Raw genomic sequence first — 56,758 nt, forward strand, 5'->3', positions numbered from 1 at the left:
AGCGCGCGTGGCAACATGACCGCGCCGAACAGCAGGAATGTCACATTGGTCAGCAGAACACCCTCCGTGCCTGCAAAGCTCGAAGCGCGCTCGACGAGCGGGCGGGGAAGCTGGAACCCAAAGGTGATACCCGCAACGAAGGCGGCAAGAAAGCCATTGCCGTGCACGAGTTCCGCCGCGAAATAGGCGAGGCCTGCCAGCGCGACCATGATCGGCGTTCTGCCGGACGAGAAAGCCGCATTGCCGTGCACCATGCGCGAAAGCGCGGCGGCACCCAGCCAGCCGACAACCAAGCCAACCAACGGTCCGAACAGAACCTGGCTGGCGAAGAAACCGAGATGCTGCGCCAGGCCTGTTCCCCCTGCCTGGGTGGCGAAGCCAAGCACGATCAACAGAAGTGGCAGGCAAAGCCCATCATTGAGACCGCTTTCCGCATCCAGTGCCTCACGCGGGATTTCCGGCAGGCTTTCGTCGTCGAATACCGGCTGCGCCAATGCCGCATCTGTGGGGGTGAGAAGGATTGCCACGACAATTGCCGCTGCCAGTCCAAGACCGGGAAAGAAAATAAGCGCGGCACCCGCGCCGGCCATGATGGTAAGGGGTATGCCGACAAGAAGCAGACGCAGGGTCAGCATGGCGATGCGGCGCTCTGCCAGAACATTGGAAAAGCGGATGGAGGCCGCATCGCGAAACAGGATGATGACCAGCGTTCCTGTCGCAAGGAACTCGATGATGGAATTGTCCGCGTCGGACAGGACCGGCAGCTTGAACCAGTAGAAGGCCAAGCCTATCACGGTGAAGATTATCGGGCCTGACAGCATCGATTTTTCCAGACGCGGCCCTGCCAATGCATAGAGCGTGAAGGCCAGAAAAATCAGTGCCAATGCCGCGTGATGCTCCACCTCAAGCTTCTCCCTTTGCGTCTGCCGCTTCCTGCTTTTCCTTCTCCGCCCAACGCAGCAGCTTGTAGTCGAAACCGAAGACCAGCGTCGGCTTCACGATCTCGAAATAGGGAGAGAGATCGAAATCACGCGGCGTGAAAAGCGAGTGGTGGCGGATATGCAGGATTTCCTCGCGCGAATAAACGGACTCTGCTGTCGCATGCCCCTTCACCTGCACGATCTCGGGCAGGATCGGATAGGCCACCGACTGAAAAGCCTGCGCGATCAGCGAGGAGCAGATCGCGCGGGTGGGATCGCCCGACCCAAGGGCGATCATGCGTCGGCGCCAACGCACCGGAACGGGCGGCGTGGGCAGGAAATAGCGCATCAGGTCGAAGATGTTGCGCATGTCGTAGCGCAGGCCCAGCCGGTCGATCATGTAATTGACGACAGTCTTGCGGTCCTCCGGCGTGAGCCCGACCGCGCGGCAGATGCGGGTGTTGTATGTGCGGTATTTTGACAGCGGAACGGCAATGCAGCCCTTCCCCAGCACGACCTCGATCAAGCGCGGACGCTCCGACCCGTCTTCGGGCTCCGGCAGCATGTCGCCGACATAAAGCGCTGCATGGCTCCAGGTGGATTGAGTGAGATACTTGATTGCAGCGGAAACGCGTTGGTTGCCCTCGACCAGGATTATGTCTCCGGGCTGAAGCGTACGGCTCAGAGTTTCGGGATCGGAGGGCGTGTAGGGCTGATATCCCGAGGACTCCGATTCCAGCCGTCGCGCCAGAAACTGGCCGAAGCGATCGAGCCAGCTGTCCGGGCCGGGCTTTCGAACATGCGGCCCGGCACTTTTCTCCCCACCAACCATCAATGATCCCGTTTTTCGCGCTGCATGGCCCGCTCGATCTTGCGACGCAGCTTCTTGCCTTCCTTGTCGAACAGCTCTTCGGCATGCGCAAGGGCCTGTTTGCGGAGCTGCTTCTCGCGCTGGGCCAGCCGCTTTTGCAAAAGCTTTTCCGCTTTGGCGTCCAGTGCCACTTCGCCATTTCCGAGCAGTTCAGTCAGATTGGAGATGTCGTTAAGCTCACCCAGGACATCGCCAAGCTTTTCTGCACGTTTACGCCGCGATAGCCGGCTGCCGGGCCACATGGAGCCGAGCAGGCCGAGATGCATCCAATGATATTTCACGGATTTGCGCATCTCGTGGAAATCTTCATCGTCGCCCCTTTTGCGGGCATGCTTGAAGGCCTTGCGCGCCTTGGTGATCATGGCGCGTGCCCCGCCCGACAACAGCTTTGCACCTTCGTCGGGGTCTGTAGGCAGGGCAAGCGCAGCGAAGGCGTGCTCGGTCTCATCTATTTCCTCCAGCGCGAAGGGAATGAGATCACGGCGCGCACGCTCCTCCTCGATGATGCGAATGCGGCGCTGATCGAGCCTGTCATGGGCGAGACCGAGAAGTTCGAGCTTTTCGGCATCCTTCTCGCGGTCGCGCAGTCGGTCCAGCGTTTCCACGGCTGCGTCCGCGTCACGCTGACGGGACAACTCCCGAGCCAGGTCACGCAGGCGGGCATTCTGTTCGTGGTAGAACTCCTCGTCGCCCTTGCGGATCAGGCGCAGGAGGCCACGAAGCCGCTTGATGCTCTTGCGCGTCATGTGGAGCGCGCGCTGGCGCCCCTCGGGCATTTCCTTGAGCTGGCCGCGCATGATGGCAAGTTCTTCACCTGCGATGCGGCGCAATTCGGCATCCACTGGCAGTGCTGGGTCGATCCGGTAACTCATGATGCGGTGTCCGGCATTCCGTTGAGGGCAAGATTGGCGTTGTAGTAACGAGCATCGCCCGTGACCTCGCGTCCAAGCCAGACGGGAAGGCTGGAGGCATCCATATCAGCCGTGGTTTCAAGCTCGGCAAGAACAAGGCCGGCCAGCGGACCCGAAAACTCGTCAATTTCGAAGTGAAGCGAGTGATGGGGCACAATATTGCGCGTTTTCTCGATGATGTCGCCAATGGCGAAACGTGCCATCTCATCGGCTTCTGACAGGCTGGAGGGATACTCGAATTCTTCGCGTTCGCGCTTGGCGGCGCCAAGCTTGAGCGTGAGCTTCGCCTGCTCGCCGTTCCTGATCCGCATGCGCAGGGAGCGGTCGCTGTCAGCCATGACATAGAACTGGCGGATGGTCACTGTCTCGACAACGTGATTGCGCCAATCATCGCTTGCCACGAGAAACTTGCGTTCGCTTTCGGTCGCCATTTCGCTCCGGCCTTCGCTCGCCTGAGCGCCTTGTTTTGCATCAAAGCGGCGGCAGGGCAACTTCTACCAGTGGCTGTGCTTGACGAATGGTGGCTGGTATACATATTTTAGAATCATTCTAAAGTAAGGATTTCCGATCATGTTCTCCCGCTTCTTCGGTGCGCAGCGTCGCGCCTTTTCGTCTCTCGATGAGAGGGAAGTTCTGGCTCTTGCCATTTCCTCGGAGGAGGACGATGCGCGCATCTATCGAGCCTATGCGGAGAATCTGCGCGACGACTTTCCCCATTCGGCAGCGATCTTTGAGGAAATGGCCCAGGAAGAGGACGGGCATCGTGCGCAACTGATCGAAGCCTATCGGCAGCGCTTCGGCGAACGAATTCTGCTGATCCGGCGCGAGCATGTGCGCGGCTTCTACCAGCGCAAGCCTGACTGGCTGGTGCGTCCGCTGGGTCTCGACAAGGTGCGGGCTGCGGCAGAGGCCATGGAGGAGCAGGCGGCGCGGTTCTACCTGGAGGCAGCCAAACGAACGCAGGATGCCGGATTGCGGAAGCTTCTGGGTGATCTGGCGGCTGCCGAGCAGAGCCACGAGTCGCTTGCGCGTCGTCTGAGCGAGCAGCATCTGGACGAGGAGGCTATGGCCGAAGAGGATGCGACGGCACACAAGCAGATGGTGCTGACCTATGTTCAGCCGGGGCTGGCCGGGCTGATGGACGGTTCGGTTTCCACGCTTGCTCCCATTTTCGCAGCGGCCTTTGCCACCGGCGACACCTGGCAGACCTTTCTGGTCGGCCTTGCGGCTTCGCTCGGTGCCGGCATTTCGATGGGCTTTACCGAAGTTGCTTCCGATGACGGTGTGATCTCGGGGCGTGGTTCGCCGGTAAAGCGGGGGCTTGCCACCGGCATCATGACCACCGTGGGCGGGCTTGGCCACGCCCTGCCCTATCTGATCCCGCATTTCTGGACGGCGACTGCAATCGCGATTGCGGTGGTTTTCGTGGAGCTTTGGGTGATCGCATGGATCCAGAACCGCTACATGGAAACGCCTTGGGGTCGCGCGACTTTCCAGGTGGTGCTGGGCGGCGCATTGGTGTTCGCCACCGGGATGATTATCGGCAATGCGTGAATGACAAAAAAAGGCCGCCCGGCGGGGCGGCCTTTTGACTGGTAATGGGGGCTGCCTTATTCAGCAGCTGCCAGATTGACCCGGGTTTCTGCGAGATTGGTCAGCTTCTCGTCGGTTGCCTTTTCTTCCTTGAGCGTGCGCTCGAGGACCTGGGCAACGTCATTGCGACCGAGTTCCTTTGCCCATGTGATCAGCGTGCCGTAGCGTGTGATCTCGTAGTGCTCGACAGCCTGTGCGGCAGCGATGAGTGCGGCGTCGAGAACCTGCTTGTCCTCGGTCTCGCCGATGAGTTCATTTGCTTCCTTGAGGATGCCGTCGATAGCAGGGCAGTCGACGCCCTTGGCCTCAACGTCCAGGAGGCGGAAAGCCTCTTCCAGATTCTCGATGTGGCCCTCGGTTTCCGACAGGTGGGTTTCGAAGCCCTGTTTGAGCTGCGGATTTGTGGCCTTGTCGATCATCTTCGGAAGCGACTTGGAGATCTGCTTCTCGGCATAATAGATGTCGCGAAGCGTGTGGATGAACAGGTCATCCATGGTCTTGATGTCACTGGAAAACAGACCCATGGTGAAATTCCTCTCGTGCTTGCTTCTTCGTGCAGGCCGCGCGATGCAGGGGAGATCGCGCCGGCTCCCCCACTAACAGGCGAGCCGTTGAGCTGTTCCATCACGAATGGAGGCGAGGCGAAGATTTTCGCGCGATTGCCCTTTCGGCGAGACGCAGGCGGTGTTGCGGCGCAACAACATGTCGCGGCTCAAAGGACTGGCTGCCCTCGTTCAGCCTGATTCCCTCCCTTTTTCCGCCCCTTGGAACGTGTTTCTGCAGTGCCGAAAGCCACGTGCGATTCACCTGATATTCATCGATCAGCGCTAGGATGGACACGTGGAGGATTTTGTTTGTAAGGCAGGGCATCATGGCCATGGCACTGGTCAAGTTCATTTCGCGTTTCGTGCAGTCGCTGAAGGCTTCACTGTTGCAGCGCTATCACCCCGAGCGGCACTATATGCGCGGCCCGGGTCCGGCTTGCGCGCGTCGTCGCAGCGGCGGTCGTTCCGCGCACGCGTGAGCAGTCAGTTCGATTTTTCTTCACTTGTGCAGGCGCGCAGCGTGAGCGGGCTTGAAGCGGCACGACCGATCTCGCGACACGCGCCCGTCTCCATGCAGATCTGCCAGCCCTGCCCCGTGGCGCCCGATGCAGCCAGCACCATTTGCGGCTGTGCTGCCAGTTCGGGCTCGTAAACCCACCAACCTTCTTCAAACCTTGCATCTGCGGGTGGCTCCATGCCTGCCCCGGAGCCCTTCACGCGGGCTTGCCGGAGATGAAGCGCGCCCGCGTCGATAACCCAATCTTCCTGCCACTCAATCTTTTCGACCGAGTGGGTCCAGGAGAGCGTGAAGGCCGTGCCGGCGAGCATGATCAGCTTCCCGGCCGCGGCGATGCACAGGCTCATTGAGCGACATCCGCTTTCTGCGCGGCGGCGCGATTGCGCAGGAAGAGCTGGCCGAGGAAGAGGGCTGCGAGTGCGAAGCCGACTTCATCCGTGATCGGCAGCGCCACGATCAGCGTGAAAGCTGCCGCGGTGGCGAGCATCCGCTCCCAAACGGCCAGCGGACGGCTGAGATAACCGATCACCGCCGCCCCCCAGAGCGCGATGGCAAGACCAGCCTTGAAGATGATGTAGGCGACGGCCGGCCAGTAGCCCCAGCTTTCGGCCAGCGGTCCGCCATCCTGCAGCATGAGGGCAGGCGTATAGACCGCCATGAAGGGAATGACGAAGCCTGCAGCCGCGATCTTGATCGCTTCCATGGAAATCTTCAGGCCGCTTTCGCGCGCGATCGGCCCTGCTGCAAAGCAGGCAAGTGCTACGGGCGGGGTGAGGTCCGCCAGGATGCCGAAATAGAAGACGAACATGTGGCTGACGATCAGCGGCACGCCAAGTGCGAGAAGCGCGGGGCCGGCAATCGACGAGGTGATGATGTAGTTGGGGATCGTCGGAATGCCCATGCCAAGCACGATACAGGTGATCATGGTGAGCACCAGCGACAGGAAGAGGCTCGACTCGCCCACGGAGACGATGAACTGGCCAAAGGTGTTTGCAGCACCGGTGAGCGTCATGGTGCCGATGATGATGCCGACAATGGCGCAGGCCACACCGACAGGAAGGGCCGTCTTTGCACCTTCGGCAAGCGAAGCGCGGCAGAGATCCAGCGTTTTCCAGCCGCCTTTCACAAAGAGGTTTGCGGCGATCAGGATGACGGTGGCGATCAGCAGCGCTGTAATGCCGTATTTGAAGAAGCTGGCCGCACCAAAGCCGAGCACGACCCAGAAAATGATCCGCAGCGCCTGGTTGGGAAGACCAAGCGCGACCGAGCCGCCAAGCACAAGAAGCAGCGTCAGCGCGAGGCCGATCGTGCCTGCAAAAAGCGGCGTGTAGCCTGTGAAAAGCAGGTAGACCAGGACAGCCAGCGGCAGGATCAGATACCAGCGCTCTTTCACGGCCTTCATCGCGGAGGGCAGCTCTGCCTTGGGCAGACCGTGCAGGCCATATTTGCCTGCTTCCAGATGCACCATCCAGAATGCGGAAGCGAAATAGAGGACGGCGGGGATGATGGCCGCCTTGACGACCTCGTAATATTCGATGCCGAGCGTCTCGGCCATGATGAAGGCGACGGCACCCATGACCGGTGGCATGAGCTGGCCGCCCATGGAGGAGGTGGATTCCACGCCACCCGCGAAGGCGGGGCGATAGCCGAAGCGCTTCATGAGCGGGATGGTGAACTGGCCGGTGGTGACAACATTGGCGACGCCGGAGCCGGAGATCGTGCCCATGAGACCCGAGGAAATGACCGACACCTTGGCGGCACCGCCGCGCGCATGGCCGACCATGCCAAGCGAGACATCGGTGAAGAGCTTGATCATGCCTGCGCGCTCAAGGAAGGAGCCGAACAGGATGAAGAGGAAGATATAGGTCGCCGACACGTAGATCGGGATGCCGTAGATGCCTTCGGTGCCATAGGCCATGTGGTCGATGACCTGGGAGAAGTCATAGCCGCGGTGATTGAGCGGCGCTGGCAGATATTCGCCGAACAGGCAGTAGGCCAGGAAGACGCCGGAGATGATCGGCAGCGCGGGCCCCATGAGGACGTAGGCGGCGATGAATATCGTCGCGAGTGCGACCACACCGAAGACAATGTCGCGGGTCAGCGGATCACCGGCGCGCAGGAGCAACGGCTTGTATTCGATGAACTGATAGACAGCGACGGCCACACCGGCCAGCGCCAGCCCCCATGCAACGGCCTTGATGCCGGGTCCCTTGCCGCGGGATGCCGCGACGAGCGGGAAGACAAGCAGCATGAGAAAGCCTACATGGAATGCGCGCACGACCTGGCTTGGCAGACTGATGATATGGGCTGCGGTGGCGATCTGGAAAAGCGAGAAGACCACCGCGATCCACATCAGAAGTCTGCCTTCGGCCGAGCCGGGGAAGTCGGCGTGATGGGGGTCTTGAAGCTCTGCCGACGGGGTCGGCTCCTGCACCTGATCCGTGGTCATCGTCATGTCTCTCTCCCGCACCCAATGCTTTTTCTTATGGGCTCACATCGATTGTGGCCCTAGCGCCATTCCCGCACAACGGCAATATGAATGATGGACAAAAAGAAGGCCGCACCGGAAGCACCCGGTGCGGCCTTTGGTCTTTGGCGAGGCCAGACAGCCTTAGAGGATGCCGGCTTCCTTGTAGTAGCGCTCTGCACCGGGGTGCAGCGGGATCGGCAGGCCCTTCGGACCGTTCTCGGCGGAGATCGCCTGAGCGGCTGCGTGGGCGGCGACCATGTCGTCGAGATTCTCGAAGAGCTGCTTGGTCATCTGGTAGGCGGTTTCTTCAGAGACGTCCGAATGCGTCACGAGGATGTTCGTGATCGCGAGCGTGGGTACGGCTTCGGTCTGGCCTTCATAGGTGTTGGCCGGGATCTCTGCTGCAATGAATGGTGCGCCCAGCGTCTCTGCCACACTTGCCGGCACGGAAACGAGGTTGACCGGCAGCGAAATGGCGAGGTCCTTGATGGAGGAAACGCCAAGGCCCGCGGACTGCAGCGTGGCGTCGAGCTGACGGTTCTTGATCAGTTCAACGGACTCGCCGAAAGGCAGATATTCGGTCTTGGACAGATCTTCATAGCTCATGCCCATCGTCTCGAAGATGCGGCGAGCATTGAGCTCGGTACCGGACTTCGGCGCACCGACCGAAAGCCCCTTGCCCTTGAGGTCCTCGAAGGTCTTGATGCCGGATTCTTCCGAAGCGACGATCTGAATATAGTTCGGATAGATGGCGGCAATGGCGCGAAGCTTGTCGAGCTTCTTTGCAAACCCTGCTTCCTCGTCACCTTCCCAGGCGGATTTGACGGAGTCACCCAGCGCGAAGCCGAGTTCACCACGACCCTGCTGCAGCAGGTTGAGGTTCTCGACGGAAGCCTTGGTGGACTGCACCTGCGTGCGTGCGCCGTCGATCTTCTCGCCATAGATCTTCGAAAGCTGGGCGCCGAGCGGGTAGTAGACACCCGAAGTGCCACCCGTCAGGACGTTGATGAACTCCTGTGCGCCTGCAGGAACCGCGCCAAGACCAAGTGCCAGCGCGCCAGCGGCCAGAAGTTTCATTTTGCGATTGAACATCATTCTCCTCCAAAAGCTTGATGCCTGCGCCTGCAGGGAGGCGCGTTGGACCGCGAATGTATCGCATCGCGTTCACAAGCCAAGCAATTTCTTGGAGTTGGAATGCCGGCCTTGATGCGGACCAAAAACGAAAAAGGCGGCCACCGGGGTGGCCGCCTTCCGCTTTACCGTCGATCGATGCCTACTCGGCTGCCTGAGACTGGCTGCCGCTGTTTTCGACCGCCTTGATGATGGCCTTGGAAAAGGCTTCCAGATCGCCGGGATTGCGGGAGGTGATGATGTTGCCATCCTCGACAACTTCCGAATCTTCCCACTCGGCGCCGGCATTCTTCACGTCTGTGGCGATGGAATTGTAGGACGTCATGCGACGGCCCTTGGCGACACCTGCCTCGACCAGAAGCCACGGGGCATGGCAGATAGCGGCGAGCGGCTTGCCGCTGTCGGCGAAGGCCTTGACCAGGGCAACGGCCTTCTCTTCCACACGCAGAAGATCCGGGTTGATCTGGCCACCGGGCAGAACCAGCGCGTCATAGTCATTCGGGTTCACGGCATCGAGCGCCTTGTCGACGGTAACGGAAGAACCCCAGTCCTTCTTGTCCCAGCCGGTGATCTCGCCGCTCTCCGGTGAGACGATGTGGATCTCGGCACCGGCTTCGAGAAGGCGATCGCGCGGAACTTCAAGTTCCGACTGCTCGAAACCGTTGGTGGCGAGGATCGCGATGCGGGCCTGTTTGATGGAAGGCATGTCTGTCGCTCCTTTGCTTGGGTGGATTCACCGCACTCAACGCATGGCAGGCCAGACAGTTCGATCACGATTTCCTGTTTGCGCGCCCGGGGCGTCTCACACCATGCCGGTGGAGCCGAAACCGCCTTGCCCGCGTGTGGTCTCACCACCGCTTTCGCGCTCTTCCAGACGCACTTGAACCACAGGCGCCACCACAAGCTGGGCAATGCGCAGACCACGCGTGATGGCGAAGTCCTCGTCGCCGTGATTGACGAGGATAACGCCAACCTCTCCGCGATAATCGGCATCGATGGTTCCAGGTGCGTTGAGGCAGGTGATGCCATGCTTGAGCGCGAGGCCCGAACGAGGGCGGACCTGACCTTCGAAGCCTTCCGGAAGTTCCAGGACGAGGCCCGTGGGCACGAGCACGCGCTTGCCCGGCAGCAGGATGATCTGGCGGTCTTCGGGAACGGCAGCGCGCAGATCCATGCCTGCAGCACCAGTGCTTTCATAGGCAGGGAGCGGCAGATCGGCAGCGTGGGGAAGGCGAATGACACCAATGGTGGGGCCAATGACGGGCGTGGAGATGTTTTGTGACATGGGACGCTGACCTGTCTCGGCTGAAGTGGGTTTGTCCTATCGTCTGACCGCTTTCGCTTCGCATTTCAACATGGGTGAGCAGAACCAGCCGCGATTATGCACCGCTCGTCGCTTCAGGAAAGCGTTCGACAGGCAGGCCAAGCCTTGTTAAAAGCGCCCCGCTTTCACACGACCGGATCATCATGCCCGAGAAACTCGCCGACGCGGTGGCGCGCCGCCGCACATTCGCAATCATCTCCCACCCGGATGCGGGTAAGACGACGCTGACGGAAAAGCTGCTGCTTTTCGGCGGCGCGATCCAGCTTGCCGGTGAGGTGAAGGCGAAGAAGGACCGGGTGCAGACGCGTTCGGACTGGATGAAGATCGAGCGCGAGCGCGGCATCTCGGTCGTGACCTCGGTCATGACCTTCGAATATGGCGACCATGTCTTCAACCTGCTCGACACGCCGGGCCACGAAGACTTTGCCGACGACACCTATCGCACGCTGACGGCTGTGGACTCTGCCGTCATGGTGATCGACGCAGCCAAGGGCATCGAGCCGCGAACGCTGAAGCTGTTCGAGGTCTGCCGGTTGCGTGACATTCCGATCGTCACCTTCGTCAACAAGATGGACCGCGAAAGCCGCGATCCCTTCGAGATCCTCGACGAGATCGAGCAGAAGCTGGCGCTTGATACAGCGCCGGTTACATGGCCGATCGGTCGGGGCAAGAGCTTCTCGGGCACGTTCAACCTTGCGAACTCCACCATCCGCCGCTCGGACGCCGATGTCGAGCCGGAGAAGGTGAACGGGCCGGAAGCGAGCCAGATCGCCGAGATGCTGCCGGAATTCGAGCGTGACGCATTTGTCGAGGAGATGATGCTGGCGCAGGAGGCCTGCCGGCCCTTCGACATGCAGTCCTTCCGCGAGGGACATCTCACCCCGGTCTATTTCGGTTCCGCACTTCGCAATTTCGGTGTGCGCGATCTGATCGAGGCGCTGGGCGCGGTCGGACCGCAGCCGCGCGACCAGGAAGCCGACCGCCGCACTGTGGCAGCTGACGAAGAGAAGATGACCTCATTCGTCTTCAAGATCCAGGCAAACATGGATCCCAACCACCGCGACCGTATCGCATTCGTGCGCGTGTGTTCGGGCAAGTTGCAGCGTGGCATGAAGGCCAAGCTGGTGCGAACGGGCAAGCCGATCAGCCTTTCCGCACCGCAGTTCTTCTTCGCCAAGAGCCGCATCACGGCAGACGAAGCCTTTGCGGGCGACGTGGTGGGCATTCCCAATCACGGCACGCTGCGCATCGGCGACACGCTGACGGAAGGTGAGGAACTGCTCTTCCGCGGCGTACCGAACTTCGCGCCGGAAATCCTGCGCCGGGTTCGCCTGGGCGACGCCATGAAGGCCAAGAAGCTGAAGGAAGCGCTTCAGCAGATGGCCGAAGAAGGTGTCGTGCAGCTCTTCACGCCCGAGGACGGCTCTCCTGCCATCGTGGGCGTCGTTGGTGCACTGCAGCTCGATGTCCTGAAAGAGCGCCTGCAGAACGAATACTCGCTGCCGGTCGATTTCGAGATGGCCCGTTTCTCGGTCTGCCGCTGGATCTCGGCGGAAGACAAGGGCGAGTTGGAACGCTTCATCAGTTCCCACCGCGCGGATATTGCGCGTGATCTTGATGAAGACCCGGTCTTCCTGGCCCCCCACGAATTCGGCCTCAATTACGAGGCGGATCGGTGGAAGCAGATCACCTTCAAGGCGATAAAGGACTATCAGGCTTTGGAAGCGGCCTGAGGCGAGCCGGAATCACCTACCGGCTAATTGTCTATATTCTTTCTCCCGTGGCAGCCTGACCTCTCCTGCTTGCTTTTCCTGGCAGGAGCGCTGCCGCTCGCGTGCACGATGTGACGCAGGGGCAATGTGGCGCATCAAGCACGACGCGCATTGTGGTTAAACAGAGATTACCGGGCTTCAGTTTTTCAAGAAGCTCATCCGGCCCAATGACGAAGGCGCTCCCATTTCGAGAGCGCGGGGGGCAGGCAGCGTACAATTCAACAGCGCGAGCTTTTTTCAAGCGCTGCAGATATTTCAGGAGCATTCCATGCCCATCAAGCTTGAAGTTTTAAGCCCCGGACATGTCGAGGCGGTGCAGGTTACGTTGAACGGCCCACATACACAGTTCGACGTTTCGGAAGTCCGCACCGTTCGGCTGCATCTTCAGCCGCAATCGCATTTCCAGTTCTTCCGCAACGGCGACGACCTGCTTCTGCAGATGCAAGACGGCGCGGAAAGCATACTTCTGATCGATTACTTCGAGGATGAGGACGACATTCCCGAGCTTCAGTTCCTTGCTGGAGATCAATCCTGCTTTCTGCCGATCAGTTTCGTCAACTATGACTATCAGGGTCTGTTGATACCCGAGATCGGCCAGGCGGCCTGCAGCAATGAGGGCTTTGCGGTGCCACCGCTTCTCCTGCTGGGCCTGTTGGGTGCGGGAGTTGCTGCGGCCGCTGTGATTGCCGACGACGATGATGGTGGCGGCGGCGGCGGAGGCACGACCCCGCCACCTGACGAGGCGCCGGAAGCGCCTGTCGTCAGTGCGATCACGGAAGATCTGGGAAGTGATCCCAGCGATGGCATCACCAACGACAACACGCTCCTCTTCAGCGGCACCGGCCTGCCCGGAGCGATTGTTGTGGTCTATCTCAACGGTGAGGAGATTGGGTCGACTGTCGCCGAACAGGATGGCAGCTGGACCTTCAACCATACCGAAGTTCCGCTGGCGGACGGCATCTATCAGGTGACTGCCGCACAGAAGCTGGCAGCCGACGGGAAGCTTTCAGAAATTTCGGACGCGTTCCGCGTTGAGATCGATACGAATGATGGCGGGGTGAACCCGCTACCGTCGCCTCCACCGGTGATTACCCATATCACCGAGGATAACGGGCACGACCCCAGTGACGGCGTCACCAATGACAACACGCTCTTCTTCAGCGGCACCGGAAAGCCGCACGCCACCGTCACGCTGTTTCTCGATGGTGAGGTGATCGGCACCGCACTGGTCGGCGAAGATGGCACATGGCAGGTCGACCACACTGACCAACCGCTCCCCGATGGCCGCTACGTCATGACTGCCACGCAGGAAGACCGCGCGGGCAATCCGGTTTCCGCCCCGTCCGACCCCTTCGATGTCGTGATCGACACGAACAATGGAGGCAGCGAGGAGACCCCGGCGCCCATCGTCACCGGCATTACCGACGATAACGGCGAGAGCGACAGTGACGGTATCACCGACGACAACACGCTGGAGTTTCACGGCATCGGCGAGGCGAACGCGCTGGTTTTCGTTTATCTCAACGGCGTCGAGATCGGTTCTGTCGTAGCAGGGGAAGACGGTCTTTGGACGTTGGACCATACAAGCGTGACGCTGGCCGACGGCGAATATGCCGTCACCGCGAGACAGGTCGATGCGGCCGGCAACGACATCTCGCCTCCCTCGGAGGTGTTCGACGTCATAATCGACACCAATATGGGGGGAACGGTTCCCACACCTGCCCCTGCCATCACCGGCATCACCGAGGATGACGGGCACGATCCGAATGACGGCATTACCAAGGATGATCGCCTGTTCATCCACGGCACGGGTGAGCCGGGCGCAATCGTCACGATCTTCATGGACGGGGTCGAGATCGGTTCGCTGCAGGTCGACGCTGCAGGCGAATGGAATTTCGATTACACCAATACCGCAATCCCGGAAGGCACCTATGACCTGACTGCCTCGCAGCGCGATCTTGCCGGAAATGACGAGTCTGAAACTTCCGATCCTTTCACCATCACCATTGATACCAATGGAGGCGGTACGCGCCCGACACAGCCGCCGATGGTGACGGGTATTACGGATGATTCAGGTGTGCCGGACGACGGCGTGACGAATGACAATACGCTGTTTTTCCATGGCACTGCAGAACCGAACGCACTGGTATTCGTCTATCTGAACGGTCGGCAGATCGGCTCGGATATCGCAGATGCCGATGGCAACTGGACCTATGACCACACCGAGGTGGTTCTGCGCGACGGACCGCATGTGGTAACCGCGACGCAGCAGGATGCTGCCGGCAATGATGTGTCGGACGAATCGGAGCCGTTCGACATCTACATCGATTCCGGCGCAACGGGCCCGGTGCCTCCGCCGGTTATCACTCATATCGACATCGATAGCGGTCACTCCGACAGCGATGGCGTTACCAAGCATGGCGAGGTGGATATTCATGGCGTGGGAAGGCCCAATGCGATCATCTATGTGCGCATCGATGGCCAGGAGGTCGGCTCGGTGGCCGCGGATGCGAACGGAGCATGGGTGTTCCCCAAGGAGCAGGTCTCGCTCGGCGAGGGTCCGCATGTCATCGAAGCGCAGCAGCAGGACCTTGCGGGAAATGACCTTTCCCCTCTCTCGGACCCGTTTGACGTTGTCGTCGACACCAACAATGGTGGGGCTGATCCGACGCAGCCGCCGGTGGTAACCGCGATCACGGAGGATTCAGGAGACCCGGATGGTGTCACGAATGACAACACGCTCGTCTTCCACGGGATGAGCGAGCCTTTTGCGCTCGTGAAGCTCTACATCGATGGCACTTTCGTGGGTACCGGCATCGCTGATGAGAATGGCGCGTGGGATGTCAATCACACACAAACGGCTCTGGCAGATGGAACCTATGCAATAACCGCCACGCAGGAGGATCAGGCCGGCAACGCGGAATCCGCCCACTCGGACGTGTTCGAAGTGGTCATCGACACGAATGAAAACGGCACCGTGCCCACGCCGCCGCCGGTCATAACCGGCATTACGGAGGACAGCGGCGAGCCCGATGGCGTCACGAATGACAACCGGTTGATATTCCACGGAACGAGCGAGCCAAACGCAACGATCGAACTGTTTATCAACGGCGTTTCCATCGGCACGGTAAAGGCCAGGCCAGATGGCAGCTGGGATTACAGTCATGAAGGCGTTGCGCTGGCGGATGGCGCCTATGTGGTGACCGCAACGCAGCGTGACCTTGCGAACAATGATCCTTCGGCTCCCTCCGCACCATTCGACCTTCTTGTGGACACCAATAATGGCGGAAACACACCGACCAACCCACCAATTGTCGACGGCATCAACACGGATGACGGGCGGGAGCCGGATGACGGCATCACCAGTGACAACACGATCTCCGTCCATGGTCGCTCTGACGAGCCGGATGGCGCGGTGGTAACCGTCACCATCTCGACGCCCGGCGGGAGCGTGGTCGCGACGTTGACGGCAGTGGTTCAGGGAGGCACCTGGGAAACCGAGCCGACGCAACCGCTCGCTGACGGGGACTATGATGTGAGCGCGACGCAGCGTGACCTTGCCGACAACCCGGAATCCGTGCCGTCGGTTTCCATGCCGATCATCATCGACACGAACGAGAATGGGACGGTCCCAACTGCCCCGCCTGTCATAGTTGGAATACGCGACGATACTGGCGCGGAGGATGGTTACACCAGTGACGACACGCTGTTCTTCTACGGCACCGGCGAGCGCTTCGCATTGGTGACCATCTATCTGGACGGAACGGCAATCGGATCCGAAATTGCTGATGCAAATGGCGAATGGGAATATGACCATACGCATGTCGTGCTGCCGGAGGCTACCTATCAGGTAACCGCGACGCAGCAGGACGCGGCACACAATCCACCGTCCGGACCCTCGGACGCATTCGAGTTGACAATCGACAAGACGCCGATCGGCCCGCCAACACGTGCAGTGGATGCGGGGCTCGATATGGTCCTGTTTGCCGAGGAGCCGTTGGACATCCAGCTGGACGATGACGGTGGTGACATCGAATTTCCGCTTGAGGAGGTGCAGAAGGAAACCGTCCCCGCGGATGAAAGCGGTTTCGAGTTTCATCATGCCAGCACCCACGGCCCTGCAAACGAGGCGGTGGAGATATCACGCTTGAGCGAAATCTGACCTTGGACGGGGCGTGAGCGCGTGATGCGCTTGCGTCCCTCTCCTCCCCTATGGCTGCCGCACCTGAAGCCTGCTGCGTAGAAAAATTTTCCGCGAATGCCTTGAAACACAAAGCTCCCGACCTGACCTGCAATCAGGTGATCCTGTAAGTTGAGGTCACATTGCTTCAGGGAGAGTAACCATGGGTCTTCGCATCAACGATACCGCGCCGGATTTCACGGCAGAGACGACCGCAGGCAAGATCAACTTTCATGAGTGGATCGGTGATGGCTGGGCGGTGCTGTTCAGTCACCCCAAAAATTTCACGCCGGTCTGCACGACCGAGCTTGGCACGATGGCCGGCCTGGCGGGCGAATTCGAGAAGCGCAATGTGAAGATCATCGGCATCTCGGTCGACCCGGTGGAGGACCACAAGCGCTGGAAGGACGACATTCGCACCGCCACGGGCCATGCAGTCGATTATCCGCTGATCGGCGACAGTGATCTCAAGGTCGCGAAGCTCTACGACATGTTGCCGGCCGATGCGGGCGAAAGCTCTGAAGGCCGCACGCCTGCCGACAACGCGACGGTACGCTCGGTCTATGTCATCGGGCCCGACAAGAAGATCAAGCTTGTGCTGACCTATCCGATGACGACGGGGCGCAACTTCGACGAGATCCTGCGCGCCATCGACTCCATGCAGCTGACCGCCAAGCATCAGGTGGCCACGCCTGCCAACTGGAAGCAGGGCGAGGACGTGATCATCACGCCGGCTGTCTCCAACGAGGATGCGACCAAGCGCTTCGGTTCCTACGAGACCATCCTGCCTTATCTGCGCAAGACGAAGCAGCCTGAGGCGTAAGGCCGCAAGTTTCGAGCCCGGTCTCGTCACATTCGTAAAAGAGACTCCGCTCGTTTTGAACGGAGTCTTTTTTTCATGCGTAAGTTTTCAATCATCCTCCTCACGCTTGCCGGTGTCGGCACTCTTGCCACCGGTGCTCATGCCTGGGATCAGACGGCATCCAAGCTGAAGGACCAGTGCCTCTCCTCCTCCACGGTGCGCAATGCCATCCACAATCCGCGCATCTGGGTCGATACGCGTGGCTCGCAGAATTTCAGCTATGCCATTGTCGGCGGTGACTCCAAGCACTCGCGCGACGAGATCGGCTTCATCTGCATCTACGACAAGGCCAGGGAAAAGATGGAGATCAGCGGCGAAGTGCACGAGGACGATCTCGACCGCATCTTCTAAAGCAATGGACTGCTGAGCAGTCTCGCCCTACATCGCTCCAATGGCATGGCGCGACCAATCCTCTTGCGATATGGTCGCGCCGAATTTTTCAAGAAGGCGAGCGATGTCAGAGCAACGGACCACCGCTGATGGCGGCATGGAAACGGCCTACGGCTTCAAGCAGGTTGGGCAGGGCGAGAAGCAGCCACTGGTCAATGAGGTGTTTCATCGGGTTGCCGACCGATATGACCTGATGAACGACCTCATGTCCGCCGGACTGCACCGTCTGTGGAAGGACGGCATGGTGTCCTGGCTGAACCCGCCCAAGCGGCACGGTTTCAGGTCGCTGGATGTTGCCGGCGGCACGGGGGACATTGCCTTCCGCATTGTCGAGGCATCCAATCGCAATGCCGATGTCACGGTTCTCGACATCAACGGCTCCATGCTGAAGGTGGGCGAGGAACGTGCGCTGAAGCGCGGCATCGCCGAAAACCTCACCTTTGTCGAAGCCAACGCGGAGGAACTTCCCTTCGAAGACAACAGCTTCGACGCCTATACGATCGCCTTTGGCATTCGCAATGTCCCGCGCATCGATGTGGCACTGTCGGAAGCCTATCGCGTCCTGAAGCCCGGCGGGCGCTTTCTTTGCCTCGAATTTTCGGAAGTGGACATGCCGCTTCTCGACCGCATCTATGACGAGTGGTCATTCCGCGCGATCCCGCCCATCGGCAAGATGGTGACGGGCGATGACGAGCCTTATCGCTATCTTGTGGAATCGATCCGCAAATTCCCCAACCAGAAGGACTTCGCGGCCATGATCACGCGCGCTGGCTTCTCCCGCGTGACATGGCGCGACTATTCCGGCGGCATTGCAGCACTGCATTCCGGCTGGAAGATCTGACGGGAAATCAATGAGCACTGTTGGGGCATATTTCCGACTGGTCCGTGCGGGCTGGATTCTTGTTCGCGAAGGCGTGATCGCTGCCCTGCCGGGAGAGCAGTTTCAGGGCATGCCGCTTTTCATGTGGAAGGCGGCGCGGGTGTTTTCCCGCAGGCGTTCCGGCGAGCGCGACCGCTCGGAGCGACTGGCCAAGGCGGTGGACCGGCTGGGGCCATCCTATGTGAAGCTCGGCCAGTTTCTGGCCACGCGTCCGGATGTGGTCGGCCATGACATGGCCATCGACCTGGCCGGTCTGCAGGACCGGATGGACACTTTTCCCGATGCACTTGCGCGCAAGGAGATCGAGGAATCGCTCGGTCAGCGTATCGAGGATCTCTATCTCACCTTCGATCCCCCGGTTGCGGCTGCATCCATCGCGCAGGTCCACCCTGCCGAAGTGATCCGCAATGGCGAGCGCCAGAAGGTAGCGGTGAAGGTTATCCGGCCGGGCGTGCGTCGGCGCTTCAACAATGATCTGGAAAGCTATTTCCTTGCGGCCAAGCTGCAGGAAAGGCTCGTGCCGTCCTCCCGCCGACTGAAGCCGGTGGAGGTGACGCGCACGCTGGCGCAGACGACGCGGATCGAGATGGATCTGCGACTTGAGGCGGCGGCCATTTCAGAGATCCACGAGAACACCAAGGAGGATCCCGGCTTTCGTGTGCCCTGGGTGGATTGGGCGCGCACGGGCCGCGATGTCATCACGCTGGAATGGATCGACGGCATCAAGATGTCGGATGTGGAGGGCCTGAAAGCGGCTGGCCATGATCTGGAAAAGCTCGCGGAAGTGCTGATCCAGTCCTTCCTGCGTCACACGCTGCGCGACGGCTTCTTCCATGCCGACATGCATCCCGGCAATCTGTTCGTGGAAGCGGATGGTACGATTGTGGGTGTCGATTTCGGCATTGTCGGGCGCATCGGCAAGCGCGAGCGCCGGTTCCTGGCCGAAATTCTCTACGGCTTCATCACGCGCGATTTCCGCCGGGTGGCGGAAGTGCATTTCGAGGCGGGCTATGTGCCCGGCCATCACGATGTGGCAGCCTTCGCGCAAGCGCTCAGGGCGATTGGCGAACCCATTCACGGACAGCCGGCGGAGACCATCTCCATGGCGCGGCTGCTTACCCTTCTGTTTGAAGTGACCGAGCTTTTCGACATGCAGACGCGGCCCGAACTTTTGCTTCTGCAGAAGACCATGGTCGTGGTGGAGGGTGTGTCGCGCAATCTGAACCCGCATTTCAACATGTGGAAGGCGGCCGAGCCTGTGGTCGGCGACTGGATACGCTCCAATCTCGGCCCGCGGGGCGTGGCTACCGATGCGCGCGACGGGTTGAACGCGCTTGTCTCCCTGGCTCGCCAGGCACCCGAATTCGCAGCCCGCACGGAGCGTCTTTCACGCGAGCTCGATCGCATGGCTGTCAACGGTATCCGGCTGGACGAGGAGACGGCGCTGGCCATCGGCAATGCCGAGGCCAAGCTGAACCGCTCGGGCCGCTTCGCCCTTTGGATCATTGCGCTGTCGCTGATCGGGATCCTCATACAGCTGTCGTGAAGCATCTGGCGCTTTGCATGGCTTGAGGATTTCGTTCATACCCTTTTGGCACACTGCCCGGATTTTCAAGCGAAGCGGATTTCGTGACATGGTGTTGGACGGGAAGCGCATTCTTCTGATCATCGGCGGCGGTATCGCGGCCTATAAATGCCTTGATCTGATCCGCCGGCTGCGCGAGCGCGGTGCGAATGTGCGCTGTGTGCTGACGAAAGCCGCACAGGAATTCGTCACGCCGCTTTCGATGGGCGCACTATCCGCCGAGAAGGTTTTCACGGATCTCTTCGACCGTGAGGACGAGCATGATGTCGGCCATATCCGGCTGGCGCGTGAAAGCGACCTGATCGTGGTCGCACCGGCAACGGCCGACATGATGGCCAAGGTCGCCCATGGCCATGCCAGCGACCTTGCAGGCGCCGTTCTCCTGGCAACCAAAACCAGGGTTCTGTTCGCGCCCGCCATGAACCCGCAGATGTGGGCGCATCCGGCCACCCGGCGCAATCTGGCAGTCTTGAAGGATGACGGCGTGTATTTCGTCGGCCCCAATCGCGGCGAGATGGCCGAAAGCGGTGAAGCGGGCGAAGGACGGATGGCCGAGCCGCTGGAAATCGTCGCGGCTGCGGAGGCGCTTCTTGATGACCGACTGAAGCCGCTTTCCGGCAAGCGCATTATCGTGACTTCCGGCCCGACCCATGAGCCGATCGACCCCGTGCGCTATATCGCCAATCGCTCATCAGGGCGGCAGGGCCATGCCATTGCAGCTGCCTTGGCGGAACTGGGCGCGGATGTGCAGCTTGTGTCGGGGCCGGTGAATATTCCCGACCCGGATGGCGCGAACGTCACCCGCGTCGAGAGCGCGCGGGACATGAAGGCGGCGGTGGAAGAGTTGCTGCCCGCCGATGCGGGTATCTTTGTTGCAGCCGTAGCCGATTGGCGCACGGCCACCGAGACGGGCGAAAAGATCAAGAAGCAGGCAGGTGCGGATGTGCCGCATCTGGAACTGGTCGAAAATCCCGACATTCTGGCCGGCATCGGCCATCACAAAATGCGCCCTCACCTCGTGATCGGCTTCGCGGCCGAAACACAGAATGTGGTCGAGAATGCGCGCAAGAAGCTTTCCAAGAAGGGTGCGGACTTCATTATCGCCAATGATGTCTCCCATGACAGTGGCGTGGGCGAGAGCGGCGTGATGGGCGGCACGCGCAACCGCGTGATCGTGGTTGGCAGCGATGGTGAGGAAGCCTGGCCTGAAATGAGCAAGGAAGAGGTTGCCGAAAAGATCGCGGCACTTGTTGCAGAGAGGCTCACGGCATGAGTGCCGCGCCGCGGCTGGAGACGGAGCGGCTGATCCTGCGCGGCCATGAGGTGCAGGACTTCGCTGCTCTTTACGCGCTGTGGACCGATCCGACCGCCAGCCAGTATGTCACGCAGCCGCATTCGGAAGAGGATGGCTGGAAGAAGCTTCTGATCAAGGCCGGGTGCTGGGAACTGCTCGGCTTCGGCTACTGGATGGTGGAAGACAAGGCGACCGGCAAGCTTCTGGGCGAAGTCGGCTTTCACGACATGCGTCGCGATATCACGCCTAGCCTTGGCGGGACGATGGAAGCGGGCTGGACCTTTGCCGGTCATGCCCAGGGCAAGGGGTATGCGCGCGAAGCGGTGCGGGCGATGCTCGACTGGTGCGACGAGACACACCGTGGAGCACTGGTAACCTGCATCATCGATCCGGAAAACACGCGCTCCATCACACTCGCGCAGGACTTCGGCTTTCGCGAGATCGCGCGCACCAGCTACAAGCAGAAACCGGTCATCATGTATCAGCTCGCGCGTGGTACGCAGGCAGGCTGAGCGCCAGTTGACACCCAGCCCGCATCCAGTTCCGCGTCAGGCCAAACGTTCGCGGTAGATTTCCTGCAACTCGACAACCCGCGTCCAGAAGCGGTCCTCACCTTCACCGGCAAGCTCGTTGCGCAACACTTCCAGATGAGCGTGCCAGCCGCTGGCCACGTTGAGCATCTGCCCCGCATCCACAAGGCGCTTGTGGGTGAGGACGAGACGGACCTTCGAGCCTTCCTCGAAAAGTTCGAATTGCACCTCGCTCTCTGAATCGCCGGGCCATGTGAATGCCAGCAGGCGCGGAGGATCATATTCGGTAATGCGGCATTGCGAGGTGAATCCGTTCTTGTTGATGTCGGCAAAACGCTCCGGCGGCGTGTCCGCGGTGAAGTCGGAATGCCGGAATTTCAGCTCGACCTGGCCGCCAACGCGGTCATCCATCTCGCCGCCGGCTAGCCATTTGCGCCGCTTCTTGCCTTCGACCAGATATGACCAGACCCTGTCGGCCGGGCCGGGCAATATGCGCTCGATGCGCAGCGTGTCCGGCGCGATCAAGGTTCCCAAGGCATCATTGTCAATCATGCTTTTCATCACCATTCTCCATTGGTTTCGCCGGCTTTTTCGCGGCGACCTTGTCCTCGGCTTCAAGAAGCGCCTGCAATTCGTCGAGCCTTGCGTTCCAGAAGCGTTCGTAATGGCTGATCCATGATCGAGCTTCCGCAAGACGCATCGCGTCGAGGCGGCAATAATTTATCCGCCCCTCCTTTCGCCTGCGGACAAGCCCGGCCTGCTCCAGCACGCGCAGATGCTTGGACGCACCGGCCAGTGACATGGAGAAGGGCTCGGCCAGCGCACTGATGCTGCGCTCGCCATTTTTCAGTGAATCAAGCATGTGGCGGCGCGTCGTATCCGCCAATGCGTGAAAGATAAGGTCCAATTGCGCGTCATGTTCAACCATATGGTTTAGTAACACCGTCGCACCTCAATAGTCAACCACTTGGTTAAGTTTTATCATATGCGCATGAAAAAGCCACCGCACCATGGGGTGCGATGGCTCTATGGAAGCGCCGAAATGGCCGGTTCCTATTCCTTGCTCTCGTCGGCGGGACCTGCATTCAGCTGGCCATATTTTTCCTCGCCGATCTTCTCGAGCAGTTCGAGCTGGGTTTCGAGGAAGTCGATATGGCCTTCCTCGTCGGCCAGCAGTTCCTCGAACAGCTTCATGGTGACGTAATCGCCGGCGTCGTGGCAGATGTCGCGGGACTTCTTGTATGAATCGCGCGCCTCGTGCTCGCCGGCCAGATCGGCTTCAAGCACCTCGCGCACATTCTGCCCGATGCGCAGAGGCGCGACGGACTGGAGGTTCGGGTGACCTTCAAGGAAGATGATGCGCTCGACCAGCTTGTCGGCGTGATGCATCTCCTCGATGGATTCCTCGCGCTCCTTGTTGGCGAGCCTCGTATAGCCCCAATCTTCCAGAAGGCGGTAATGCAGCCAATACTGGTTGACCGCACCCAGTTCCAGGAAGAGGGCCTCGTTAAGCCGCTCGATAACGCTTGGCTCGCCTTTCATTGAATCTGCTCCCGAATTTTTCGCGCAGCGCGCGGACACGATCCAGATAGGTCACGACCTCCGCCTCATCGATGGCGGCGTCGCGGTGATAGTCTTCGGTTACCCGAATGATCGTTTCGACCACATTCGGGAAGCAGCCGCAACAGCGTCCGCGCTTGGCCATGGCATGATAGACCTTGGCGGGCACGATAAGCTGCCACGGATCCTCGTCGAGCATGGCGCGAATCTGCGCCTCGACTTCCTTCTGCGTAATGAAATTGCACTGGCAGACGAGCATGTGACCAACAATCCCGGAGCATTTTAAAGCATCGGTTTGTCACGGCCTTCAGGGCATGGGAGAGCCAGCTTGAAACGCTCATCAAATAGCGCATTCATGCACGGCGTTCATCCATGAAGGGTTAAAGGCCCTGACATTTCGAACGCGTCCTTGTGAGACGGCGGGATAAAAGCGCTTGAAGCCTGTCAGTGTCAAGTTAAACCTGACTTCCAAGTTCAGGCTTTCATCACACGGCTTCATGTTTGTCCAGAAACTCTTGTGCCGTCAGCGCGCGAAAGTCGTCGAGCGCGGCGCGCAGCTTGTCATGCGACCAGTCCCACCAGGCCAGTTCCTCGAAACGTTCGGCGGTTTTTTCATCGAAGCGGCGGCGGATCGGATGGGCCGGCACGCCGCCGACAATGGTGTATGGCTCGACATCGCGGCTGACCACGGCGCCTGCGCCGATGACGGCGCCGTTGCCGATCTTCACGCCGGGCAGGACTGTTGCGCCATGGCCGAGCCAGGTGTCATGGCCGATACTCACCGCGTTTTCGCGCCGCCATTCGAAGAAGCCTTCCTCGTTCTGCGCATCCTGCCAATAGTCACCGGCGCGGTAGGTGAAGTGGTGAAGGGTCGCGCGCCAGGTCGGGTGGTTGGTGGCGTTGATGCGGCAGGCGGCTGCGATATTGGAGAACTTGCCGATCTGCGCGCACCAGACCAGACAGTCCTGCACGATATAGGAATAGTCGCCGACACTGCTGTCATTGACGCGGGAGCGCTCGCCGATTTCGGTGAAGCGGCCAAACGTGGAGCCGGTGACATCAGCCGTTTCATGCACCAGCGGCGTTTCCGACAGCTTGGTCATGCGGCCCTCGCGGGGGCGAAGCCGGTCACGTCGATGATGTCATCGGCGACCATGTCGCGCACTTCCTGATCGTGGAAGATGCCAAGCAGTGCAGTGCCTGCCTGCTTCTTTTCCCCGATCATCTCCACCACGACCTCGCGATTGGCGCGGTCGAGCGAGGCGGTCGGTTCATCCAGAAGCAGGATCGGGTGGGAGGTGATGAAGCCACGGGCAATGTTCACGCGTTGCTGCTCGCCGCCAGAGAATGTGGCCGGCGGCAATTGCCACAGGCGCTCCGGCAGATTGAGCCGGGCGAGCATGGTAGAAGCCTTTTCGCGGGCGGCATCGGGGGCAAGGCCTTCCGCTATCGCCGGTTCTGCCACGATATCAACCGCAGAGACGCGCGGCACCACGCGCAGGAACTGGCTGACATAGCCAATTGTGCTGTTGCGGATGGCGATGATCGTGCGCGGATCGGCGGTGACGAGGTCGATCAGTTCGTGCCCGTGCTGGACGATGATCTGCCCACTGTCGGCGGCATAGTTTCCATAGGCCATCTTGAGGATCGAACTCTTGCCCGCGCCCGATGGACCGCCGAGCACGGCGCATTCGCCTGCGCGAACCGCGAAGGATGCATTCTTGACCACGGACAGGCGTATGCCGCCCTGCAGATGCATGGTGAAGCTCTTGGACAGTTCCGAGACGACGAGTGGCGTTGTCATGGGGTCACACCTGCAGGATCGAGGAAACGAGAAGCTGGGTATAGGGCGCCTGGGGGTCGTCCAGCAGGCGGTCGGTCAGGCCGCTTTCGACGACGTGGCCGTCCTTCATCACCATCATGCGGTGGGAGAGAAGGCGTGCGACGGCAAGGTCGTGGGTGACGACGATTGCCGCCAGGCCCATATCCTGAACAAGACCGCGCAGGAGATCGAGCAGGCGCGCCTGCACCGAGACATCCAGTCCGCCGGTCGGCTCGTCCATGAAAACGAGACGCGGCCCGGTGACAAGGTTTCGCGCGATCTGCAGGCGCTGGCGCATGCCGCCGGAGAAGGCGCGCGGCTGGTCGTCCACGCGGTCTGCGGCGATCTCCACGCGGCCGAGCCAGTCGGTTGCCGTCTCGCGGATCTGGCCGTAATTCCGGTCGCCCAGCGCCATCAGCCGCTCGCCGACATTGGCGCCGGCAGACACCGTCATGCGCAGCCCGTCGGCCGGGTTCTGATGCACGAAGCCCCAGTCGGTGCGCATGAGGAATCGCCGCTCCGCCTCGCTCATGCGGTAAAGGTCGCGGGTCGTGTCGTCGCGCATGCGGTAGGAGACGATGCCGGATGTGGGCAGCAGGCGCGTCGAGAGGCAGTTGAGCAAGGTGGTCTTGCCGGAGCCGGATTCTCCGACGATTGCCAGCACTTCGCCGGGATAGAGGTCAAAGGAGACGTCGTTGCAGCCGATGCGGTTTCCATAGAATTTGGAGACCGAGCGGGCGGTGAGCAGGGGTTGGTCGGTCATTGCTGGTCACCTCGAATATGTTCGGAAAGGTAGGCGTCTGTCTCACCCCCCTCTGTCCTGCCGGACATCTCCCCCTCAAGGGGGGAGATTGGTCGTTGAGAAGGCAGTGCCAGCATTTGGTGTGCAGGCGATATATAGACGCCAGCCATTCTCCCCCCTTGAGGGGGGTGAGTAGCGGTTGGCCGCAGGCCAGGACAAAGCCAATGATTTGGCTTTGTCAGCGCCCGAACGCGTGGAGCGCAAGCGGAGCGCGCCCGGCAGGGCAGAGGGGGGTTGTTATGCTCTGACATCAATCACCCTCCCTTGCCCGATGCGCTTCGCAGTGGTCGGTGTCGGAGCAGACGAACATGCGTCCGCCCCTGTCATCGAGCACTACCTCGTCAAGATAGACACCGGTGGAGCCACAGAGCGCGCAGGGGTCCTCGAATTTCTGGATCTCGAAGGGGTGATCCTCGAAGTCGAGGCTGACGACATCCGTGTGTGGCGGGATGGCGTAGATGCGTTTTTCGCGGCCTGCGCCGAAAAGCTGGAGCGCTTCGCTGCGGTGCATTTTCGGGTTGTCGAATTTTGGCGTGGGCGACGGGTCCATCACGTAGCGGCCATGCACCTTGACCGGATAGGCATAGGTGGTGGCGATGTGGCCGTGCTGGGCGATGTCCTCGTAGAGCTTCACGTGCATGAGGCCGTATTCTTCCAGCGCATGCATCTTGCGCGTCTCGGTCTCGCGCGGCTCCAGAAAGCGCAAGGGCTCGGGGATCGGCACCTGGTAGACCAGTACCTGACCCTCACGCAGCGGTTCTTCCGGAATGCGGTGACGGGTCTGGATGATACTGGCGTCGCGTGTATGGGTGGTAACGGCGACATTGGCGACCTTCTGGAAAAAGGCGCGGATGGAAACGGCGTTGGTGGTGTCGTCCGCGCCCTGATCGATGACCTTCAACACATCATCAGGACCGATGACGGCCGCAGTGACCTGAACGCCGCCGGTGCCCCATCCATAGGGCATGGGCATTTCGCGGCTGGCGAACGGTACCTGATAGCCGGGAATGGCGATGGCCTTCAGGATCGCGCGGCGGATCATCCGCTTGGTCTGCTCATCCAGATAGGCGAAGTTGTATCGGGCGATATGGTTCATTGCAGACCCCAAGCTCGCGTTAAGGTTTTAGGTGCATTCTGGTTCTCGCAGAAGATTTGCCTCGCGAGGTTGTCATGCCCACAGTCGAGACCATCGAGACCATCGGCCTTGCTGCCATGCTCGTCTTCATAGCGATCGTGATCTGGCGGGCAGCACATGCCGAGCCAACCGTGCGGAAGGACTGCGCCAACAATGCCAGCGGCTTTTACGGCGGTGGCGATGGCGGCTCCTGTGACGGAGGCGACTGAAGTCATTCCGCTGCCTCCCGGCTAGCCTCGCCCTCGCGGCGCTCTTCGAATTCGCGGCGCATCTGGCGTACGAGGCCGAGTTCGGCCTGGAAATCGACATAGTGGGGCAGTTTCAGATGCTCGACGAAGCCGGTCGCCTGCACATTGTCGGAATGGGAAACCACGAATTCCTCGTCCTGTGCGGGCGCGGTGATGTCTTCGCCAAGCTCGCTGGCGCGTAATGCGCGGTCGCAAAGCGCCATGGCCATGGCCTTGCGCTCCGACTGGCCGAAGACCAGACCATAGCCGCGGGTGAATTGCGGCGGCACCTTCATCGATCCCTTGAACTGGTTGACCATCTGGCACTCGGTGACGCGGATGCGGCCAAGCGGGACGGGGAAGCCAAGCTCGGGCATATCAAGCTCGATCTCCACCTCCCCGATGCGGATTTCGCCGGCAAAGGGATGGCTGCGCGCATAGCCACGTTGGGTGGAATAGCCGAGCGCCAGCAGGAAGCCTTCATCACCGCGCGAAAGCGCCTGAAGGCGAGCATCGCGCTCCATCGGATATTCGGGCGGTGTGCGGGTAATGTCGGCGGGCTCGTGATTGTCACCACGGGCGTCGTCGCTCTCAATAAGCCCTTCGCCTGCGAGAATGTCGGTGACGCGAGGCATGTCTGCAGCGTCATCCTCGCGACGTTCCGGCTCGGCAGGCGCATCCTCGCCGGCAAGTGCGGGGTCAAGCAGACGATGCGTGTAATCGAAGGTCGGCCCCAGCAACTGGCCGCCGGGCAGGTCCTTGTAGGTTGCGGAGATGCGGCGTTCCACCTGCATGGCGGCGGTGTCGATGGGGCGAGAATAGCCAAAGCGCGGCAGAGTGGTGCGATAGGCGCGCAGAAGGAAGATTGCCTCGATCATGTCGCCACGCGCCTGCCGCACGGCAAGCGCTGCAAGACCCGTATCGTAGAGCGAGCCTTCGGCCATGACGCGATCGACAGCAAGTGAGAGCTGGCCCGCGATCTGCTCCAGCGTGAGTGCGGGAACCGCACGGTCGCCGCGTCTTCGGTCTGCAAGCAGGCGATGCGCGTTGTCGATGGCGGCCTCACCGCCCTTGACGGCAACATACATGGCTCAGCCCTCCTTCATGGTGATGCGGGTTGTGCGCGGCAGGCAGGCGATGCCGGCACGGGAGACGAGAACAAGATCCACTCCGCGGGGATAGCGCCCAATGTTCTGCGCCCATTGCTGCAGGAAATGGCGCGGCATGGGTGTGGGCGAGAGCTCCGCCTGCTCGCGGATGCCGGGACCGGAAAGGCGAAGCGCCTCGCCGTGGCTGAGATTGTCGACCTGCAGGATGATCGTGGCGGAGCGATCCGGATAGGATTGGGAGCCTTGAGCGAAATTCTCCAGCGCGATCAGTTCCGATGGCTGGCTGACAAGGACGAAATGGGCTGCACTTGGCTGGGCGGCGACGGGTGCGCCGGTGTGGAAGCCGAGCCAGGTGGTCACGGCCTTTTCCGCAGCAAGTCCCGCATCAAGCCATATCGGCGTATCCGCGTCGCATAGCGTGAGAGCAACCGCGCCTGCTTCGGGCGAAAGCGGGGCGGGCGGGCGCGGCAGAGCAATGTCGCGGAAGATGGAGCCCGGGCGCGCCATCGCATCCATGAGGCCGCGAAAATTTGTTTGCGCCTGCATCACGGCGTCATGAAAGCCGCCTTCGATTGCCATTTCTTCCATGCGCATCAGTCTTCCCCTCTCGTCATGGTGAAGAAGTCCACCCTTGTCGCAGCCGTTTCCTCGCGCTGGAGTCTGTCCTCTGCCTCCTGCTCGTGGCGCAGCGGAAACAGGATTTGCGTGTCGATGCGACTTGCATGTTCGGAACGCTGGCGAAGGGCATCGAGAAGTGCCGAAAGGCGCACCTTTTCCTGATCGCGGCCCAGCGCATAGGCGTGGCCGATCTCACCGGTCGGCAGCTTCACGCTGGCGCGCGTGACGGTCGCGTCTCCGAAATTGAAAGGCGAACCCCCGCCGCCGATGCGCCCGCGCAATGCGACGAGGCCGGTTTCCGGCCCGCGCAGATCCTGCGCTTCGGAGGGCAGTTCATGTTGACTGAACAATTCGCCGAGGCGCTTGCCCGGAGCGCGAGCGAGGATACCCATCGCCTCCTGCCGTGAAAGTGCTGCCGTCATCTTCATCACCTCATATTTGTATATTGCTCTATACAACTAGATGTCTTAAGTTCTTCTCCTAGTCTCGATCCGTGACGGGTGTGTGACAGACCGGAGAAAAATGAAGTGAGCAATGCAGGCGTGATGGAGAGGCGCAGCGGGGTCGCGCTCTGGCGGCAGATTGCGGATCGCATTCGCCATGAGCTTCGTGAGGGACTGGCCAATCACGAAGGCAGGCTGCCGCCGGAAATGGAGCTTGCGGTCCGGTTCGGCGTCAACCGACATACAGTGCGGGCCGCCATCCGCTCGCTGATCGACGAGGGCATCCTGCGCGCTGAACAGGGTCGCGGGACCTTCGTGCAAAGTCGGCCGAAACTCGCCTATCCCATCCGCCGTCGCACGCGATTTTCCGAAGGCCTCTCCGGGCAGGCGCGCAAGGCGCGGGGCATATTGTTAGCGCATGATTACTTACCGGCGGCGGAGAGCGTGGCAGAACAGCTTGGCCTGAAAGCTGGCGCACAGATCCTGCGGCTGGAGACACTGTCCTTTGCCGATGGCTGGCCAATTTCACGGGCCATCAGCCATTTTGATGCCGCGCGTTTCGAGGGGCTGGAAAGGCATTTCGAGGAGACCGGAAGCATTACCGCATCGTTCAGGCGGCTGGGGCTGGAGGACTACACCCGGCGTGAGACCGCCATCACCGCTCAGCATACCGAGAGTGCCGATCTTGAACATCTGAAGCTTTCGCCCGGTGCCATCATTCTGATCACGCAGGCGGTGAATGTGGATGGCGAGGGCACGCCCGTGCAATATTCGCTGACACGATTTGCCGCCGACCGGGTCGAACTGCAGGTGGACGGGCGCGAGATCTGACCTTCCTCTCACGGCGAATTGAGTGCTTCGCGAGCAGGTTGCGCGTTGCCATGACGCTCGCCCTCGTGCTCAATCAGCCGCGAAACATTCCGGAGGTTTTCGTGCTCAAGAAGCTGACCATCGCCCTGTCGCTGTCATTTGTCGGCAGCCTCGCCCATGCCGACAGTCCCGATATCGCCAACTGGGAGAGCGTGGTTGAAGAGGCGCGCGGGCAGACGGTCTATTTCAATGCATGGGGCGGCGCGGAAAACATCAATGCCTATCTGGAATGGGTGGGTGAGGAACTGCGCGACTGCTGCGAAATCGAGCTTGCGCATGTGAAGCTCGATGACACGGCCAACGCCGTGGCCAAGGTTGTTGCAGAACGTGCCGCGGGTCGCGATCAGGGCGGTTCGGTCGATCTCATCTGGATCAATGGCGAGAATTTCGCCTCCATGAAGGAGCGCGGCCTGCTTCTGGAGAAGGGATGGGCGGAAAAGCTGCCCAATTGGTTATTCGTCGATATCGCAAACAAGCCGACGGTGCTGACCGATTTCACCATTCCCGTGGAAGGACAGGCCGCCCCCTGGGGCATGGCAAAGCTCGTCTTCTTTTACGACTCGGCCCGCCTGGAGGAAGTCAGCCTGCCCTCCAGTGCGGACGAACTGCTCGATTGGGCAGAAGCCAATCCGGGACGTTTCTCCTATCCGTCACCGCCGGATTTCATTGGCAGTTCCTTCCTCAAGCAAGTGCTGATCGAAACGGTTGGCGATCCGACCGTGCTGCAACAGCCGGCCGATGAGGCTGATTTCGACACCGCGAGCGCGCCGCTGTTCGACTATCTCGACCGGCTGCACAAGGTGGCATGGCGCGAGGGACGCGCCTTTCCGCAGAACTATCCGGCCATGAAGCAGCTTCTGGCCGATGGCGAACTTGAAATCATCTTCGCCTTCAACCCGTCCGAAGCCTCCAACGCCATTGCCAATTTCGAGTTGCCGGACACGGTGCGTTCATTCACCTTCGAGGAAGGCACGCTCGGCAACACGCATTTCGTGGCCATTCCCTACAATGCCTCGGCCAAGGCAGGTGCGCTGGTAACGGCGAATTTCCTCATGTCGCCGGAGGCGCAGTTGCGCAAGCAGGACCCAGAGGTCTGGGGCGACCCGACCGTTCTCGGCATGGACAAGTTGCCTGAAACGCTTCAGGCGGATTTCGCCGCGCTGGATCTTGGTATCGCCACGCTTGCGCCGGAAGAGCTTGGACCGGTTCTGGAAGAGCCGCATCCAAGCTGGATGGAGCGCGTGGAGGAAGCCTGGAAACGGCGCTACACGGTTGGCAACTGACGACACATTGCGCAACGCAAACAGCATGGTTCGCCCGACCATCCTCGGGCCGGCGCTGACAGTCCTGCTTCTGGCGGGACCGGTGGCATTCGGGCTGGCTGGCACGGTCCTGCCTGCATTCGGAATCGCTCCCGGCTTTGGCGGAGGCGGATTCAGCCTTCATTATTTTCGGGAGCTTTTCGCCCAGCCTGCGCTCTTCTGCTCGATCACGCTTTCACTCAGTTCGGGCCTCGCCTGTGCCGTTCTTTCGCTCCTGATCGTGATGCTTTTCACGGCAGCATTTGCGGGAACGGCGACATTCCGGCGGATGCAGCATCTGCTGGGACCGCTGCTGTCGCTGCCCCATGCGGCCGCAGCGCTTGCCATTGCCTTCCTGATTGCGCCATCAGGCATGATCATGCGCCTCATCTCGCCGGAGCTTACGGGCTGGCAGCGGCCACCGGACCTGCTTATCGTTCACGACCGGCTGGCGTTTTCCATGATCGGCGCGCTGGTCGCCAAGGAAGTTCCCTTCCTGCTTCTCATGACCCTTGCCGCGCTGCCCCAGGCTCCTGTCGAGAGGGTTCGCCAACTGACAGGCGCGCTGGGCTACGGGCGGATTGCGGGCTTCATCCATGGGGCATGGCCGGGAATTTACCGCCAGATCCGGCTGCCGGTCTTCGCAGTCATCGCCTTTGCCTCGTCCAATGTGGAGGTCGCACTCATTCTGGGACCGACCCAGCCGCCCACGCTTGCCGCGCGGCTGGTGACGTGGATGGGCGATCCGGATCTCTCGCAGCGCCATCTTGCATCGGCGGGCGCGCTGCTGCAGCTCCTGGTGACGGGATTGGCACTTTGCATCTGGATCGGAATGGAGCACCTGCTTGCCGCCTTGCGCAACAAGGCTGCCTGCGCCGGCCTGCGTATGCGCCGCGATGGGCCTTTACAGGTGTTCTCTCTGGCAGCGATGGTCATCTCGGCTGGAGCGATATTCGCAGGACTTGGTGCGCTGGCCTTCTGGTCATTTGCCGGGCTATGGCAGTTCCCCGATTTCCTGCCAAGCGGCTTCACGCTCAGAAACTGGATGAAGGCGCTGCCTCGGGTGGTGGAACCACTTGGCACGACACTTCTCGTGGGTGTTGTGAGCGCGCTGATTGCTGCGCTTCTGACAGTCCTGTGCCTCGTTCATGAAGACCGCACCGGCAAGCGCGCGGGACGGGGGGCGGAAGCGCTGATCTATCTGCCGCTGATCGTGCCTCAGGTGACTTTCATATTCGGACTGCAGTTCCTGCTCGTTGCAAGCGGTTGGCTTGCCACGCTGCCGGCACTGCTTTTTGCCCATCTCGTCTTCGTCATGCCCTATGCCTATCTGTGCCTGAAGGACCCGTGGCGCAGTTTCGACCGGCGTTACGAGCAGGTGGCGGCGGGGCTTGGCAAGTCGCCGATGACAACGCTTTTCAGAATACGCCTGCCCATGATGCTGCGCCCGCTTCTGGTGCTTTTCGCAATCGGGTTTTCTGTGTCGGTGGGCCTCTATCTGCCGACAGTTCTGATTGGCGCAGGGCGCCTGACCACCATTACGAGCGAGGCTGTGGCGCTTGCCTCAGGAGGCAATCGGCGCATCATCGGCGTCTATGCCTTTTTCCAGATGCTGTTGCCGGTTGCGGGCTTTGCCATTGCCACGCTCGTGCCGGCGCTGATATTCCGGCGCTTTCGCGGGATGCAGGTGTGACGGATATCGTGACGGACAGGGCCGGACTTCTTCTGCAGGATGTGGTGATCCGCCACGGCGATCGCGTTCTCGTGGCGCTGACGCAGCATGTGGCGCCGGGCGAAGTGCTGACCGTGATGGGCCCATCGGGCGCAGGCAAGTCCACGCTGCTTGGGTTTATCGGCGGCTTTCTCGATCCGGTTTTCGACGCGGAAGGCCGTGTGATCGTGGATGGGGACGACATCACAGATGCTGCGCCTGAGACACGCCATGCCGGGCTTTTGTTCCAGGACCCGCTGCTCTTTCCGCATATGAGTGTCGCGGGCAATCTGATGTTTGCACTTCCTGCCGACATTCGAGGGCATATGGCGCGCATGGCGCTGGTGGATGAAGCGCTGCGCGGGGTGGAGCTTGAAGGATTGGGCGCCCGCGATACCGAAACGTTGTCGGGTGGCCAGAAGGCGCGCGTTGCGCTGGCGCGGGTGCTGCTTTCACGGCCGCGCATGCTGCTTCTGGATGAGCCCTTTTCCAAGCTCGATCAGGCGCTTCGGGGGCAGATGCGCGAACTAGTTTTCGCCAAGGCGCGGGAAAGCCGGTTGCCTGTTCTGCTGGTCACGCACGATCCGGCTGATGCGCAAGCAGCCGGCGGCACGACGATCACGCTTGAACCATGACGCCTCACCTTCCCGAACTTCCCGTCTCCGAAATATTGCCGCGCCTGCGCAGCGCGCTTGCCAGCGGCAACCGCGCGGTCCTTGTCGCGCCACCGGGGGCAGGCAAGACGACACTCGTCCCTCTTCACCTGATGCAGGATGAATGGGCGCAGGGTGGGCGCATTCTGCTGCTTGAACCGCGCCGGATTGCGGCACGCGCAGCGGCACGACGCATGGCTGCTCTTCTGGGCGAGGAGCCGGGGAAGACCATCGGCTATGCGATGCGCATGGAGCGCAAGGTATCAAAAGACACACGCGTGCTTGTCGTCACCGAAGGCGTGCTGGCGCGCATGATCATCGACGATCCGGCGCTTGAGGGCATTTCGGGCGTCATCTTTGACGAGTTTCACGAGCGGTCGCTTGATGGCGATTTTGCGCTGGCGCTTGCGGTCGATGCGCAGGAGGCATTGCGGCCGGATCTGCGGCTGGCGGTTATGTCGGCCACGCTGGATGGCGCGCGGGTGGCAAGCCTGCTCGACGGCGCGGAGATACTCGAAAGCGAAGGGCGCAGCTTCCCGGTCGATATCCGCTATCGCGAACGGGCGGCAGGTACGGATATCGAAGATGCAATGGCTCAGGCCATTCGCGGCATGCTGGCGGACGAAGAGGGAAGCATACTCGCCTTTCTACCCGGTCAGCGCGAAATTGCGCGTACCATGGAGCGGCTTGAGGGGCGGGTGGGCGCGAATGTCGATCTTGTGCCGCTTCATGGCGGACTTGAAGGACGCGCGCAGGATGCGGCCATCAAGCCCGCACCGGAAGGACGGCGGAAGGTGGTGCTCGCCACCGCGATTGCGGAAACCTCCGTCACCATTGATGGCGTGCGGGTGGTGATCGATTCCGGCCTTTCGCGGCTGCCGAAATTCGAACCGGCAACCGGGCTCACGCGGCTGGAGACGGTGCGGGTATCGCGTGCTTCCGCCGACCAGCGGGCGGGGCGTGCGGGACGAACGGCACCGGGTATCGCGCTGCGTCTTTGGCGGCAGAAGCAGACCACCGCCCTTCCCGCCTTCACGCCGCCGGAAATACTGGAAGCCGATCTTTCCGGGCTCTTGCTCGATTGCGCCGCTTTCGGCGTGAGTGATCCGCGCAAGCTTGCCTTTCTCGACCCGCCGCCGGAGCCGGCACTTGCCGAGGCGCGCAGCCTGCTTGAAGCCCTGGACGCGCTTGAACCCGATAGGCGCTTGAGCCCCCAGGGTGCTGCCATGCGCAAGCTCGCTCTGCCGGTGCGACTGGCGCATATGGTTGCGAAAGCAGCCGAAAATGGTGAAGCGCTTGCTGCCGCCGAGCTTGCGGTGCTTCTTTCGGAGCGAGGTCTGGGTGGACCAAGCGTCGACCTCGACCAGCGGCTTGCCGGTTTCAGGCGCGACCGCTCACCGCGTGCGAAGGCTGCGCGCCAATTGGCTGAAGGGCTCGCACGGCAGGCAGGCGGCAGCATGGGGAATGGCACATCCAGCGCTGGCGCGCTGCTTCTGCATGCATGGCCGGATCGCGTGGCCAAGGCGCGCGGCGAGGCAGGACGCTATGTGCTTGCCAATGGCCGCGGCGGGCAGATGGAAGCGAGCGAAGCGCTGTCCCGCGAGGCCTATCTGGTGGTCGCCGATCTTCAGGGACGGGCACAGAATGCCCGGATCGCGGCGGCTGCGCGCGTGGATGAACAGGAGTTCGAGACAGCACTTGGTGATCGGATCGAGACCCGGCGCACGGTGAGTTTCGACAGGGAGCGCAAGGCACTGCGGCAGACGGAAAGCAGGCGGCTCGGCTCCGTTGTATTCGCGACCCAGAACCTGCCGCCACCTGGCGGGGCAGAGGCGGATGCGGGCCTGCTGGAGGCCATAAGGGCGCATGGGCTGGATCTCCTACCCTGGACGAAGGAGACTGCCGCATTGCGTGCGCGCCTAGCATTTCTCCATCATGCGGAAGGCGAGCCATGGCCTGCCATGGATGACGAGACGCTTCTCGCGATGCTGGAAGATTGGCTGGGACCATTCCTGAAGGGTGACGCGGAGCTTGCGAAGATATCGTCACGCCAGATCGAGGACGGTCTGCGCAGCCTCGTGCCCTTCGACCGCCAGCGGCGTCTGGATGCGCTTGCGCCCACCCATTTCACCGCGCCGACGGGCAGCCGCGTGCCCATTCGCTACGAGGCGGAGGATGCGGTGCTTGCCATTCGCGTGCAGGAACTATTCGGCCTTTGCGAACACCCGACCATCGGCGAGGGAACGCCGCTGACGCTGGAGCTCCTGTCGCCTGCGCACCGTCCCATCCAGAAGACGCGTGACCTGCCAGGCTTCTGGGCCGGCTCCTGGGCAGATGTGCGTTCCGACATGCGCGGACGCTATCCAAAGCATGTCTGGCCGGAGGACCCGGCAAGCGCTGCGGCAACAAGACGCGCCAAGCCACGTGCGAAATAAGGCTTGGTCTTGCGCGCGTGTCAGCGCATAAACGCAGTCCATGATTTACGACGCCGAACTGCACAATACGCGCCATATACAGTCCCTGCGGCTGAATACGCTTATCCGTTTGCGGTGGCTTGCGGTTGTCGGGCAGAGCATGGCGACACTGGTGGTCGCCTTCTATTTCGAGTTTCCCGTTCCGGTCCTGCCCTGCTTCATCCTGATCGGGGCTGCGGCCTTCCTGAACACCTATCTCGGCTACACCTATCCGGCGACGCACAGGCTTCTGCCGCGTGATGCGGCATGGATCCTGATCTTCGACGTGCTGCAGCTTGGCGGACTACTGTTTCTCACGGGCGGACTGACGAACCCCTTCTCCGTGCTCCTTGCAGTGCCGGTGGTCATCTCGGCAACAACATTGCCACGCTCCTGGACGGAGCTTCTCGGCATGCTGGTGGTGGGTATCGCGACGGCTCTGGCCTTCTTTCACCTGCCGCTGCCGTGGTTTCCCGGCACGGAACTTCGCATGCCCTTCATCTATATTGCCGGTGTCTGGGTGGCGGTGGTCTCTTCCATCGCCTTTTCCGGCGTATATGCCTACCGGGTAGCGGAAGAGGCGCGGCTCCTCGCCAATGCGCTGACGGCAACCGAACTGGTTCTGCAGCGCGAGCAGCATATCTCCGCGCTGGACGGACTTGCTGCCGCTGCGGCCCATGAGCTTGGAACGCCGCTTGCCACCATCGCCCTGGTCTCGCGCGAGATGGAAAAGGCGTTGGGCGACAATCCGGACTTGAAGGACGATATCGCGCTCCTGCGCTCGCAGTCCGAACGCTGCCGCGAAATCCTGAAACAGCTAACCAGTCTTTCCACCGAAAGCGGTGACCATCTGGTGCGCATGACCTTCACCGCGCTGATCGAAGAGACGGTTGAGCCGCATCGTGATTTTGGCATCAGGATCGAATTGGAGCAGGGTGAGTGCGAGGGGCGCGAACCGGTCGTGCGTCGCAATCCGGGCGTCCACTACGGGCTGGGCAATCTGGTGGAGAATGCCGTCGATTTCGCCCAGGAGGCGGTGACGCTGCGCTGGTGGTGGAACGAGCGACAGGTTGGGTTGAGAATCACCGATGACGGGAAGGGCTTTCCGCCGGAAATCCTGGAGCGGATCGGCGATCCTTATGTCACCAAACGCGCCAGTGGGCATGGCGGAGGGCTGGGTCTGGGCCTATTTATAGCCAAGACGCTTCTTGAGCGGTCGGGTGCAACGATCATCTTCGCGAATTCCACCGAAGAAGGCAAAGGTGCTACGGTCGATATAAGCTGGTCGCGTGAAGCGTTCTTCATGAGCCACGGGGGGCTTCCATGGTCGTCCGGTGCGGAGAGCAATCCGCATCCCACACAGATGGACGGGAAAGCGAGCGAAACATGAGTGAAGTGGAAAACGAGAACGCCATTCCGGGCGAAGATCACACGCTTTTGATCGTCGATGACGACAAGCCGTTTCTGACCCGCGTGGCGCGCGCCATGGAGGGTCGCGGCTTCCAGGTCGATACCGCCGATTCGGTTGCAGAGGCCATCGCCAAGGTGAATAGCGCTCCACCCGCCTTTGCCGTGGTGGATATGCGCCTTGGTGACGGCAATGGTCTGGATGTTGTTTCCGCGTTACGCGAGAAGCGCGAAGATGCACGTTCCATCATCCTCACGGGCTACGGCAATATCGCCACCGCCGTGACGGCCGTGAAGCTTGGCGCCATCGACTACCTCTCCAAGCCTGCCGATGCCGATGACATTTTCAACGTACTGACGCGAAAGCCTGACGAAAAGGCCGAACTGCCGGAGAATCCGATGTCGGCCGACCGGGTACGCTGGGAACATATCCAGCGGGTCTACGAGATGTGCGACCGTAATGTTTCCGAGACCGCACGCCGGCTCAACATGCATCGGCGCACGCTGCAGCGCATTTTGGCCAAGCGCGCACCGCGCTAAAGTCGCGTCAACCCTCCGCTTCACCTTCAAGGGCGGGAATGGTCACGCCAGCCATTTCCGCCGCCGTGATCCGGGATGCGCCGGTACGCGCAAGCCGCAGCATGAGCGCCTTGCGGGTTGCGGCCGGCAGCTTGTGTTCCGGCGCATCGCGCAGGATTTCCGCGCCATAGCCGTCCGAAAGGATGAAGCCGCATTCCTCGGGGAATATCTCCTGCGGTACGTCAGGGTGCGAGGCGAAGAAGAGCCGATCGCAGTGCAGTCGGTAGTCTGGCCATTTGCGGTCCACCTGAAAATCCTCGATCGATGACTTTATCTCGATGATCCATATCTCGCCCTTGCGGGTGAGACCGACCAGATCCGCGCGCCGACCGGTGGCAAGTGTCACTTCGGGAATGGAAACCGTGCCAAGCTGGGCGAACAGACGCTGCACGCCGCGACGGATGATGAGCGCGCGCTCCGACTGGCGGCCATCGGCCAGCGGGTTTGATGCATGGGGGCTTATAATTGGCATGGATGCGAAAATGGCAGGCTTTGGCCGAAGATGAAAGCGTGCGCCAAAGCTTCGTCCTATGCTCCTGACAGCGCTAGATCGTGAAGCCTTCGCCGAGATAAAGGCGGCGGACATCCGCATTCGCCACGATGTCCTCCGGCTGACCGTGGGTGAGCACCTGACCGGCATGGATGATATAGGCGCGGTCGATGAGGCCCAGCGTCTCGCGCACATTATGGTCAGTGATGAGAACACCGATGCCGCGTGCCGTCAGATGGCGCACGAGCTGCTGGATATCCGTCACCGCGATCGGGTCAATACCGGCGAAAGGCTCGTCAAGCAGCATGAAATTGGGCTTAGATGCGAGCGCGCGGGCGATCTCGAGGCGGCGGCGCTCGCCACCGGAAAGCGCGACGGAAGGCGACTTGCGCAGATGGCTGATGGAGAACTCTTCCAGAAGCGCGTCCAGCGTCTTTTCACGCTCCTTGCGGCTCTTCTCGACCACTTCGAGAATGGCGCGGATGTTCTGTTCGACGGTCAGGCCGCGGAAAATCGAAGCTTCCTGCGGGAGATAGCCAATGCCAAGGCGGGCGCGGCGATACATGGGCATTGAGGTGACGTCGTAGCCGTCGATCTGGATGGTGCCCTGATCGACGGGGACAAGGCCGGTGACCATGTAGAAACAGGTGGTCTTGCCTGCGCCATTGGGGCCGAGAAGACCCACAGCCTCGCCCGCGCGCACACCCAGCGATACGCCGGAAACCACCTGGCGGCTCTTGTAGGACTTGGTCAGGCCGCGCGCGATGAGCGTGCCCTTGTATTTGCGCAGCTGCTCCTCGGAGGGTGGCGGCGGCGCTTCATTCTGCGGCAGGAGGCGTTTGAGCATGAGGCGGGAGAACCCTAACGATTACGGGATTCAGGCGTCAGAAGCATCTTCACGCGACCGCCGGCACCCGAACCGCCGCAGCTGTCGAGACGCGCCTGGCCGTTGCTCATCTGCACGGTGAGCTTGCAGCCGGTGATGACATTGTCACCTTCCGAAAGAACGACCTCGTTGCCGGACAGAACCAGCACTTCGGAATCCATATCAAACGTGCCGCGGTCGCCGGTGGCGACCTGCGTCTCGGACTTCACATAGATGCCGTCCTCGACTTCGAGGCGATCGATGTCCGCGCTGCCGGTCGTGGCGGAACCGCCATCGGATTTGTAGAACACCTTCATGCGGCCGGCCTTCATGACCGTTTCGCCCTGCACGACCGACACATTGCCGGTGAAGGTGGCCAGGCTCTGGTTCTCATCCACCTCGAAGCGGTCGCTCTCGATCTGGATCGGCTGATCGCCGGACAGTTTCAGGCCCGTCATGCGCTCTGTCTGCGCGAAAGCGGTCGTAGCCGCGGCGGACAGGGCCAGAAGAGCAGCCATTGCGATGCGTGCTGTTGCGGTTGCCACGGACTTCACTCTCCCCCTCGCCTAACCTTTTGCGGGTCCACTATTACGCGAACCCGGTCCTCAAAGACCAGAACTTTTCCGCCATCGTCGGCGCTGAAGCGGTCTGCGCGGATGGAGAGGCCGTCCATGTTGATTTCCACCGGCTTGTCGCTCTTAAGCGAACCCTTCGCGACATCGACATCGGCCGATTCCAGCCGAGCCGAGATGCCGTTGGTGGTTTCCAGCTCGATCGTCTGGTTGAGGGTCAAGGCATTGCCGCTGCGGTCGAAGCGGCCTTCGCTTGCGGTGATGACGGCCTGATCCCCATCGTCGAAGGGGACGGTGGCGGTAATCTCTTCCAAATCTATTGCAGCTGTCTCACTGCCGATCTCCTGACGCGCACGTGCTGCCGTCATCGTATAGGGCAGATTGTTGCGGGTGAAACCTTCAAGCGTCGGGTTGGCCATGACCAGCTTGCCATCCTTGATGGTGGCCGAGCCAAGATCGATGTCGCCACCCGTAACGGAAGAGAGCATGCTGTAGCCGACGAAGAGCAGGATGCAGCCGCTTGCGACAGCAGGCAAGAACCATTTCATCGCACGCACGCGCCTGGAATGCGCCTGCGCGCGCGCGAAATCACGCTCGCCGCGTTCGGCGCGGCGGATCGCATCGCTGCGCATATGTTCCGTTCTGGCGTGGCCAGCAGTCATAAGGTCTGATCTCCAGGCGTTTCCGCTGAAAATGCGATGCGGACGCCGATTGGCTGCGGGTTGCAAATGCCCGCCGAACATCGGGAATTGACAGTTCAATATGGCCATTCTGGGATTGAGAGCAAGGCGTGGGGCTGCCACTGCCGGTTTTGGCAGTAGCCCCGCGCATTCAACTCGTTTAAAAGACGCCTCTTCGCAGACCCGCCACCGGCACAAGAGAGGCACCTGGCATGGCATCCTTGAGCGCAGACGAGCTGATCGACCGCAGACGCATTCGCCGCAAGCTGACCTTTTGGCGCGTGGCAACGATCCTCATATTGATCATAAGTCTGTTCGTTCTGGTGCGCTGGATGCTCGGCGACCGCGTGGCTGCCACACCGCATATCGCGCAGATCCGCATCGAAGGCACCATCACCGAAGACGAGAAGCTGCTTGACCGGCTAGAGGACATTCGTCGTTCAAAGGCTGTGCGTGGCGTCATCGTCACGGTCGATTCCCCCGGTGGCACCACCGCCGGCGGCGAGGCCATCTATGAAGAGATCCGTCTGATTGCGCAGGAAAAGCCGGTCGTGGCGCAGGTGGGCACCCTTGCCGCTTCAGCGGGCTACATGATTGCGAGCGCTGCCGATCATATCGTTGCGCGGCAATCCTCGATCGTGGGCTCCATCGGCGTGCTTGTGCAGTTGCCCAATCTGACCGGCCTCATGGAAAAACTCGGGATCGGCGTCGAAGAGGTGAAATCAAGCCCTCTCAAGGCCGAGCCCTCCCCCTTCAACGAGACGACAGAAGAAGAGCGCGCCATGATGCGCGCCATGATCATGGACAGCTATGACTGGTTTGTCGATCTGGTGACGGAACGCCGTCCGCTGTCACGCGAGGAAGTGCTGACGCTGGCCGACGGGTCTGTCTTCACCGGCCGCCAGGCGGCGCAAGCCAAGCTGGTGGATGCGCTTGGCGGCGAGCGTGAAGCCAAGCAGTGGCTGGTCGAGAAGGGGCTCGACGAAAATCTGCAAGTGGTCGAATGGAAGCCGCGCAGCGACGATGTCTCGCTCTTCATGCCCGAAATCGCATCGCGTTGGCTGGCGCGGGTTCTGGGGCTTTCAACCGAAGAGCAACTTATCCGGGCATTGGGCGCGGAGCGCATCTTTCTTGACGGTCTCGTGTCGGTCTGGCAACCTGACGCCTCCCGTGGACTGGACTAAAAAATATAGTAAAACCATTCAGATAGTGGGCACACAAGCGGCGGAAAATTGAGAACATGATCAAGTCCGAGCTGGTACAGACCATCGCAAACCGGAATCCGCATCTGTTTCTGCGCGATGTCGAGAACATCGTGAACGCCATTTTCGACGAGATCGGAGAGGCGCTGGCCGAAGGCAATCGCGTGGAGCTTCGCGGCTTCGGCGCCTTCTCGGTAAAGAACCGTCCGGCACGCACCGGACGCAACCCGCGTACCGGCGAATCCGTTTATGTCGAAGAGAAGTGGGTTCCCTTCTTCAAGACCGGCAAGGAACTGCGCGAGCGGCTGAACGGCGGCAGCGAATAAGCCGCGGCAGAAGTTCAAAGGACCAAGAAAGAGGCCATGGCAAAACGTATCCTGACAGTGGTGGTGCTCGTACCGCTTGCGATCATCCTCATCGCGCTTGCCGTGGCAAATCGCGCGCCGACCGCCTTTACCTTCGATCCGTTCAACCCCGGCAATCCGGCGCTGACCATCAGCCTGCCGCTCTTTGCATTGCTGTTCCTGGCGCTGATCGTCGGCATGTTCATCGGCTCCATGGCAACCTGGTTCCGACAGGGGCGCTATCGGCGCATCGCGCGCCAGCGCAATGCAGAGGTGGAGAAGCTGAAGAAGCAGACACCGCCTGCCGCGCAAAACAGCGAGAGCAAGGGCGCTCTGGTACACCGCGCAGCCTGATTGCCGCCGGCCCAGAACGCGCCCGCACTTCTCCGACTCCTGGAATGACCTGCGCGACCTTGTTGCGTGCGTGGCCTTCGCTGTGGCAGATGGGTCATGACAATCGACCGGACCGTACCGGAGCAGAGCTTGAAGCCCAGTCCCAAAAAGCACAGCGCGAAGCGCAAACGTGACGGCTCCAGGGCCGTGCGCCCGCAACAGCAGCATGACCGTGGTCTGCGCAATACGCAGGCCGTTGAACCCGCGCGCCAGGAAGTCGAGCGCGTGGCCCGGCGCGAGGGCCCGCTTCCCGACGAGAAGCTGCCGCTGATCCTCGAGGTTCTGCCGAATGAAAATTACGCGCTCCTGGATTCGGGCGATGGCCAGAAGCTTGAGCAATACGGCCCCTATCGTATCGTGCGGCCGGAGAACCAGGCGCTCTGGCGCCCTGCCCTGCCTGAAACGGTATGGGAAAAGGTTGATGCGGTCTTCACCGGCGACACCGATGAGGAGGGCATGGGGCGCTGGCGCTTTCCCCGTACGCCACTTGGCGAGACCTGGCCCATGCGCCACGACGGTATCGATTATCTCGGCCGGTTCACCTCGTTCCGCCATGTCGGCGTATTTCCCGAACAGGCAACCCATTGGAGCCATATGGCCAAGCTGGTCGAGGATGCGCGGCGCCCGGTAAAGGTGTTGAACCTTTTCGGTTATACCGGCCTTGCCTCGCTTGTTGCCGCACGCGCCGGCGCGCAGGTGACGCATGTGGACGCCTCAAAAAAAGCAATTGGCTGGGCGCGTGAGAACCAGGAAATGGCGGGGCTTTCCGACCGCCCGATCCGCTGGATCTGCGAGGACGCGATGAAATTCGCCGAACGCGAGGCCCGGCGCGGCAACAGCTATGACATCATCCTGCTTGATCCGCCCGCCTATGGCCGCGGTCCCAAAGGCGAGGTCTGGCAGTTGTTCGACCATCTGCCGAAGCTGGTGGAAACCTGCCGCAGCATCCTTTCCCCGAACGCGTTGGCCATGGTGCTGACGGCCTATTCCATCCGTGCCTCGTTCTTTGCGATGCATGCGGTGATGCGCGATACCTTCGCCGGCATGGGCGGGCGCGTGGAATCCGGGGAGCTGGTCATACGTGAGAAAGCCGGGGACCGCGCGCTTTCAACCTCGCTTTTCTCACGATGGGTTGCGAAATGAGTTCTTCCCGCGAAACACGCGCACCCGGACAGGTGAAGGAGATCACCAGCCTGTCCAATCCGATCATCAAGGACATCAAGGCGCTGGCGCTGAAGAAATTCCGCGACCGCGAGCGCAGCTTCATGGCCGAGGGGCTGAAGCTTGTTCTTGATGCGATGGACAATGGCTGGACCATCCGGACCCTTGTCTATGCGAAGGCCGGTCGCGGCAATGCAGCGGTGGAGAAGGCGGCGGCACGCACCGTGGCCTCGGGCGGTCTGGTGCTTGAGGTCAGCGAAAAGGTGCTTTCGTCGATCACACGCAGAGACAATCCGCAGATGGTCGTCGGCGTTTTCGAACAGCGCTATCATCGGCTCGAAGATGTTTCGTCGGCAAAGGGTGACGTCTGGGTGGCGCTCGATCGTGTGCGCGACCCCGGCAATCTGGGCACGATCATCCGCACCGTGGATGCGGTCGGTGCGAAGGGTGTGATTCTTGTGGGCGATTGCACGGATCCGTTTTCGCTGGAGACCGTTCGGGCGACGATGGGTTCACTGTTCAGCGTGCCGCTGATCCGGACCGATGAGGAGCGCTTCCTGAAATGGCGGGAAAGCGCCTATGACGGCATGATGGCCGGCACGCACCTGAAGGGATCGGTCGACTATCGCAGCGTGGATTACGCCGACAAGCCGATGCTTCTCCTGATGGGCAACGAGCAGAAAGGACTGCCGGACAGTCTGGCGGAGCGCTGCGATAGGCTTGTGCGCATTCCACAGGCAGGACGTGCGGATTCGCTCAATCTCGCCGTGGCGACGGGAGTGATGCTATACGAAATTCGGCGCAATGCGTTGCCGATGGAGAGCCAGGAGACGAAATGACCCGCCGCCAGATCGCCTTTGCGAGCCTGCTTGCCCTGATCGCGCTCCTGATTGACCAGTGGGTCAAACAGCTCGTGCAGACAAATCTTCCGCTGCATGAGCGTGTTGATCTGGTGCCCTATCTCTCGCTCTACCATTCGCAGAATACCGGCGTCGCCTTCTCCATGCTGTCAGGCGTGGGTGGCACATGGCTGAGCGTGCTGACGCTGATCGTGCTGGGCTTCATCCTCTATCTCGCCCTCAAGACGCAACCGCATCAGCGGATGTCGCAGTTCGGTTTCGCACTTATCGTCGGCGGTGCGCTGGGCAACCTCGTCGATCGCACTACGCTTGGTTATGTGGTGGACTATATCTATTTTCACACGCCATCTTGGTCGTTCGCGGTATTCAATCTGGCTGATGCCTTCATCACGGTGGGGGCCGGTCTGGTGATACTGGATGAAATCGTCGGCTGGCTTCGTGGAGGACATGAACCGGCAGAGTGACGCGCAGAGGAATACGCATGAGCACCAGCTTCAAGGCCGTTCTGATCACCAAAGACGACAATGGCGCGCAGCAGGTGCATTTGCGTGAAATGACCGAGGCCGATCTGATGGATGGCGATGTCACGATCGCCGTTGCCGCCTCCAGCCTCAACTACAAGGACGGCCTCGCCATAAGCGGCAAGGCACCGGTCGTGCGCCGGTTTCCCATGATCCCCGGCATCGATCTTGCCGGCACAGTAATGCGCTCTGCTCATCCTGCCTGGCGTGAGGGCGACCGGGTGATCCTCAACGGTTTTGGTGTCGGTGAAACCCATTACGGCGGACTTGCAGAACGCGCGCGCGTGAACGGCGACTGGCTGGTGCCGCTTCCCGACGGTTTCACCGAAGCACAGGCCATGGCACTTGGCACCGCGGGCTATACGGCGATGCTGTGCGTAATGGCGCTTGAGCGGCATGGCATCTCGCCGGACCGCGGACCCGTGGTGATATCGGGTGCTGCGGGTGGTGTGGGCTCTGTCGCCGTGGGACTTCTGGCAGAGCTTGGATACGAAGTCACAGCCTCGACCGGACGTTTGGAAACGCATGACTATCTGCGTGAGCTTGGCGCGAGCGACATCATCCACCGGGAAGAACTTTCAGGCGACGGCAAGCCCCTGGCCAAGGAGCGCTGGGCAGGTGGCATCGACGTGGCAGGGGGGCGTACGCTTGCCAACATGCTGTCGGCCACACGCTATGGCGGAGCCGTCGCGGCCTGCGGACTGGCTGAAAGCATGGGGCTACCGGCCAATGTCGCCCCCTTCATCCTGCGTGGGGTCTCGCTTCTCGGGGTCGATTCCGTCATGGCCCCGGTTTCGCTGCGGCTGGAGGCATGGCGGCGGCTCGAGAACCTGACCGACCGGAGCAAACTGGCTTCGGTTTCGACCACGATACCGCTCGGCATGGCCATCGAATCCGCACCGCAGATCGTGGCGGGGAATGTGCGCGGAAGGCTGGTCGTCGAAACAGGTTAAGTGAAGCCTAACCGGCTCGATCAAATGCGAATGCCGATCCAAAATCTTCCCTAATCGCTGAGGGATATCTTGCCTGCCATGACAAGGGCGGGCGTAATACAGCGACTGGAAAGAGCCTGGGCACAGGCCAGCAAAGCGGCGGGAACGCCGCTGGCCAAACCGCTCATCTATAGCGACCAGCGCCATTCATCATTTGCATCCAAAGCGCTTGTATTCATCGCATTCAGCAATCTCGCGCTCGCCGGGCTGGCATATCTGACAGGCACCTCGCCTGCCATCTATGTCGGCCTTCTGCTCGTCACCTTCATGGCCATCGCCTTTTCGTTCAGCAAGAGCCGCGGCGAAGGCGTGGTTGCAGAAGAACAGCGCGCAATGCATCAGAATGCCCTGCAGATGGAAGAGCTGGCCGACCGCATGTGGGAAATGCGTGAAAGCGAACAGCGGTTCTACGGCCTGCTTGAAGGGTTGGGCGATCTCGTCGTCCATCGCGACCGTGACGGGCGGATTCTGTATGCCAACAAGGTGCTTGGCGAACTGCTGGGCATGGAAGTCGACCAGGCCTATGGCAAGACGCTGAGCCATCTGGGCATCGAGATACCGATCGTGCCCGAAGCTGCCTTCGCCGATGGCGAGAGCATCAGTTCGACCGATGTCGCAGTGCGCACCGGGCGAGGCTTGCGCTGGTTTGCCTGGACGGAGCTTTCCATGCGGGACACGGAGAGCGGCGAAGCATCCCACTGGGCCATTGCCCGTGACATCACCGCGCGCAAACTGGCGGAAACGGCGCTGGTCAATGCGCGCGAGCGGGCCGAACAGGCAAGCCACGCGAAGTCCCGGTTCCTGGCGACGGTAAGCCATGAAATCCGCACCCCCATGAACGGCATCATGGGCATGGCAACGCTTCTGGCCGATACCACGCTGACACATGAGCAACGCACCTATGTGGGTGCCATCTCCACCTCCTCCGGTGCCCTTCTGGCGCTGATCGAAGACCTGCTCGACTATTCCAAGATAGAGGCTGGCAAGCTTGAGCTCGAGGCACAGAAGATGGATGTGCGCGAGATGGTCGAAAGCATAGTCGAACTGATGGCCACGCGGGCATTTGCCAAGAGTATCGGCCTTGGCTGCCATATATCGCCATTGGTGCCGGAATATGTGAATGCTGATCCCGGCCGGTTGCGCCAGGTGCTTCTGAACCTGCTTGGCAATGCCATCAAATTCACCGAAACGGGCGGTGTCCTGCTCACGGTCATCCCGTCGCAGAAGGATGGCAAGCCCGCTCTTTCCTTCCGTGTGGAAGATACCGGACCTGGCATCGAGCAAAATGCGCTCGAACGCATCTTCAAGGACTTCGAACAGGCCGAGAGCGGCTCCACGCGCAGGCATGGCGGTGCAGGTCTGGGGCTAGCGATCACGCGCCGACTCGTGGAGGCCATGAAGGGGCGCATCATCGCCGAAAGCGCACCGGGCGAAGGTGCCACCTTCACCGTAACACTGCCTCTGGATGGCGAAGCAGACGAGGAAGCCAAGAATACAGCACGCTCACTAGCCGGCTACCATGTGGGAATCCTCGCCAGCCACGAGATGGAAGCGGAAGCACTTTCGCGCAGCGTGCGTGCCCATGGAGGGCGCTCCACCATCATTGACCCCACCGCTGCTTCCAAGTCAGCGCAAGGTGAGGACCTCGACGCGCTTATCGTCGATGCCTCGCTGGAGAAAGAGGACGGGTCGTGCCTGCGCAAGCTTCGCGAGAACGGCTGGAAAGCGAAACGCAACATCACCCTGATTGCGCCTTCCGAACGCGGCCGGCTGGCAAGTTTCCGTGCCAATGGCTATGGCGCCTTCCTTGCCCGCCCCGCCCGCACGCGCACCATGCTGCGCATGCTTTTGAGCGAGATCCCGAACCGTCCAAGCGAAGTGCCCTCACCCAAGGCCGGGCGAAAGGCCGCACGCGGCGCGCATACGGGCCTGCATGTCCTGGTGGCCGAGGACAACGAGATCAACGCGCTGTTGGCGCGCTCCGCCCTCACACGCGCCGGGCATCGGGTGGAGGTTGTCACCAACGGACGTGCGGCACTGGATGTTCTGACGAAACAGTCGCGCCCCTATGACATCGTCTTGATGGATCTGCACATGCCGGTTCTGGACGGGCTTGATGCGATAGCCGGCGTGCGCCGTTTCGAGGAAGAGGCAGGCATGGCACCGATCCCGATCCTCGTGCTTTCCGCCGATGGTCAGGAAAAGACACGGCAAGGCGTACTGGCTCATGGCGCGAGCGGCTTCGTGACCAAGCCGCTTGATCCCGACAAGCTGCTGCTTACGCTGGAAACGCATATGGCTGCATAGGCCGCCCTCAAATGATCATGAGCCGGCCAGCCTCTTGTCATGCTACTGTCGCAGCCTGATATTATTTCCGCCTCATCGAGATGCGGCGGAGAATCAAGAGATGCAAGGCCTGATCCTGAGAAACGCAGTGAAGCCTGAAGCTCAACTGGCGGCCGCCCTGGCGGAAAAGAGCAGCGTTGATATCCTGGGCCAGATCGGCCCTCTCCTGGTGCGCCTGGCTGCCGGTGATGAAGAACTGCGCGCCGCCCAAAAGCTGCGCTATGACGTTTTCTTCCGCGAAATGGGAGCTTCTCATGCAGACCCGTCCGCGATGGAAGAGCGCGACTCCGACCGCTTCGACGCCGTGTGCGACCATCTTTTGGTGATCGATACGACACTGCCCGGCACGACCTGCCAGCAGATTGTCGGCACCTATCGCATGCTGCCGCAGGATGTCGCCGGTGCTGCCGGCGGTTTCTATTCGGAAGACGAATTCGAGCTTGGCGGTCTGGTGTCTCGCCATCAGGGACGCCGCTTCCTCGAACTGGGGCGCTCCTGCGTTTTGCCGGCTTATCGCTCCAAGCGAACAATCGAGCTTTTGTGGCAGGGCATCTGGGCCTATTGCCGCAAGCGCGACATCGACGTGATGACGGGATGCGCCTCGTTCCCCGGCACGGTGCCAGCCGCCCATGCGGAAGCGCTGTCATTCCTGCACCATTTTGCGCGATCCGAGGGTGCGTGGGCCGTTAGGGCACGCGACGACCGCTTTTCCTCGATGGACCTGATGCCCGCCGAAGCGATCAACATGAAAGCCGCCCTTGCGGCCATGCCGCCGCTCATCAAGGGCTATCTGCGCCTTGGCGCAAGGTTCGGCGAAGGCTGCGTGATCGACCGTCATTTCGGCACCACCGATGTTCTGGTGGTGCTTCCGGTGGAAGCGATCTCGCAGCGCTATCTCGCCCATTTCGGCGCAGAGGCCGAGCGCTTCGCCGCCTGAGGCGGCGAAGGCTTCCTGTTTCCTACATCACTGACCCGCGCTGTAGGCTGCGATGGCGGCCATGTTGACGATGTCGGAATCCTTCGCGTTCAGCGACACGATCTGAACCGGCTTGTTGAGGCCGACCAAGAGCGGGCCGATGACTGTGGATCCGCCGAGCTCCTGCAACATCTTGGTGGAGATGGATGCGGAGTGGAAGGCGGGCATGACCAACACATTGGCCGGGCCTGACAGGCGGCAGAAGGGATATTCGCGCATGAGGCTTGCATTGAGCGCGACATCTGCGGCCATCTCGCCATCATATTCGAAATCCACGCGACGCTTGTCGAGGATCTTCACCGCTTCCTGCACACGCTCGGAACGCTCGCCGGGCGGATGGCCGAAGGTGGAATAGGCAAGCATCGCGACGCGCGGCTCGTAGCCCATGCGGCGCGCCTGACCTGCTGCCTCCTCGGCGATGTCGGCAAGCTCCTCGGCGTTCGGCATGTCGTGAACCGCCGTGTCGGCGACCAGCACCGTGCGGCCACGGCAAAGCGCCAGCGAAACGCCGATGACGGGGTGGCCGGGGCGCGCATCGATGCAGCGGCGCACATCTGCGAGCACCGTGGAGTAGTTGCGGGTCACGCCGGTTACCATGCCATCCGCGTCGCCCAGCGCCACCATGGTTGCCGCGAAGTGGTTTCGGTCATTGTTGATGAGGCGCTGGCAGTCGCGGAAGAGATAGCCCTTTCGCTGCAGGCGCTCATAGAGATAGTCCGCATAGATGGCGTTGCGGCGCGACAGCCGCGCATTGATGATCTCGATGCCGGGCTTCGACAGGTCGACGCCGGCATTATGCGCCATTTCGCGAATGCGCTCCTCGCGTCCAAGCAGGATGGCCGTGCCAAGGCGCTGGTTCACATAGGCGACGGCGGCGCGCATGACCTGTTCCTCCTCGCCCTCGGCGAAGACGATGCGCTTGGGCTGGCGGCGCACACGGTCATAGATACGCTGCAAGGTGGAGACGATCGGATCCCGCCTCGCAGAAAGCTCGTGCGCGTATTTCTCCAGGTCGATGATCGGGCGACGTGCAACGCCGGAATTCATCGCCGCCTTGGCCACGGCCACGGGGATGGCGGAGATCAAGCGCGGATCGAATGGCACGGGGATGATGTAGTCGGGACCATATTTCGGGCGATTGCCGCGATAGGCTGCGGCAACATCATCCGGCACATCCTGGCGCGCAAGTTCGGCCAGCGCCTGAGCAGCGGCGACCTTCATCTCGTCATTGATGGTGGTTGCCCGTACATCCAGCGCGCCGCGGAAGATATAGGGAAAGCCCAGCACATTGTTGACCTGGTTGGGATAGTCCGAGCGGCCCGTCGCCATGATGGCATCGGTGCGGATTTCCGAAACCTCTTCCGGCGTGATTTCCGGATCGGGATTGGCCATGGCGAAGATGATCGGGTTCTTGGCCATGGACTGGACCATCTTGGGGGTCAGAGCACCCTTGGCGGACAGTCCGAAAAAGACGTCGGCGCCCTCCACCGCCTCGGCAAGCGTGCGCTTGTCGGTCTCCACCGCATGGGCCGACTTCCACTGGTTCATGCCCTCTTCGCGGCCCTTGTGAACGACGCCCTTGGTATCGCAGAGGATGACGTTTTCGGGCGTGAAGCCAAGCGACTTGGCAAGTTCGATACAGGCGATACCGGCTGCTCCCGCACCGTTGCAGACAAGGCGCGTGGACTTCATGTCGCGGCCGGTCAGATGCAGCGCGTTGATGAGGCCTGCAACGGCAATGATTGCGGTGCCGTGCTGGTCGTCATGGAAGACGGGAATGTCCATCAATTCGCGCAGGCGCTGCTCGATGATGAAGCATTCGGGAGCCTTGATGTCTTCCAGATTGATGCCGCCGAAGGAGGGTCCAAGCAGGCGCACGCAATTGATGAATTCGTCTGCGTCTTCCGTGTCGACCTCGAGGTCGATGGAATCAACATCGGCAAAGCGCTTGAAGAGCACCGCCTTACCTTCCATCACCGGCTTGGAGGCCAGCGCGCCGAGATTGCCGAGGCCGAGAATGGCCGTGCCATTGGAAATGACAGCGACCGTGTTGCCGCGTGTCGTATAGTCAAAGGCGCGAGCGGGGTCTTCGGCGATGGCCTTTACCGGCACGGCCACACCCGGCGAGTAAGCCAGCGAAAGATCGCGCTGGGTAGCCATGGGCTTGGTCGGCGTGATCTCCAGCTTGCCGGGCCGGCCCATGGCGTGGAAATCCAGCGCCTCCTGCGGGCTGACGGACGGGCCCTGTTCTTCCGACTTGTTGTTTTTCGCCATGATAGATGTTCTCTCCCCGGGGTAGATATCGGCTTTCTGTGGAGTTTTGCCGAAGCCTTGTGAATAAGGCTACACTCCGGGGCCGTAAATGCTCAAGAAAGACGCAAGAACTTTAAATGCCGAGGGGCGCGAGTTGAACGACGAGACGCCAATCCGCAAGGCAGACGCGAAGCCCGTGACAAACACTTCGACTGCCGGCGCGACGCCGATGATGCAGCAGTTCATCGAGATCAAGGCAGCGAATGCCGATTCGCTGCTGTTTTATCGCATGGGCGATTTCTATGAGCTGTTCTTCGAGGATGCCGAGATCGCCAGTCGCGCGCTTGGCATCACGCTGACCAAGCGCGGCAAGCACAATGGTGACGACATCCCCATGTGCGGCGTGCCGGTTCACGCGGCTGACGATTATCTCCAGCGCCTGATCGGCCTTGGGCACCGGGTGGCGGTCTGCGAGCAGATGGAGGACCCGGCGGAAGCGAAGAAGCGCGGCTCCAAGGCAGTGGTGAAGCGCGACGTGATCCGGCTGGTCACGCCCGGCACCATCACCGAGGAAAAGCTGCTCGATCCCGCGCAGGCCAATTATTTGATGGCGCTGGGCCGCGTGAAAGGCGACGAAGACGCGCTGGCGCTGGCCTGGATCGACATTTCCACGGGCGTCTTCCGCGTGACCTCCACCAATGCGGAACGGGCACTGGCCGACATTCTGCGTGTCGATCCCCGCGAGCTTGTGGTCGCCGAGCCCGTGTTTCACGACGAGAAACTGCGCCCCGTGTTCGACGTGCTTGGCCGCGTGGTCAATCCGCAGCCTGCGACCTTTTTCGATTCCTCCAGCGCCGAAAGCCGCCTCTCGCGCTTTTACGGCGTGGCAACGCTCGATGGTTTTGGCCAGTTTTCGCGCGCCGAGCTTTCCGCCATTTCCGGCGCGGTGGCCTATGTCGAGAAGACGCAGGTTTCCGAACGACCCCCGCTGGGTGCGCCCGAACGCGATGAGGAGGGCAAAAGCCTCTTCATCGACCCGGCAACACGGGCCAATCTGGAGCTTGCGCGCACGCTTTCGGGCAATCGCGACGGCAGCCTTCTGAAAGCCATGGATCGCACGGTGACGGGTGCGGGCGGGCGCCTTCTGGCGGAGCGGTTGATGTCGCCGCTGACCGATCCGAAGGAAATCTCCGCGCGCCATGATGCGGTCGCTTTCCTCTTGCGCGAAAGCGGGCTTCGCGGAGCATTGCGGGACAATCTGAAGGGTGTGCCCGATATTGCGCGGGCACTGTCGCGCCTAGCCTTGAACCGCGGTGGTCCGCGTGACCTCGGCGCATTGGCCGCCGGTCTCTCGGCAGCGTTCGAAATCGCGCGGCTGGCCAAAAGCCGGGAATTGCCTGCAGAGCTCTCGCGCGCATTTTCCGCGCTCGGGCAATTGCCGGCCAATCTGGCGGGTCATCTGGAGCGCGCGCTTGCCGACGAGCTGCCGCTTCTCAAGCGTGATGGTGGGTTTGTGCGTGCGGGCTATCACGACGAGCTCGACGAGATGCGCGCGCTGCGCGACGAATCGCGGCGTGTGATCGCGGGCATGGAGCGCGACCTTGCAGCAGAGACCTGTATCCGCTCGCTGAAGATCCGGCACAACAATGTGCTGGGCTACTATATCGAAGTGACGGCGCAGAATGCGGGAGCGCTGACCGAGACGCCGGAAGCGAAGGCGCGGTTCATCCATCGCCAGACCATGGCCAATGCCATGCGCTTCACGACGACCGAGCTGGCGGAGCTTGAGACGCGGATTGCCAATGCGGCGGATCGCGCAAATGCCATTGAGCAAGGCGTGTTCGACCAGCTTGTCGCGGAAGTCGTGGGCAAGAGCGATGCCCTGCGTTCCGGCGCACAAGCGCTTGCCGAGCTCGATGTCTATGCCGGACTTGCCACGCTTGCGGAGGCGGAGAACTATTGCCGCCCCATCGTGGATGACAGTCTCGACTTCTGCATCGAGGGCGGCCGCCATCCGGTGGTGGAGCAGGCGCTGCGCAAACAGGTTGCCGACCCCTTCGTGGCCAATGACTGCGACCTGTCGCCCTTCAATGGCGAGAAGAATGGCGCGATCTGGCTTCTGACCGGCCCGAATATGGGCGGCAAATCGACCTTCCTGCGCCAGAACGCGCTGATCGCCGTCATGGCTCAGATGGGATCTTTCGTGCCCGCACGTGAGGCGCGGCTTGGGGTCGTGGACCGGCTTTTCAGCCGCGTTGGCGCTTCGGACGATCTGGCGCGCGGCCGCTCCACCTTCATGGTCGAGATGGTGGAAACGGCCGCGATCCTCAATCAGGCAAGCGAGCGCTCGCTCGTCATCCTCGACGAGATCGGGCGCGGCACCTCTACCTTTGACGGCTTGTCCATCGCATGGGCGGCGGTTGAATATCTGCACGAGAAGAACCGGTGCCGGGCGCTTTTCGCAACCCATTTCCACGAAATGACGGCACTGTCGGAAAAGCTTGCGCGCCTGACCAATGTCACCATGCGGGTGAAGGAATTCGAAGGCGACGTCATTTTCCTGCACGAGGTGGCGCGCGGTGCCGCCGACCGGTCCTATGGTGTGCAGGTGGCACGGCTTGCAGGCCTGCCTGCTGCCGTGGTCGAGCGTGCGCGCGAGGTTCTGGGCGAGCTCGAGCAGGGCGAGACCACCGGCAAGGCAGCACGGCTTGTCGATGATCTGCCACTATTCAATGTGCAGGCGCGAGCGACACCGGTGAAGCAGACAACCTCCGACAAGCTGGCAGAGGCGCTGTCGGGGATCAATCCCGACGAGATGACGCCGCGCGAAGCATTGGACGCGCTTTACCGGCTGAAGGCCGAGGCCGAGACGAAAGCTTGAAACGAGCCATTTCACGCGCACGTCAAAACGCGCTATAGACGCCGCTGATTGGTGCCAACGCACCTGAACCGCAGAGGCGCGAATGGCCCGGATACCGCTCAAGCTCGACCAGATCATCGACAGCGCGAAATTGCGCGATGGCCTTGAGGAACTGGCAAGGGGAGGAGCCGAGAGCCTCGAAACGCGAGCGAACGTCCTCAAGCTTTTGAAGGAAACACTGGCCACCGGGCGTGAGCGCGCGGAAGTCATGCTTGCCGAAGATGGAGGCGGCACGGCTTGCGCCACGCGCCTTTCGCATCTGATGGATCAGATCGTCTGCGCGCTTTACGACTTTGCGGCAAGACATGTCTATCCGGCCGAAAACCGCTCCACTGCAGAATGGATGTCGGTCATTGCTGTTGGGGGCTATGGCCGTGGCACGCTGGCGCCGGGCTCGGATGTCGATCTGCTTTTCCTGCTGCCCTACAAGCAGACGCCCTGGGGGGAGCAGGTCGCCGAATACATGCTCTACATGTTCTGGGACATGGGCCTGAAGGTCGGGCATGCAACCCGCAATGTGGATGAATGCATCCGCCTGTCACGCACCGACATCACCATCCGCACGGCGGTTCTGGAATCGCGCTTCATCTGCGGGGATGCGGGGCTTAACGACCAGCTTCTCACCCGCTTCGACGAAGAGGTGGTGAAGGATACGGGTGCCGAATTCATCCAAGGCAAGCTTGTCGAGCGCGACACGCGCCACCAGAAGGCCGGCGAAAGCCGCTATCTGGTGGAGCCGAACATCAAGGACGGCAAAGGCGGGCTGCGCGACCTGCACACGCTGTTCTGGATCGGCAAATATTATTACCGCGTGCGCGAGGCCGAGGAACTGGTCAACAAGGGGGTTTTCACGCGGCGGGAATATCTGCAGTTCCGCAAGGCGGAAGACTTCTTCTGGGCAGTGCGCTGCCACCTGCACTTCCTGACCGGCAAGGCCGAGGAACGGCTGATTTTCGACGTGCAGCGCGATATCGCCGAACGGCTTGGATATACCAGCCATCCCGGCCTTTCTGCCGTCGAGCGCTTCATGAAGCACTACTTCCTGAACGCTAAGGCCGTGGGTGACCTGACGCGCATCTTCTGTGCCGCACTGGAAGAAGAGCAGGCCAAGCATGTGCCGGGCTTCAACCGCATCTTCCCCACCTTCACGCGGCGCAAGCGCAAGCTGCCGGGGACCAGCGACTTCATCATCGACAATCACCGCATCAATGTCGCGCATGAAGGGGTGTTCGAGCAGGACCCGGTCAATCTGGTGCGGCTGTTCTGGTTCGCCGACCGACACGGGCTTGAATATCACCCGGAGGCGCTGAAACTTCTGACGCGTTCGTTGAAGCTGATCGACCGCAATTTGCGGCGTGACGAGGAAGCCAATGCGCTGTTCATGGACATCCTCACCTCGACGCGCGATCCGGAACTCAATCTGCGCCGGATGAACGAGGCGGGTGTGCTGGGCAAGCTCATTCCCGAGTTCAACAAGATCGTCGCGATGATGCAGTTCAACATGTACCACCATTATACGGTGGACGAACATCTGTTGCGCTGCATCGGTGTACTCGCCGAGATCGATCACGGGGACGGACAGAAGAACCATCCGCTCGCCAGCGAGATCTTTCCAGGCCTCAAGCAATGGCGGCGGGTTCTGTACACGGCGCTCCTGCTGCACGATATCGCCAAGGGGCGACCTGAGGACCACTCGGTTGCAGGTGCGCGGATCGCAA

Annotated in this window: 55 protein-coding genes (2 of these 55 only partly in view); 29 read left to right on the forward strand and 26 right to left on the reverse strand. The window is 61.3% G+C overall.

All coding sequences use genetic code 11. The features are described from left to right. The 4 genes in view from EL18_RS11740 to EL18_RS11755 are tightly spaced (at most 1 nt apart) and all read right to left on the reverse strand, a layout consistent with a single transcriptional unit that may run on beyond the window. Positions 1–902: the 5' portion of a cation:proton antiporter gene (locus EL18_RS11740; RefSeq protein WP_051914077.1), read on the reverse strand. The gene continues 337 nt to the left of window position 1, outside the view; the window shows 902 of its 1,239 coding nt (coding positions 1–902); the start codon lies at positions 900–902; its stop codon lies beyond the left edge, outside the window. Between the two features lies 1 nt (position 903). Continuing rightward, a complete protein-coding gene (locus EL18_RS11745; protein WP_036483226.1) occupies positions 904–1,752 on the reverse strand; it encodes a YiiX/YebB-like N1pC/P60 family cysteine hydrolase in 849 nt (282 codons plus the stop codon). Continuing rightward, the gene (locus EL18_RS11750; protein ID WP_036483229.1) at positions 1,752–2,663 is read right to left on the reverse strand and encodes a CHAD domain-containing protein; all 912 of its coding nucleotides are present in this window, start codon (positions 2,661–2,663) and stop codon (positions 1,752–1,754) included. The genes EL18_RS11745 and EL18_RS11750 overlap by 1 nt, the downstream gene beginning before the upstream one ends. Beyond that, positions 2,660–3,133, reverse strand: a complete 474-nt coding sequence (locus tag EL18_RS11755; protein WP_036483231.1) for a CYTH domain-containing protein — start codon at positions 3,131–3,133, stop codon at positions 2,660–2,662. Before EL18_RS11755 ends, EL18_RS11750 begins: the two co-directional genes overlap by 4 nt. Before the next feature lie 139 nt (positions 3,134–3,272). Between EL18_RS11755 and mbfA the strand changes: the two genes are divergently transcribed. Beyond that, positions 3,273–4,256, forward strand: a complete 984-nt coding sequence (gene mbfA / locus EL18_RS11760; protein WP_036483234.1) for an iron exporter MbfA — start codon at positions 3,273–3,275, stop codon at positions 4,254–4,256. Between the two features lie 56 nt (positions 4,257–4,312). Here mbfA and EL18_RS11765 read toward each other — a convergent pair whose 3' ends face one another. Beyond that, positions 4,313–4,819 (reverse strand): YciE/YciF ferroxidase family protein, encoded by a 507-nt coding sequence (locus tag EL18_RS11765; protein WP_036483237.1) that lies wholly within the window; start codon positions 4,817–4,819, stop codon positions 4,313–4,315. Positions 4,820–5,166: 347 nt separating this feature from the next. Between EL18_RS11765 and EL18_RS18075 the strand changes: the two genes are divergently transcribed. Further along, entirely contained in the window at positions 5,167–5,319 is a 153-nt protein-coding gene (locus EL18_RS18075) for a hypothetical protein (protein WP_200875537.1), read from the forward strand. 4 nt (positions 5,320–5,323) lie between these two features. Here the strand turns inward: EL18_RS18075 and EL18_RS11775 are convergent, their stop codons facing one another. The 5 genes from EL18_RS11775 to dut form a co-directional block, all read right to left on the reverse strand. Then, a complete protein-coding gene (locus tag EL18_RS11775; protein ID WP_036483242.1) occupies positions 5,324–5,704 on the reverse strand; it encodes a DUF1850 domain-containing protein in 381 nt (126 codons plus the stop codon). Next, positions 5,701–7,812, reverse strand: coding sequence for a TRAP transporter permease (locus EL18_RS11780; RefSeq protein WP_036483245.1), 2,112 nt, complete (start codon positions 7,810–7,812; stop codon positions 5,701–5,703). The genes EL18_RS11775 and EL18_RS11780 overlap by 4 nt, the downstream gene beginning before the upstream one ends. A gap of 156 nt (positions 7,813–7,968) precedes the next feature. After that, positions 7,969–8,919: a TAXI family TRAP transporter solute-binding subunit gene (locus EL18_RS11785; protein WP_036483248.1), complete on the reverse strand. Its 951-nt coding sequence runs from the start codon at positions 8,917–8,919 to the stop codon at positions 7,969–7,971. A gap of 181 nt (positions 8,920–9,100) precedes the next feature. Next, positions 9,101–9,664, reverse strand: coding sequence for a type 1 glutamine amidotransferase domain-containing protein (locus EL18_RS11790; protein ID WP_036483251.1), 564 nt, complete (start codon positions 9,662–9,664; stop codon positions 9,101–9,103). A gap of 96 nt (positions 9,665–9,760) precedes the next feature. Next, positions 9,761–10,243, reverse strand: coding sequence for a dUTP diphosphatase (gene dut, locus EL18_RS11795; RefSeq protein WP_036483252.1), 483 nt, complete (start codon positions 10,241–10,243; stop codon positions 9,761–9,763). A 182-nt stretch (positions 10,244–10,425) separates the two neighbouring features. Between dut and EL18_RS11800 the strand changes: the two genes are divergently transcribed. From EL18_RS11800 to EL18_RS11835, 8 genes are all read left to right on the forward strand, one after another. Further along, entirely contained in the window at positions 10,426–12,015 is a 1,590-nt protein-coding gene (locus EL18_RS11800) for a peptide chain release factor 3 (protein WP_036484677.1), read from the forward strand. Positions 12,016–12,322: 307 nt separating this feature from the next. After that, the gene (locus EL18_RS11805; protein ID WP_036483255.1) at positions 12,323–16,216 is read left to right on the forward strand and encodes an Ig-like domain-containing protein; all 3,894 of its coding nucleotides are present in this window, start codon (positions 12,323–12,325) and stop codon (positions 16,214–16,216) included. A gap of 181 nt (positions 16,217–16,397) precedes the next feature. Further along, the gene (locus EL18_RS11810; protein WP_036483257.1) at positions 16,398–17,057 is read left to right on the forward strand and encodes a peroxiredoxin; all 660 of its coding nucleotides are present in this window, start codon (positions 16,398–16,400) and stop codon (positions 17,055–17,057) included. A gap of 75 nt (positions 17,058–17,132) precedes the next feature. After that, on the forward strand, positions 17,133–17,447 hold the full coding sequence (locus EL18_RS11815) for a hypothetical protein (protein ID WP_036483260.1): 315 nt from the start codon (positions 17,133–17,135) through the stop codon (positions 17,445–17,447). 103 nt (positions 17,448–17,550) lie between these two features. After that, positions 17,551–18,327 carry a bifunctional demethylmenaquinone methyltransferase/2-methoxy-6-polyprenyl-1,4-benzoquinol methylase UbiE gene (ubiE, locus tag EL18_RS11820; protein WP_036483263.1) on the forward strand — a complete coding sequence of 259 codons (777 nt, stop codon included), beginning with the start codon at positions 17,551–17,553 and terminating at the stop codon, positions 18,325–18,327. Positions 18,328–18,337: 10 nt separating this feature from the next. Continuing rightward, positions 18,338–19,912, forward strand: a complete 1,575-nt coding sequence (ubiB, locus tag EL18_RS11825) for a 2-polyprenylphenol 6-hydroxylase (protein ID WP_036483265.1) — start codon at positions 18,338–18,340, stop codon at positions 19,910–19,912. A gap of 88 nt (positions 19,913–20,000) precedes the next feature. Next, positions 20,001–21,224 carry a bifunctional phosphopantothenoylcysteine decarboxylase/phosphopantothenate--cysteine ligase CoaBC gene (gene coaBC / locus EL18_RS11830; RefSeq protein ID WP_036483268.1) on the forward strand — a complete coding sequence of 408 codons (1,224 nt, stop codon included), beginning with the start codon at positions 20,001–20,003 and terminating at the stop codon, positions 21,222–21,224. Next, complete coding sequence (locus EL18_RS11835) at positions 21,221–21,757, forward strand: GNAT family N-acetyltransferase (protein ID WP_036483271.1); 537 nt, start codon at positions 21,221–21,223, stop codon at positions 21,755–21,757. The genes coaBC and EL18_RS11835 overlap by 4 nt, the downstream gene beginning before the upstream one ends. A 36-nt stretch (positions 21,758–21,793) precedes the next feature. On the opposite strand, the gene EL18_RS11840 is transcribed toward EL18_RS11835, so the two are convergent. The 8 genes from EL18_RS11840 to EL18_RS11875 form a co-directional block, all read right to left on the reverse strand. Further along, on the reverse strand, positions 21,794–22,336 hold the full coding sequence (locus EL18_RS11840; protein WP_051914080.1) for an SRPBCC family protein: 543 nt from the start codon (positions 22,334–22,336) through the stop codon (positions 21,794–21,796). Beyond that, a complete protein-coding gene (locus tag EL18_RS11845; RefSeq protein ID WP_036483274.1) occupies positions 22,320–22,703 on the reverse strand; it encodes an ArsR/SmtB family transcription factor in 384 nt (127 codons plus the stop codon). The genes EL18_RS11840 and EL18_RS11845 overlap by 17 nt, the downstream gene beginning before the upstream one ends. 125 nt (positions 22,704–22,828) lie before the next feature. Further along, positions 22,829–23,317, reverse strand: a complete 489-nt coding sequence (gene bfr, locus EL18_RS11850) for a bacterioferritin (RefSeq protein WP_036483277.1) — start codon at positions 23,315–23,317, stop codon at positions 22,829–22,831. Next, positions 23,283–23,594, reverse strand: a complete 312-nt coding sequence (locus EL18_RS11855; RefSeq protein ID WP_036483279.1) for a (2Fe-2S)-binding protein — start codon at positions 23,592–23,594, stop codon at positions 23,283–23,285. Before EL18_RS11855 ends, bfr begins: the two co-directional genes overlap by 35 nt. A gap of 226 nt (positions 23,595–23,820) precedes the next feature. Further along, complete coding sequence (locus EL18_RS11860; RefSeq protein ID WP_036483281.1) at positions 23,821–24,438, reverse strand: DapH/DapD/GlmU-related protein; 618 nt, start codon at positions 24,436–24,438, stop codon at positions 23,821–23,823. Next, positions 24,435–25,139, reverse strand: coding sequence for a phosphonate C-P lyase system protein PhnL (gene phnL, locus EL18_RS11865; protein WP_036483284.1), 705 nt, complete (start codon positions 25,137–25,139; stop codon positions 24,435–24,437). The genes EL18_RS11860 and phnL overlap by 4 nt, the downstream gene beginning before the upstream one ends. Before the next feature lie 4 nt (positions 25,140–25,143). After that, the gene (phnK, locus tag EL18_RS11870; RefSeq protein WP_036483286.1) at positions 25,144–25,920 is read right to left on the reverse strand and encodes a phosphonate C-P lyase system protein PhnK; all 777 of its coding nucleotides are present in this window, start codon (positions 25,918–25,920) and stop codon (positions 25,144–25,146) included. A gap of 289 nt (positions 25,921–26,209) precedes the next feature. Continuing rightward, a complete protein-coding gene (locus tag EL18_RS11875) occupies positions 26,210–27,055 on the reverse strand; it encodes an alpha-D-ribose 1-methylphosphonate 5-phosphate C-P-lyase PhnJ (protein WP_036483288.1) in 846 nt (281 codons plus the stop codon). A gap of 74 nt (positions 27,056–27,129) precedes the next feature. On the opposite strand from EL18_RS11875, the gene EL18_RS17980 reads away from it, so the two are divergent. Then, entirely contained in the window at positions 27,130–27,303 is a 174-nt protein-coding gene (locus tag EL18_RS17980; RefSeq protein WP_161781996.1) for a hypothetical protein, read from the forward strand. 2 nt (positions 27,304–27,305) lie between these two features. Here EL18_RS17980 and EL18_RS11880 read toward each other — a convergent pair whose 3' ends face one another. The 3 genes from EL18_RS11880 to phnG are packed head-to-tail and all read right to left on the reverse strand — an operon-like array spanning position 27,306 to position 29,440. Next, positions 27,306–28,409, reverse strand: a complete 1,104-nt coding sequence (locus tag EL18_RS11880) for a carbon-phosphorus lyase complex subunit (protein WP_036483290.1) — start codon at positions 28,407–28,409, stop codon at positions 27,306–27,308. A 3-nt stretch (positions 28,410–28,412) separates the two neighbouring features. Further along, positions 28,413–29,024, reverse strand: a complete 612-nt coding sequence (gene phnH, locus EL18_RS11885; RefSeq protein ID WP_036483292.1) for a phosphonate C-P lyase system protein PhnH — start codon at positions 29,022–29,024, stop codon at positions 28,413–28,415. Next, positions 29,024–29,440, reverse strand: coding sequence for a phosphonate C-P lyase system protein PhnG (gene phnG, locus EL18_RS11890; RefSeq protein WP_425277155.1), 417 nt, complete (start codon positions 29,438–29,440; stop codon positions 29,024–29,026). Before phnG ends, phnH begins: the two co-directional genes overlap by 1 nt. A 153-nt stretch (positions 29,441–29,593) precedes the next feature. Between phnG and phnF the strand changes: the two genes are divergently transcribed. From phnF to EL18_RS11925, 7 genes are read left to right on the forward strand one after another with little or no spacing between them, the layout of a single operon-like run. Further along, positions 29,594–30,322, forward strand: coding sequence for a phosphonate metabolism transcriptional regulator PhnF (gene phnF / locus EL18_RS11895; protein WP_036484684.1), 729 nt, complete (start codon positions 29,594–29,596; stop codon positions 30,320–30,322). A gap of 50 nt (positions 30,323–30,372) precedes the next feature. After that, entirely contained in the window at positions 30,373–31,644 is a 1,272-nt protein-coding gene (locus tag EL18_RS11900) for an ABC transporter substrate-binding protein (RefSeq protein ID WP_152553001.1), read from the forward strand. A gap of 25 nt (positions 31,645–31,669) precedes the next feature. Continuing rightward, positions 31,670–33,355: an ABC transporter permease gene (locus EL18_RS11905; protein ID WP_036484690.1), complete on the forward strand. Its 1,686-nt coding sequence runs from the start codon at positions 31,670–31,672 to the stop codon at positions 33,353–33,355. Further along, positions 33,352–34,008: an ATP-binding cassette domain-containing protein gene (locus EL18_RS11910; RefSeq protein ID WP_036483297.1), complete on the forward strand. Its 657-nt coding sequence runs from the start codon at positions 33,352–33,354 to the stop codon at positions 34,006–34,008. The genes EL18_RS11905 and EL18_RS11910 overlap by 4 nt, the downstream gene beginning before the upstream one ends. Continuing rightward, entirely contained in the window at positions 34,005–36,461 is a 2,457-nt protein-coding gene (gene hrpB, locus EL18_RS11915; RefSeq protein ID WP_036483299.1) for an ATP-dependent helicase HrpB, read from the forward strand. Before EL18_RS11910 ends, hrpB begins: the two co-directional genes overlap by 4 nt. 40 nt (positions 36,462–36,501) lie before the next feature. Then, positions 36,502–37,869, forward strand: coding sequence for an ActS/PrrB/RegB family redox-sensitive histidine kinase (locus tag EL18_RS11920; protein WP_051914081.1), 1,368 nt, complete (start codon positions 36,502–36,504; stop codon positions 37,867–37,869). Then, positions 37,866–38,426, forward strand: coding sequence for an ActR/PrrA/RegA family redox response regulator transcription factor (locus EL18_RS11925; protein WP_036483302.1), 561 nt, complete (start codon positions 37,866–37,868; stop codon positions 38,424–38,426). Before EL18_RS11920 ends, EL18_RS11925 begins: the two co-directional genes overlap by 4 nt. A gap of 7 nt (positions 38,427–38,433) precedes the next feature. On the opposite strand, the gene EL18_RS11930 is transcribed toward EL18_RS11925, so the two are convergent. From EL18_RS11930 to lptC, 4 genes are all read right to left on the reverse strand, one after another. Continuing rightward, positions 38,434–38,937 carry an MmcB family DNA repair protein gene (locus EL18_RS11930; protein ID WP_036483305.1) on the reverse strand — a complete coding sequence of 168 codons (504 nt, stop codon included), beginning with the start codon at positions 38,935–38,937 and terminating at the stop codon, positions 38,434–38,436. Positions 38,938–39,010: 73 nt separating this feature from the next. Then, on the reverse strand, positions 39,011–39,802 hold the full coding sequence (gene lptB, locus EL18_RS11935) for an LPS export ABC transporter ATP-binding protein (protein WP_036483308.1): 792 nt from the start codon (positions 39,800–39,802) through the stop codon (positions 39,011–39,013). A 14-nt stretch (positions 39,803–39,816) separates the two neighbouring features. Then, positions 39,817–40,338, reverse strand: coding sequence for an LptA/OstA family protein (locus tag EL18_RS11940; protein WP_036484696.1), 522 nt, complete (start codon positions 40,336–40,338; stop codon positions 39,817–39,819). A gap of 32 nt (positions 40,339–40,370) precedes the next feature. Beyond that, on the reverse strand, positions 40,371–41,054 hold the full coding sequence (lptC, locus tag EL18_RS11945) for an LPS export ABC transporter periplasmic protein LptC (RefSeq protein WP_051914092.1): 684 nt from the start codon (positions 41,052–41,054) through the stop codon (positions 40,371–40,373). A 230-nt stretch (positions 41,055–41,284) separates the two neighbouring features. On the opposite strand from lptC, the gene sppA reads away from it, so the two are divergent. The 9 genes from sppA to olsB all read left to right on the forward strand — a co-directional run bounded on the left by sppA (position 41,285) and on the right by olsB (position 49,828). Next, a complete protein-coding gene (sppA, locus tag EL18_RS11950; protein ID WP_036483313.1) occupies positions 41,285–42,256 on the forward strand; it encodes a signal peptide peptidase SppA in 972 nt (323 codons plus the stop codon). A gap of 56 nt (positions 42,257–42,312) precedes the next feature. Beyond that, positions 42,313–42,600 carry an integration host factor subunit beta gene (locus tag EL18_RS11955; protein WP_036483315.1) on the forward strand — a complete coding sequence of 96 codons (288 nt, stop codon included), beginning with the start codon at positions 42,313–42,315 and terminating at the stop codon, positions 42,598–42,600. A 36-nt stretch (positions 42,601–42,636) separates the two neighbouring features. Next, a complete protein-coding gene (locus tag EL18_RS11960) occupies positions 42,637–42,972 on the forward strand; it encodes a lipopolysaccharide assembly protein LapA domain-containing protein (protein ID WP_036483317.1) in 336 nt (111 codons plus the stop codon). A gap of 96 nt (positions 42,973–43,068) precedes the next feature. Continuing rightward, complete coding sequence (locus EL18_RS11965; protein WP_081871168.1) at positions 43,069–44,154, forward strand: RsmD family RNA methyltransferase; 1,086 nt, start codon at positions 43,069–43,071, stop codon at positions 44,152–44,154. Beyond that, a complete protein-coding gene (locus EL18_RS11970) occupies positions 44,151–45,011 on the forward strand; it encodes a TrmH family RNA methyltransferase (protein WP_036483319.1) in 861 nt (286 codons plus the stop codon). Before EL18_RS11965 ends, EL18_RS11970 begins: the two co-directional genes overlap by 4 nt. Beyond that, the gene (lspA, locus tag EL18_RS11975; protein ID WP_036483321.1) at positions 45,008–45,496 is read left to right on the forward strand and encodes a signal peptidase II; all 489 of its coding nucleotides are present in this window, start codon (positions 45,008–45,010) and stop codon (positions 45,494–45,496) included. The genes EL18_RS11970 and lspA overlap by 4 nt, the downstream gene beginning before the upstream one ends. Before the next feature lie 17 nt (positions 45,497–45,513). Then, positions 45,514–46,506, forward strand: coding sequence for an acrylyl-CoA reductase (NADPH) (acuI, locus tag EL18_RS11980; protein WP_036483323.1), 993 nt, complete (start codon positions 45,514–45,516; stop codon positions 46,504–46,506). A 78-nt stretch (positions 46,507–46,584) separates the two neighbouring features. Further along, the gene (locus tag EL18_RS11985; RefSeq protein ID WP_036483326.1) at positions 46,585–48,852 is read left to right on the forward strand and encodes a hybrid sensor histidine kinase/response regulator; all 2,268 of its coding nucleotides are present in this window, start codon (positions 46,585–46,587) and stop codon (positions 48,850–48,852) included. Between the two features lie 100 nt (positions 48,853–48,952). Next, the gene (gene olsB, locus EL18_RS11990) at positions 48,953–49,828 is read left to right on the forward strand and encodes a l-ornithine N(alpha)-acyltransferase (protein WP_051914094.1); all 876 of its coding nucleotides are present in this window, start codon (positions 48,953–48,955) and stop codon (positions 49,826–49,828) included. A gap of 27 nt (positions 49,829–49,855) precedes the next feature. On the opposite strand, the gene EL18_RS11995 is transcribed toward olsB, so the two are convergent. Continuing rightward, positions 49,856–52,141 carry an NADP-dependent malic enzyme gene (locus EL18_RS11995; protein ID WP_036483328.1) on the reverse strand — a complete coding sequence of 762 codons (2,286 nt, stop codon included), beginning with the start codon at positions 52,139–52,141 and terminating at the stop codon, positions 49,856–49,858. 88 nt (positions 52,142–52,229) lie between these two features. On the opposite strand from EL18_RS11995, the gene mutS reads away from it, so the two are divergent. Both mutS and EL18_RS12005 read left to right on the forward strand, forming a co-directional pair. Next, a complete protein-coding gene (gene mutS / locus EL18_RS12000; RefSeq protein ID WP_081871169.1) occupies positions 52,230–55,001 on the forward strand; it encodes a DNA mismatch repair protein MutS in 2,772 nt (923 codons plus the stop codon). An 82-nt stretch (positions 55,002–55,083) separates the two neighbouring features. Then, positions 55,084–56,758 carry the 5' portion of a [protein-PII] uridylyltransferase gene (locus EL18_RS12005; protein ID WP_036483332.1) on the forward strand. It continues 1,136 nt past the right edge of the window, so 1,675 of the gene's 2,811 nt are visible here — the first part of the coding sequence; the start codon lies at positions 55,084–55,086; its stop codon lies off the right edge, out of view.

Origin of the sequence: Nitratireductor basaltis (genome assembly GCF_000733725.1) — a bacterium.
Classification (GTDB): Bacteria; Pseudomonadota; Alphaproteobacteria; order Rhizobiales; family Rhizobiaceae; genus Chelativorans; species Chelativorans basaltis.

Bases quoted from the DNA above. Each gene is read 5' to 3' on its own strand.
- EL18_RS11745 (WP_036483226.1), bottom strand. From the start codon at position 1,752: ATGGTTGGTGGGGAGAAAAGTGCCGGGCCGCATGTTCGAAAGCCCGGC.
- EL18_RS11750 (WP_036483229.1), bottom strand. From the start codon at position 2,663: ATGAGTTACCGGATCGACCCAGCACTGCCAGTGGATGCCGAATTGCGC.
- EL18_RS11755 (WP_036483231.1), bottom strand. From the start codon at position 3,133: ATGGCGACCGAAAGCGAACGCAAGTTTCTCGTGGCAAGCGATGATTGG.
- mbfA (WP_036483234.1), top strand. From the start codon at position 3,273: ATGTTCTCCCGCTTCTTCGGTGCGCAGCGTCGCGCCTTTTCGTCTCTC.
- EL18_RS11765 (WP_036483237.1), bottom strand. From the start codon at position 4,819: ATGGGTCTGTTTTCCAGTGACATCAAGACCATGGATGACCTGTTCATC.
- EL18_RS18075 (WP_200875537.1), top strand. From the start codon at position 5,167: ATGGCCATGGCACTGGTCAAGTTCATTTCGCGTTTCGTGCAGTCGCTG.
- EL18_RS11775 (WP_036483242.1), bottom strand. From the start codon at position 5,704: ATGAGCCTGTGCATCGCCGCGGCCGGGAAGCTGATCATGCTCGCCGGC.
- EL18_RS11780 (WP_036483245.1), bottom strand. From the start codon at position 7,812: ATGACGATGACCACGGATCAGGTGCAGGAGCCGACCCCGTCGGCAGAG.
- EL18_RS11785 (WP_036483248.1), bottom strand. From the start codon at position 8,919: ATGTTCAATCGCAAAATGAAACTTCTGGCCGCTGGCGCGCTGGCACTT.
- EL18_RS11790 (WP_036483251.1), bottom strand. From the start codon at position 9,664: ATGCCTTCCATCAAACAGGCCCGCATCGCGATCCTCGCCACCAACGGT.
- dut (WP_036483252.1), bottom strand. From the start codon at position 10,243: ATGTCACAAAACATCTCCACGCCCGTCATTGGCCCCACCATTGGTGTC.
- EL18_RS11800 (WP_036484677.1), top strand. From the start codon at position 10,426: ATGCCCGAGAAACTCGCCGACGCGGTGGCGCGCCGCCGCACATTCGCA.
- EL18_RS11805 (WP_036483255.1), top strand. From the start codon at position 12,323: ATGCCCATCAAGCTTGAAGTTTTAAGCCCCGGACATGTCGAGGCGGTG.
- EL18_RS11810 (WP_036483257.1), top strand. From the start codon at position 16,398: ATGGGTCTTCGCATCAACGATACCGCGCCGGATTTCACGGCAGAGACG.
- EL18_RS11815 (WP_036483260.1), top strand. From the start codon at position 17,133: ATGCGTAAGTTTTCAATCATCCTCCTCACGCTTGCCGGTGTCGGCACT.
- ubiE (WP_036483263.1), top strand. From the start codon at position 17,551: ATGTCAGAGCAACGGACCACCGCTGATGGCGGCATGGAAACGGCCTAC.
- ubiB (WP_036483265.1), top strand. From the start codon at position 18,338: ATGAGCACTGTTGGGGCATATTTCCGACTGGTCCGTGCGGGCTGGATT.
- coaBC (WP_036483268.1), top strand. From the start codon at position 20,001: ATGGTGTTGGACGGGAAGCGCATTCTTCTGATCATCGGCGGCGGTATC.
- EL18_RS11835 (WP_036483271.1), top strand. From the start codon at position 21,221: ATGAGTGCCGCGCCGCGGCTGGAGACGGAGCGGCTGATCCTGCGCGGC.
- EL18_RS11840 (WP_051914080.1), bottom strand. From the start codon at position 22,336: ATGAAAAGCATGATTGACAATGATGCCTTGGGAACCTTGATCGCGCCG.
- EL18_RS11845 (WP_036483274.1), bottom strand. From the start codon at position 22,703: ATGGTTGAACATGACGCGCAATTGGACCTTATCTTTCACGCATTGGCG.
- bfr (WP_036483277.1), bottom strand. From the start codon at position 23,317: ATGAAAGGCGAGCCAAGCGTTATCGAGCGGCTTAACGAGGCCCTCTTC.
- EL18_RS11855 (WP_036483279.1), bottom strand. From the start codon at position 23,594: ATGCTCGTCTGCCAGTGCAATTTCATTACGCAGAAGGAAGTCGAGGCG.
- EL18_RS11860 (WP_036483281.1), bottom strand. From the start codon at position 24,438: ATGACCAAGCTGTCGGAAACGCCGCTGGTGCATGAAACGGCTGATGTC.
- phnL (WP_036483284.1), bottom strand. From the start codon at position 25,139: ATGACAACGCCACTCGTCGTCTCGGAACTGTCCAAGAGCTTCACCATG.
- phnK (WP_036483286.1), bottom strand. From the start codon at position 25,920: ATGACCGACCAACCCCTGCTCACCGCCCGCTCGGTCTCCAAATTCTAT.
- EL18_RS11875 (WP_036483288.1), bottom strand. From the start codon at position 27,055: ATGAACCATATCGCCCGATACAACTTCGCCTATCTGGATGAGCAGACC.
- EL18_RS17980 (WP_161781996.1), top strand. From the start codon at position 27,130: ATGCCCACAGTCGAGACCATCGAGACCATCGGCCTTGCTGCCATGCTC.
- EL18_RS11880 (WP_036483290.1), bottom strand. From the start codon at position 28,409: ATGTATGTTGCCGTCAAGGGCGGTGAGGCCGCCATCGACAACGCGCAT.
- phnH (WP_036483292.1), bottom strand. From the start codon at position 29,024: ATGCGCATGGAAGAAATGGCAATCGAAGGCGGCTTTCATGACGCCGTG.
- phnG (WP_425277155.1), bottom strand. From the start codon at position 29,440: ATGGGTATCCTCGCTCGCGCTCCGGGCAAGCGCCTCGGCGAATTGTTC.
- phnF (WP_036484684.1), top strand. From the start codon at position 29,594: ATGGAGAGGCGCAGCGGGGTCGCGCTCTGGCGGCAGATTGCGGATCGC.
- EL18_RS11900 (WP_152553001.1), top strand. From the start codon at position 30,373: ATGACGCTCGCCCTCGTGCTCAATCAGCCGCGAAACATTCCGGAGGTT.
- EL18_RS11905 (WP_036484690.1), top strand. From the start codon at position 31,670: ATGGTTCGCCCGACCATCCTCGGGCCGGCGCTGACAGTCCTGCTTCTG.
- hrpB (WP_036483299.1), top strand. From the start codon at position 34,005: ATGACGCCTCACCTTCCCGAACTTCCCGTCTCCGAAATATTGCCGCGC.
- EL18_RS11920 (WP_051914081.1), top strand. From the start codon at position 36,502: ATGATTTACGACGCCGAACTGCACAATACGCGCCATATACAGTCCCTG.
- EL18_RS11925 (WP_036483302.1), top strand. From the start codon at position 37,866: ATGAGTGAAGTGGAAAACGAGAACGCCATTCCGGGCGAAGATCACACG.
- EL18_RS11930 (WP_036483305.1), bottom strand. From the start codon at position 38,937: ATGCCAATTATAAGCCCCCATGCATCAAACCCGCTGGCCGATGGCCGC.
- lptB (WP_036483308.1), bottom strand. From the start codon at position 39,802: ATGCTCAAACGCCTCCTGCCGCAGAATGAAGCGCCGCCGCCACCCTCC.
- EL18_RS11940 (WP_036484696.1), bottom strand. From the start codon at position 40,338: ATGGCTGCTCTTCTGGCCCTGTCCGCCGCGGCTACGACCGCTTTCGCG.
- lptC (WP_051914092.1), bottom strand. From the start codon at position 41,054: ATGACTGCTGGCCACGCCAGAACGGAACATATGCGCAGCGATGCGATC.
- sppA (WP_036483313.1), top strand. From the start codon at position 41,285: ATGGCATCCTTGAGCGCAGACGAGCTGATCGACCGCAGACGCATTCGC.
- EL18_RS11955 (WP_036483315.1), top strand. From the start codon at position 42,313: ATGATCAAGTCCGAGCTGGTACAGACCATCGCAAACCGGAATCCGCAT.
- EL18_RS11960 (WP_036483317.1), top strand. From the start codon at position 42,637: ATGGCAAAACGTATCCTGACAGTGGTGGTGCTCGTACCGCTTGCGATC.
- EL18_RS11965 (WP_081871168.1), top strand. From the start codon at position 43,069: ATGACAATCGACCGGACCGTACCGGAGCAGAGCTTGAAGCCCAGTCCC.
- EL18_RS11970 (WP_036483319.1), top strand. From the start codon at position 44,151: ATGAGTTCTTCCCGCGAAACACGCGCACCCGGACAGGTGAAGGAGATC.
- lspA (WP_036483321.1), top strand. From the start codon at position 45,008: ATGACCCGCCGCCAGATCGCCTTTGCGAGCCTGCTTGCCCTGATCGCG.
- acuI (WP_036483323.1), top strand. From the start codon at position 45,514: ATGAGCACCAGCTTCAAGGCCGTTCTGATCACCAAAGACGACAATGGC.
- EL18_RS11985 (WP_036483326.1), top strand. From the start codon at position 46,585: ATGACAAGGGCGGGCGTAATACAGCGACTGGAAAGAGCCTGGGCACAG.
- olsB (WP_051914094.1), top strand. From the start codon at position 48,953: ATGCAAGGCCTGATCCTGAGAAACGCAGTGAAGCCTGAAGCTCAACTG.
- EL18_RS11995 (WP_036483328.1), bottom strand. From the start codon at position 52,141: ATGGCGAAAAACAACAAGTCGGAAGAACAGGGCCCGTCCGTCAGCCCG.
- mutS (WP_081871169.1), top strand. From the start codon at position 52,230: ATGCTCAAGAAAGACGCAAGAACTTTAAATGCCGAGGGGCGCGAGTTG.